This window comes from Phreatobacter sp. (assembly GCF_030691135.1).
Taxonomy (GTDB): Bacteria; Pseudomonadota; Alphaproteobacteria; order Rhizobiales; family Phreatobacteraceae; genus Phreatobacter.
The window spans coordinates 1-48,848 of record NZ_JAUYFA010000080.1 but is presented as its reverse complement, the minus strand read 5'-3'; the positions used below and the strand labels follow the sequence as shown (position 1 = coordinate 48,848).

Genomic DNA, 48,848 nt, shown 5'->3' with positions numbered 1-48,848 from the left:
CCGCCGCGCCGGCGCCCTCCGCCGACCATGTCGCGCTCGCCCGGCAGGTCGTCGAGCTCTCCGGGGCCTCGTCCTCCTTCGAGAACGTCATCCCAGCCTTTGTCGAGCAGGCGAAATCGCTGTTCCTGCCGACAAATCCGGATCTCGGCCGCCAGTTCAACGAGGTTGGCGACGTCCTCAAGAACGAGTTCCAGCCGCGCGTCAACGAACTGATCCAGGGTATCGCCGTCGCCTACGCCCAGCGCTTCACGGTCGAAGAGCTCCGCCGGATCCAGGCCTTCTACCAGTCGGCCGATGGCCAGAAGCTGGTGCGCACCATTCCCTCGATCATGGAAGAGACCTTCGGCCGCTCGCAGCAGTGGAGCCAGGTGGTCACCCGGGACATCGTCGCCCGCTTCCGCGAGGAATTCGCCAAGCGCGGCATCCGCCTCTGAGCGGCGGGCCCGGGCGGGCCTCGCCCCAGGATACCTGACGTTCCGAGCCCGCCGGCACCGCCGGCGGGTTTGTCGTATCGGTCACCGCGATTTGTCCCGTCGCCCGCCTGTGATAAGCGCTGGGGTCTTCCCATCTCCCCGTCGCGGTGACACAGCGTCGACCGCGCCGAGCCAAGGATGATCCGATGACCTTCGACGTCGACCTCTTCGTGATCGGTGGCGGCTCGGGCGGCGTGCGGGCGGCCCGCATCGCCGCGACTCATGGGGCCAAGGTCATGCTGGCCGAAGAGTACCGGATGGGCGGAACCTGCGTCATCCGCGGCTGCGTGCCGAAGAAGCTGATGGTCTATGCCTCGCAGTACCACGAGCATTTCGCCGATGCCGCGGGCTTCGGCTGGACGGTCGGTCCGGCGACCTTCGACTGGCCGACCTTCATCACCGCCAAGGACAAGGAAATCGGTCGCCTCGAAGGCCTCTACGGCGCCAACCTCGTCAAGGCGGGCGTCGAGATCGTCGCGCAGCGCGCCACCATCGCCGGCCCGCAGGCCGTCCGCCTCGCCGACGGCCGCCTCGTCACCGCCCGGCATATCCTCGTCGCCACCGGCGGCCGCCCGTCGAGCGACGATACGCTGCCCGGCCGCGACCTCGCCATTTCCTCGAACGAGGTCTTCCACCTCCCCGAACAGCCGAAGCGTATCGTCATCGCCGGCGGCGGTTACATCGCCGTCGAGTTCGCCGGTGTCTTCGCTGGCCTCGGGTCGGAGGTGACGCTCGTCTATCGCGGGTCGAAGATCCTGCGCGGCTTCGACGAGGATGTCCGCGATCACCTGATGACGGAGTACCAGAAGAAGGGTATCCGCCTGGTCATGGGCGAGGTGTTCACCGGCCTCACCCGCAAGCCGGGCGGCATTGCGGTCGCATTCAAGAACGGCCACGCGCCGATCGAGGCGGATCAGGTGCTGATGGCGATCGGCCGCAAGGCCAACACGGCAGGCCTCGGCCTCGAAGCAGCCGGCGTGACGCTCGGCGCCGGCGGCGAGATCATCGTCGACGAGGAGAGCCGTACCTCGGTGCCCTCCATCTATGCGGTCGGCGACGTCACCGACCAGGTGAATCTGACGCCGGCCGCCATCCGCGAGGGCCACGCCTTCGCCGACACCGTCTTCGGCGGCAAGCGCTGGACGGCCGATCATGCCATCATCCCGACCGCCGTCTTCTCGGAACCGGAGATCGGCACAGTCGGCCTGTCGGAGGAGCAGGCGCGGCTGTCGGGCTGCGCCCTCGACATCTACAAGGCGACCTTCCGGCCGATGAAGCACACCCTGTCCGGCCGCGACACGCGGATGCTGATGAAGCTCGTCGTCGACGGCGAGACCGACAAGGTCCTCGGCGTCCATATCTGCGGACCTGACGCCGGGGAAATGATCCAGCTCGCCGGCATCGCCGTGAAGATGGGCGCGACCAAGGCCGATTTCGATGCGACCATGGCCGTCCATCCGACCGCGGCGGAGGAACTGGTCACCATGCGCACGCCGAGTGCGCGTTACCCGAAGGGCTAGCCGAATTCGGCCTAGCCGCAATCGCCGATGAGGCGCTGGGCGACCCAGCCGATGCGGCCGGTACGGAATTCCGGTTGGCTCGGGATGTAGAGCTCGCCGTTCCAGTAGATGACCTGCGTCCACGACCCGGAGCGGATGACCTCGCCCTGGTTGCGTGCCCGCAGGTGGACGCTGTGGCCTGACTTCATGCGAGCGATCAGCCGTGCATCGGCGGACGGCCCCGCCCGGAGCGCGGCGAAGCCGTCGGGCGTCGGCAGGACCTCGCAAACGGCGTTGATCGCCATGGCGGGTGAAGCGGCCATCATCATGGCGCAGAAGGCGGTGGCGAGGGTGGCTTTCGATGCGCGACAGGTCACGGCGGTCTCTCCAGGAAGCGTTGCGAGACCCTATCGGCCCGCCGTCATTCCGGGCGATGGCGGCGGCGCCGGACCAAGGTTTCAATTGTACCCGTCCGCCGGGCCGGCGGTCATGCGCCGGACGACCGCCGGGATCCAGGGGAGTTGATCAACCGGCGAGGAACCGGGCAAGCTGCCCGGCGTTCGACACCAGCAACCCACATCACCGCCGACGAGGAGACCACCATGGCTGACAATGACGATGCGGCAGCCGTCGAGCGGACGGCGAGGCGAATCTTCGCGCTGCAGAACCCCGGCAAACCCTGGCCGGGCGACGCGACGGCAAAGGTGGACGAGAAACCGCGCGCCGGCACCGTGGCGAAGAAGGACGGCGGCAGCGGCGAAGGCTGACGCGCTCAGCGCCCGCGGCGCATGGTCAGCGTCACCCAGCCCTCGATCTCCTCGCGCATGACGAGCCGCAGGCCGCGGTCGCGATAGGCCGAGACGACCAGATTGGCGTGGGGCGGGATGATACCCGACAGCACCACCGTGCCGCCGGGGGCGACCAGCCGCACGAGGTCCGTCGCGAGCCCGACCAGAGGGCGCGGCAGGATATTGGCCAGGATGAGGTCATATGGAGCGCCGCGGCGGAAGCGCGCGTCCTTCAGGCCCGCGGCATGGATCACCCGCACATAGCCCCGCGCCTTGTTCAGCACCGCATTCTCATGGGCGGCGATGACCGACACGCGGTCGATGTCGGAGGCGATCACCGGCACCCGGTGCCGGAGGCCGGCGGCGATGGCCAGCACACCGGTTCCTGTTCCGACGTCGAGCGGCCGGAAGGCGCGGGCTGCCTTGGCCAGCCGATCGATAGCGCGCAGGCAGCCGAGCGTGGTGCCGTGATGACCGGTGCCGAAGGCAAGCGCCGCCTCGATCTCGATGGGAATGGCGTTGGGCGCCACCTTGTCGCGGTCATGCGATCCGAACACCGTGAAGCGGCCAGCCTCGACCGGCTTCAGGCCGTCCAGGGAGGTGCGCACCCAGTCGCGCGATTCGATGGCGTGGAAAGTCACGCAGGCCGCGACGGCGTCGCCCGCCGTCGCCCGCACGAGCGCGCGCACATGGTCTTCGTCGGGCGCTTCGCGAAAGAACACCTCGACCAGCCAGATCTGGCCGTCGGGCGCCTCGAAGGCGGCGACCGCCGTCTCGGCGGGATCGAACATCTCGCCGATGAGGTCGCCGACCTTGCGCGCCGCCCTCTCCGAGGTTTCGAGACGCATGAGGTGGGTGGGTGACACGGGGTGCAGACCTTCGAGCATTCCGCGTGATAACGCCGCGTCCGGACAATGTCATCAGCCCGCGCAAACAATACAAACTATAATACTTGACTGACGCAGCGTAAGGAAAATGCCTCACCGCGATGCACAAATTGTATGCAGAGACGAATTGCCTCGAAAATTCAACGCGTTGCATTCAGCGCACGGATACGCAGATTTACCACTTGCTAACCGCTTCATCCGACCTTCCGTGTCAGGAGACCCCCCGATGAAAGCCTTGGCAAAGACCGACGACACCACCCCCTCCCTGGACACGATTCTTGCCGCGACCCGCAGTGTGAAGGGCACGACCTCGGCGAGGATCGAAGAGATCAACAAGATCACCGACGGGCTGCGCATGCTGGCCCTCAACGCCCTCATCGAAGCGGCGAGGGCCGGCGAGAACGGCCGCGGCTTCTCCGTGGTCGCCGCCGAGGTGCGCGAGATTTCCACCCGCGTCGGCAGCATCGCCCAGCAGTTCTCGACGGAACTCGCCGGACAGATCGACAGCCTCGAGGCGATGACCATGGCGATGAGCAGCCAGGCGGCCGGCCAGCGGCTGACCGATCTCGCGCTCAATGCCATCGAACTGATGGACCGCAATCTCTATGAGCGCACCTGCGACGTGCGCTGGTGGGCGACCGATTCCGCCATGGTCGAGGCTCTCGCTGCGCCGTCCCCCGACAGGGCCGCCCATGCGTCGCAGCGCCTCGCCGTCATTCTCGGCGCCTACACGGTCTATCTCGACATCTGGCTCTGTGACCGCGACGGGCATGTCGTCGCGAGCGGCCGGCCGGACCGCTTCGCCGTCGCCGGCCAGTCGGTGCGGCATGAGCCCTGGTTCACCCGCGCCATGTCCCTGGCGACCGGCGACGACTACACGGTGGCCGATGTCGCCCGCTCCGGCTCGTTGCGAGATGCTGAGGTCGCCACCTATGCCACGACAGTGCGCGTCGGCGGCCAGGCCCGCGGCGCCCCGCTCGGCGTCCTCGCCATCCATTTCGACTGGGAGCCCCAGGCCCGCGCCATCGTCGAGGGAGTCCGTCTGTCGGAAGAGGAGGCTGGCCGCAGCCGTGTCCTCCTCGTCGACGCCCGCAAGCGCGTCATCGCCAGTTCCGACGGGCGCGGCGTTCTCACCGAAACGCTCGCCTTCGACACCGGCGGCCGCAAGGCGGGCTTCACCCGCGACGCGAGCGGCACCACCACGGCCTTTCACCTCACCCCGGGCTACGAAACCTACGGCGGCCTCGGCTGGTACGGGGTGATCCAGCAGAAGCTGCGGTAACCGTCACGCCGCCTGGACGAAACTGTCCACCACCTTCTTCTCGCCGGCCTTGTCGAACTGCACCGTGAGCTTATTGCCCTCCGAGGCCATGACGTCGCCATAGCCGAACTTGAGGTGGAACACCCGGTCGCCGGGCTGGTAGCGCGAGGGCTCGCCGGTCGACTTGGCGACGAGTTCGCCGTCGATGGTCCGGCCGCTGCCGGAGCGGTCGGTGAGCCGTCCCTGGAAGCCGCCGCGCCCCTCCGCGAAGGTCGAGCCGAAGGCCTGGCTGCCGGTCCGGCCGGTGAAGCGCGCCTGCGCCTCGTTCAGCGTGCGCTGCGCCTGCGCCCGCTGCCAGCCGGGCGTCGCATAGGTCGAGGAGAAGCTCTCCACATTGTCGAAGCGGCTCTGGCCGAAGCCGCCGCGCCCCATGCCGCCATAGCCCGAGGTGCCGAGGCCTTCGGAGACTTCCACATGGTCGGGCGGCAGGTCGTTGACGAAGCGGCTCGGCACCGTCGACTGCCACAGGCCGTGAATGCGCCTGTTGCCGGCAAAATAGATCTTCGCCCGCCGCCGCGCCCTGGTGATGCCGACATAGGCCAGGCGACGTTCCTCCTCGAGACCGGCGCGACCGTTCTCGTCGAGCGAGCGCTGGTGGGGAAAAAGCCCCTCCTCCCAGCCGGGCAGGAACACGGTCTCGAACTCGAGACCCTTGGCCGAATGCAGCGTCATGATCGACACCGCATCCTCGGTCTCGCCCTCGCCGCGAGCTTCCGTCACCAGCGCGATATGTTCGAGGAAGCCGGACAGGTTCTCGAACTCCTCCATCGAGCGCACGAGTTCCTTGAGGTTTTCCAGCCGGCCTGCCCCTTCGGCGGTCTTGTCCTTCTGCCACATCTCCGTATAGCCGCTCTCGTCCAGCACCAGCTGGGCGAGCTCGGAATGGGGCATGGCCTCGATCTGCCCGGCCCAGCGGTCGAAATTGTCGATGAGGTCCTTCAGCGCCCGCCGCGCCTTCGGCTTCATCTCCTCGGTCTCGGTGAGCACCCGCGCCGCCTGCATGAGCGGAACGCCCCTCGCCCGCGCATAGTCGTGCAACTGCTGCAGCGTCGCGTCGCCGAGGCCGCGCTTCGGCGTGTTGACGATGCGCTCGAAGGCGAGATCGTCAGAGGCCTGGCCGACGCAGCGCAGATAGGCGAGCGCGTCGCGGATCTCCAGCCGTTCGTAGAAGCGCGGGCCGCCGATGACCCGGTAGGGTAGGCCGATGGTGATGAAGCGGTCCTCGAACTCGCGCATCTGGAAGGAGGCGCGCACCAGGATGGCGGCCTCGTTCAGAGCATGGCCCTGGCGCTGCAGCTGTTCCAGTTCCTCGCCGACCGAGCGCGCCTCCTCCTCTGAATCCCAGACCGAGGTCAGCGTCGGCTTGGCGCCGTCCTCGCCGTCGGTGAACAGCGTCTTGCCGAGCCGCCCCTCGTTATGGGCGATGAGATGGGCGGCGGCTGCCAGGATATGGCCGGTCGAGCGGTAGTTGCGCTCCAGCCGGATCACCGTCGCGCCGGGAAAGTCCTTGTCGAAGCGCAGGATGTTGTCGACCTCGGCGCCGCGCCAGCCATAGATCGACTGATCGTCGTCACCGACGCAGCAGATGTTCTGCGGCCGGCCTTCCTGGCGCTGGGCCAGCAGCCGCAGCCAGAGATATTGCGCAACGTTGGTGTCCTGATACTCGTCCACCAGAATGAACTTGAACTTCCGCTGATACTCGGCGAGCACGCCGGGATTTTCGCGGAACAGGCGGATGACCTCCAGCAGCAGGTCGCCGAAATCCACCGCGTTCAGCACTTTCAGCCGCGCCTGATAATCGGCGTAGAGCTTGAGGCCGAGCCCGTTGGCATAGGCCGCAGCCTCGCCGGACGGGACCTTGTCAGGGGTCAGCGCCCGGTTCTTCCAGCCGTCGATGGCGGAGGCGAGCACGCGCGCCGGCCAGCGCTTCTCGTCGATGTCCTCGGCCTGGATGAGCTGTTTGAGCAGGCGGATCTGGTCGTCCGTGTCGAGGATGGTGAAGCCGGGCTTGAGGCCAGCGAGTTCGGCATGGCGGCGCAGGATCTTCACCCCCGTCGCGTGGAAGGTGCCGAGCCAGGGCATGCCCTCGACCGCCTCGCCGACCAGATGCGCGACACGCTCCTTCATCTCGCGCGCCGCCTTGTTGGTGAAGGTCACGGCGAGGATCTCGGAGGGGAAGGCGCGGCGCTGGTTGAGGATATGGGCGATGCGGGTGGTCAGCACCCGCGTCTTGCCGGTGCCGGCGCCCGCCAGCACGAGCACCGGGCCGTCCAGCGTTTCCACCGCGGCCTGCTGTTCGGGGTTGAGGCCGGCGAGATAGCCAGCAGCCGCCTGGTTGCCACGCGCGGCCATGGCCCTTTCGGCGAGACTGGGCTGGCGCGGGGCGGAAGGGTCGGTCATGGGCCTCAGATGTTCTGATTCGGTTCTCGTCCAAAATGGGGGTTCTGCGGCCCAATGCCAACCCGAGTGGTCGCAGGGCATGGCTGGTCGGCCACGACCTCGCCTGCAACTCACCCCATAGGGGCAACCCGACCAGGCACGGCAGGGGCCGGGAAAGCCGAACGAGGCGCTCGACGCAAAAAGGCCGGCGTTTCCGCCGGCCCTTCGTCAACATTGGCGGTGGCGGATGCGTCAGCGCAGGACGACGACCCGCGTGCCGACCCGCACCCGGGTGTAGAGGTCGGTTACGTCGTCGTTGGTCAGGCGGAAGCAGCCCGAAGACACCGCGGTGCCGATGGTGTGCGGCTCGTTGGAGCCGTGGATGCGGTAGAGCGACGAGCCGAGATAGAGGGCGCGGGCGCCGAGCGGATTGTCCGGGCCGCCGGCCATGAAGCGCGGCAGGTCGGGGCGGCGGCGCAGCATCTGGGCCGGCGGACGCCAGTCCGGCCACTCCGCCTTGCGGGTGATCGTCTGGTTGCCGCCCCAGGAGAAGCCCGGCCGACCGACGCCGACGCCGTAGCGGATCGCCGTGCCGCCAGCCTGAACGAGGTACAGGCGGCGCTCCTGCGTGTTGATGACGATGGTGCCGGGCGCATAGCGGCCGGTGAAGGCCACCGTCTCGCGCGGGATGGCCGAAACCCCGGCGCCGGGACGCGGCCCGCCATCGGTGCGCGGCGCGACGCGCATCGGGGCGTTGGTGGCCGGATCGAAGATGACCTGGTCGCCAAAGCCGAAATTGACCGTCTGGGCCTGGGCGGCGGTGCCCGAAAAGGCCAGCGCGATCGCCGTGGCGAGAATGGGCAGGAAGCGCCGCATGAATGCACCTTGCGAGATGGATGTGACGTAAAGGAAGACCTTGGGCACGAAGCACCACGGCCCGTCGGCGAATTTTCTGGCCGATAGAGCGTAATCGATCGTCCTTGCGCAATGGCTGCCGCTGCCACGGCGCAACAAAAAGTCGCGTTTCGGACCCATGTGTGACCGCCGCGCAACGGTGTCCCGCTCCCAAGCGATTGACGCCGTTCGCGTTTCTCCGCACCGATCATCACGGCAAAGTGAACCGCGGTCGCGCCCGGCCAGATCCCTCTCCGCTGCCTCTCGCAATCCGGCTCGCAAGCCTTCATATAGGCCCAATGTCCACGATCCCTGATATTACCGGCGGCGCAGACGACATCGTTGTGCCCTTCCAGGTCGACGAGATCGATCTGCGCGGCCGCGTCATCCGCCTCGGCCGCTCGGTCTCGACCATGATCGACCGTCACGGCTATCCCGCGCCCGTCGCACGCGTTTTGGCCGAAGCGACGGCACTGACCCTGCTGCTCGGCTCCGGCCTCAAGTTCGACGGACGCCTGATCCTGCAGACGCAGTCTGACGGTCCGGTCCGCATGGTCGTCGTCGATGTCGCGACGCCGGACCGCGTCCGTGCCCTGGCCCGTTTCGATGCCGAGGCGGTCGATGCCGCGATCGCGGCCGGCCGGGCGGAGCCCGCGGCGCTGCTCGGCTCCGGCCAGTTGGTGATGACCATCGACCAGGGCGGCGACATGCAGCGCTACCAGGGCATCGTGTCGCTCGACGGGCAGGGCCTCGAGCGGGCGGCCGATCAGTATTTCCGCCAGTCCGAGCAGATCGCCACCCGGGTGCGTCTCGCCGCGGCGGAAGAATATGTTCCCGGCGACGACGGCATGAAGCACACCTGGCGGGCCGGCGGACTGATGGTCCAGCATCTCCCGCCGGCCGGCGGCGAAAGCCATCGCGACCTCGCCCCGGGCGACGCGCCGGACGGCACCGTCCTGCCCGAGCCGCACGAGGCCTGGGCCGAGGCGCGTGCGCTGACCGACACGATCGAGGACGACGAACTGGTCGACAGCACCCTCTCGCCGGAAAGGCTTCTGTTCCGCCTGTTCCACGAGCGGGGCGTCAGGGTCTTCGAGGCGCAGGACGTGAAGGAACATTGCACCTGTTCGCGCGACCGCATTTCCGGAATCGTCAGCAGCTTCACCTCCGCGGAGCGCCGCGACATGGTCGAGGACGGCGCCATCACCGTCACCTGCGAATATTGCTCGACCAGCTATCGCTATGCGCCGGTGGAATTTGACCCGGCCGAATAGGTCTCAACGCTCGCCGGAGAACCGGCGGAACGTGCCGACGCCGTCGGCGATGACATTGCCCTTGTCGTCTTCGACCCGGATCGCGACGAAGGCGACACTGCGGCCGCCGCCGGTGCGGTTGGCGGTCACGGTCAGAACGCCGTCGCGGGCGGTTCCCAGATAGTTCACCGTCAGGGACAGGGTGACGCCCCGGCCGTCCATCGCATCCGGGTCCTGCGGCGGGCCGCCGAGGGCGGCGTAGCCACCGGCCGAGTCCATCAGCGTCGCGACCAGGCCGCCATGCAGGCCGCCGCCGCGGTTCATGAACTCCTCCCGCACGGGACAGGTCATCACGGCGCGCCCGTCGGTCCATTCCACCACCTCCCAGCCGATGAGGCGATGGAAAGCGCTGTGACGATCGGACGGTCGGACCGCGACCGGCTGGTCCCCTGCGCTCATCCATCGTCTCCCGGCTGAAAGTGCATGCGAAGGCGCCCTTGTCGCGCCAAGGCCCCGCCGTGACAAGCCTCTGCCGGGCGCGTCGGCGTCCCTCGATCGGCTGATCTCAACCCGGCCGGCGGCGGCCCTCGACTTCGCGGCCATAGGCCTCCACCACCGCGAGGAGGGCCGGCGCCGTCCCCTCCCGCTGCCAGCGTCGGCATTGGCGGCGCAGCGCGGCGGCGACATCATGCGGGCTGTGCCGGCCGCTCGCCATTACGGCCTCCGACAGGGCGACGATGCGCTCCAGCGCCTCAGGCGGGCCTGGCGCGACGGGCGCATCGGCAACGGCTTCCGGCCAGCTCCCGGCACCGTGCGGGGTCTTCTCCCAGTGGAAGGGCCGGAACCAGAGATCCCCGACGGCCTTCAGTGCCGCGAGCCCCATGGCGATCCAGACGAGCGGCAGCAGCACCAGCCATGGCAGGAGACCAGGCCGCCCGGCCCGCACCAGCCCGACGACCTTGTAGACGACGCTGCCCGCATAGCCGAGCAGGAACACCGCAGCGCCGGCTCCCGCCCATGACGGCAGGCCGTGGATCAGCCAGGTGACGACAAAGGCGGCGAGACAGGTCAGATGCACAAGCGCCGAGCCGAGCGCGCCGGCGAGCGTCGCGGCAAGCACGAGCAGGCCGGCGAGGCCGATCTCGCGCCCCAGCCGACGGGGATCGCGAGCGAGGATCGCGAGGGTCTGCATCCAGCCCTTGAACCAGCGGCTGCGCTGGCGCAGCCAGTCGCCGAAGGTGACCGGCGCCTCCTCGAGGGTCGGCGTCGCGATCGTGCCGATGCGCCAGCCGTTGCGCGCGAGGCGAAAGCCGAGATCGGCATCCTCGGTGACGTTGTAGGGGTCCCATCCCAGGCTCTGGTCGAGCGCCACCCGGCGGAAATGGTTCGAGGTGCCGCCCAGCGGCATCGGTAGATGAAAGCGCGCCAGCGCCGGCAGCAGGACGCGGAACAGTGCGTCGTACTCGGCCGCATAGAACCGGGCCAGCAGGCTGTCGCCAGGATTGACGATGGCGAGCGGGGCCTGCAGGCAGCCGAGCCGGGCGTCGGCGACGGCGAAAGTCTCGGCGGCTTCGCGCAACTGCCCCCGGCCTGGCCGATCCTCGGCGTCATAGACCACGATGACATCGCCCGTGGCGAAGGGCAGCGCCATCATTAATGCCTTCGGCTTGGTCCGGGGACCGAGGGCCGGCACGACGATCACCTCGACCGTCGCATCGGGCGCGGCGCGGCGGATGGCGGCGAGGGTATCCGGATCGTCCGCCTCGAGCACCAGCTTGATGTCCAGCTTGGCGCGCGGATAGTCGAGCCGGGCGAGAGACGCCAGCAGGCCTTCCGCAACGGCTTCCTCGCGGTAGAGCGCGCAGAGGATCGTGTAGCGCGGCAGAGCGGCCTCGCCGAGCGGCGTGCGCGGCAACGCCAGCGGCGGGATGGTCGCCGCCGCGACCCGCAGGAGAACCCAGGCGGCGACGAGAAGCCCGACCATGCCGCCCGCGGCAAGCGCCAGCCAGGCGGGTCCGACGGTGAGCGCCAGGAACAGTGCGACGAGCATCACCACGACCGCCATCGCCATGCGTCGCATGAGCACCCGGTCTGAAGCCGAAAGTGCCGGCTCTTCCACCGCGAGGGTCGAGACAGCCTCTCCGACCCAGGGCACCTCGGCCCAGGCACGCACGAGGCGCGCGAAAGCCTGCGGCGTGGCGACGAGAAGAGGCAGACCGTCGGCGGCGGGCCCGGCGTCCGCGGCGAGCCTTTCGGCCTCGGCCGGACCCGGGGCGATCAGGAGAGCCCTGCCACCGACAGGGCGGGAGACCCCCACGGCACCACGCGCGAGGACACGACGCCAGGATTGCGGATCGGCGGCGACGGTGGGGTGCGCGCCGTCCAGAGGTTCGACAGTGCCCCCCAGCCGGACGGCGAGGGCCGCTGCGATGGCCTCCGCCGTCGTGAGACCGAGCGCCAGGGCTGTCTCCAGCGGCGGGACGTTCCAGAGGCCCGCGATATAGGCAACGCGGACCCGGTGCAGCGGATCGACCAATTCATCGACGAGGCGCGGGCGCGGGCCGGCGACGGGCGCATGGCGAACCGCTGTGGGAGGCGCCGCCGCCGGGCGCGCCACCGACCTTTCGGCGAACCGCGTGCGAAACTCGTCAAGCCGCATGGCCCCGCCGTCCGGTCCCTGCGCCCGACCCCTCCCGGACGCCCCGACGTCAGGCTATAAGACGACATGGAGCCGGCATCAGTCGGACGAACCCGGATGGCGTGTGTGCCTGTGAAATTCTTAGTCCTGGTTGCAGCCGCGGGTCTCCTGGCCGCGCCGCGCGCCATGGCGGAGGGAACCCTCGCCGGCACCGGGGGAGCATCGCCGGCCCAGGTCACGATCCCCAGTTACTGGGACCCGCGCCGGCGCAGCGAGCGCGTCGACCTCACCCGCGTGCCGCAGATCCGCTTTCTCACCGAGGACGACTTCCCGCCCTATAATTTCGCCGGTCCGGACGGCCGGCCGGTCGGGTTCAACATCGACATCGCCCGGGCCATCTGCGAGGAGCTCGGTGTCCCCTGTACCATCCAGGTCCGCCGCTTCGACCTGCTCACCGAGAGCCTGGACCGCAATGCGGGTGACGCCGTCATCGCATCGCTGGCGATCACGCCCGACATCCGCCGCCGCTTCGAGGTGTCGGACCGCTACCTCGAAACCCCCGCCCGGTTCCTCATGCGCAGCGACACCCGCCTGACGGAGGCGACACCGGAGGCACTGGCCGGACGGTCCATCGCCACGGTGCAGGGCACGGCGCACGAAGCATACATCACCCAGTTTTTCCCCCAGTCGGCGCGGCGCACCTATCCGGACGTCGAAACAGCGCGGCGCGCCCTGCTGGAGCGCGACGTGGACGTGCTCTTCGCAGACGGCGTCGCCAGCGGCTTCTGGCTGAGCGGCGAGGCCTCCGCCGGCTGCTGCCGCTTCCTCGGCGGCGCCTTCACCGAGAGCCGCTATTTCGGCGAGGGCCTCGCCATCGTCATGCGGCGCGGCAACGAACCGCTGCGGCGCGCCGTCAATCACGCGCTGCAGCGGATCTGGGAAAAGGGCACCTATGCCGAGCTCTACCTCAAGGCCTTTCCCGCCGGCATCTACTGAGACGGCTCAATACATGCCCCGGCGGGCCATTTCCGCACCCTGGCGATCGCTCTCATCCTGGGTCAGCCCCTCGCAATGGTCGACCAGCATGGCGCCGTAGCTCGGCAGGTCGTTGCGGTCGATGTAGCGGGCGGGGTCCCAGAGCGCGGCGCGGTTCACCGCTTTGGCGCAGTGCAGATAGGCCTCGGCGACCGTGACCAGCACGCCGATCTTCGGCGGCCGCCCCTGCACCTGCGAGCCGGCGAGAAGGGCAGTGTCGTCGGTGATGCGGGCGCGGCCGTTGACACGCAGCACCTCCGCCATGCCCGGCACGACGAAGAGCATGCCGACGAGTCCCGTCTCGAAGATGTTCTCCAGCGAGTCGAAGCGGTTGTTGCCGATGCGGTCCGGCAGCAGGAGGTGCTGGTCGTCGAGGACCCGGACAAAGCCGGCGGGATCGCCGCGCGGCGACACGTCGGCGCCCTTCGACCCATGGGTGCCGACGATGACGAAGGTCGACCTTTCGATGATCGCCCGGCAGTGCCTGTCGAGCCGGGTGATGACCTTGTCGGTGGCGCGCGACATGGGCTCTGGATGGCGGGCGCGAACCGCCGCGATCGAGCCGACATAGCTCACCGCCTCCGGATCGAAGGCGGCATCCGCCTCCGGCAGGGTGTGGATGGTCATGAGCGCATCTCCATCGGGGGTCGGGGCGGCATCAGCCGCGCCGCAGCCTGAGCATCATCAGATCGTACTGGAAGTCGGCGACCTGGTGATAGATGTTGCCCTTGCGCTGGAACTCCCGCTGGTGATTGAAGATCTTGGCGAATTCCGGATTGATCGCGGTGACCTCCTTGTAATAGGCCTCCGCCTCGACGTAGAGCCGCTCCAGCACCTCCTGCGGAAACAGCGAAACCTGCACGCCCTGGCTGACCAGCCGGATCAGCGCTTCCGGGTTCTTCTGGTCGTAATGGGCGAGCATGTCGGTGGTCGCCGCCTGCGCCGCCACCTCGACGGCCTTCTTGTAGAGCGGCGGCAGTTCGTTCCACTTGGCAAGGTTGAAGACGCCGTGGAACACGGTGCCGCCCTCCTGCCAGCCCGGGGCGTAATAGCGCTGCGCCACCTTGTTGAAGCCGAGCTTCTCGTCGTCATAGGGGCCGATGTATTCGACCGCGTCGATCGTGCCGCGCTCCAGCGCCGGATAGATGTCGCCGGGCGCGATCTGCTGCGGCACCACGCCGACCCGCGCGGCAATGGTTCCCGCCAGGCCGGCGATGCGCATCTTCAGGCCCGACAGGTCGGCCACCGTCTTGATTTCCTTGCGGAACCAGCCGCCCCACTGCATGCCCGTATTGCCGCAGGGCAGCGCATGGACGTTGTGCTTCTTGAAGAACTCGTTGGTCATGGCGAGGCCGCCGCCATGATAGTACCAGGCATGCTGCTGGCGCGGGTTCATCAGGAACGGCACCGAAGCGGTGAGCGCGAAGGTCGGATCCTTGCCGACATAGAACAGCATGCCGGTATAGGCGGCCTCGACCGTGCCGTTGGAGACGGCATCGAGTGCCTGCAGACCGGGCACGATCTCGCCCGCCGCGAATTGCTGGATGGTGAATTTGCCTTCGGTCAGATCGCTCACGTTGCGGCAGAACTGCTCCGCCGCCCCATACGTCACGTCCAGGCTTTTGGGGAAGCTCGAGGTCGCGCGCCAGCGGATCGTCGGCATCGACTGCGCGATGGCCGGCGCCGCGACGGCGGAACCCGCCAGAAGGGCTGCGCCCGTGGACTTCAACATGTCTCGGCGTTTCATGCGGCAACCTCCGGGAACAGGTTCCGGCGCGGACATCGCGGCGCAACCGTTGCCGGTGGTCTCGCAACCGCCATGCCATGGAGCCCTGCGGCTGCCGCAACGGACGGCCCGTCTGTTGCATGGCTCGGGGTGAGAGCAGGAGGGGGCAGGGCATGACACGCGGCAGGCAAGCGGCAGCGACCATCGGCGTCGTCGTCTATGGCGGGGTCGAGCCCATCGACATCGGCGGCACGGTGGGGGTCGTCTCCATGGCGAGCCGGATCCTGCCGAACGTCACATCGGTCACCATCGCCGAGAACCACGGACCCGTGATGCTGGCCGGCGGCCTGACCATCATCGCCGACGAGGGCTTCGCCACCGCCCCTCCCTGCGACGTCTTCATCGTCACCGGCGGCCCGGGCTGGCGCGAGCAGGTGAAGGACGAGGCCATGCTCGCCTTCCTGCGCAGGATCGCGCCTGAACGCCTCGCCTCCGTCTGCACCGGCGCGCTGATCCTCGCCGCAGCCGGTGTCCTCGACGGTCGGACGATCACCACCCGGCGCCATGCCGTGGGGGCGGAGGCGCAAGCGCCTGTGGCACTGATCGGCACGATGGCGTCCGGCGCCAGCCCGGTCGACGCCGCGATCGTCGAGGACCGCGGCGTGGTCACCGGCGGCGGCGTGTCGCTTGCCATCGACGCGACCCTCTATCTCCTCGGTCGGCTCTATGGTGAGGAGGCGCGCGACGAGTTGACGGCGATCATCGAATATGACCGCGCTTTCGCGGCCAACCGCGCCGCGCTCGGCCACAGGCTCGGCTGATCCGTCAGCTACCGCGCGGCCGCGCGACGAAGCCGAAGGCCGGGTCCCCGTCGAAGAGGGTCGGCGCCGCGGAGGTGCGGGCCCGCTCGATGGAGAGCAGCTTCAGCTTGGTGTCGACGCCGCCAGGGGCGGAGAAGCCGCCGGTCTTGCCGCTCGCCGCCAGAACCCGGTGGCAGGGGACGACGATGGGCCAGGGATTGGCGCCGAGCGCTTTGCCCACCGCCTGCGCCGCGCCCGGCTCGCCGATGCGACGGGCGACCTCGCCGTAGGTCAGCGTCTCGCCGGGGGAAATCGCGAGCGTCACGTCGGTGACGCGGGCCTGGAAATCAGGGAGGCCGCAGCGGTCGAGCGGCGCGGCGGAGAGGTCGACGCGTTCGCCGCTGGTGAGCGCGACGATGCCGTCGATCACGGCGCGGATGGCGGGCGGGGGCGAGGCCTCGCATGCGTCGGGATGCCGGGCGAGGAGGCTCGCCCGTGTCCCCTCAGGCGTCGCCGTCGGCAGGCGCACGGCGACGATCCCACGCTCGCCCCAGGCGAGGCCGACGGCACCGAGCGCTGTGTCGAAGAGGATGAGACCTATCATGGCATGAGCCTAGCAGAGCGCCTGGCCACCGTCGCGGCAGCAGGCCATTCATTGACCTTGCCGCCCCCCCGCCCTATTGCAACCCACCCGTTTCGCTCGTTTCCGCCCGGACAACCGCCATGCTTCCCGCCCTGTCGACCACGCCCGCCCTCCTGGAGGCGGCCCGCGTCTCCACCGCCTGGCCGTTCGAGGAAGCGAAGAAACTCGTCGCCCGCCTGGAGAAGACGCCGAAGGCCGGCCCCATCATCTTCGAGACCGGGTATGGCCCCTCGGGCCTGCCGCATATCGGCACCTTCGGCGAGGTCGCCCGCACCACCATGGTGCGCAACGCCTTCCGCCTCCTCACCGAGGACAAGGTGCCGACGCGGCTGATCGCCTTTTCCGACGACCTCGACGGCCTCAGGAAGGTGCCGGACAACGTGCCGAACAAGGAGCTGCTGACCCAGCACCTCGGCCGCGCGCTCACCGCCGTGCCCGATCCCTTCGGCACGCACGACAGCTTCGGCGCCCATAACAATGCCCGCCTGCGCGGCTTCCTCGACCAGTTCGGCTTCGACTACGAATTCGTCTCCTCGACCGCCATGTACCGTTCCGGCGCCTTCGACGCGACGCTGCTGACCGCCCTCGAGCGCTTCGACGCCATCCAGGCCATCATGCTGCCGACGCTGGGCGAGGAGCGCCGCGCCACCTATTCGCCCTTCCTGCCGATCCACCCGGAATCGGGCGTCGTCATGCAGGTGCCGGTCGAGGAGCGCAACGTCGCGAAGGGGACGATCGTCTGGCGCGATCCGGCTTCCGGAACGCGTTACGAGACGCCGGTCACCGGCGGCCACGCCAAGATGCAGTGGAAGCCCGACTGGGCCATGCGCTGGACCGCCCTCGGGGTCGATTACGAAATGGCCGGCAAGGACCTGATCGATTCCGTCACCCAGTCGGGGAAGATCTGCCGCGCACTCGGCGGCACGCCGCCGGAGGGCTTCAACTACGAGCTCTTCCTCGACGAGAACGGCAGCAAGATCTCGAAGTCCAAGGGCAACGGCCTCACCATCGAGGACTGGCTGGCCTATGCCTCGCCGGAAAGCCTGTCGCTGTTCATGTACCAGAACCCGAAGAGCGCCAAGCGGCTCTTTTTCGACGTCATCCCGCGCAACGTCGACGACTACCTGACCTTCGTCGAGAAGTTCCCCATGCAGGACGAGAAGAACAGGCTGATGAACCCGGCCTGGCACATCCATTCCGGCACCCCGCCTCGTGTCGACGTGCCGATCTCCTTCTCCATGCTGATGAACCTCGTCTCGGTGTCGAACGCACCGGAGACGAGCGTACTCTGGGGCTTCATCCGCCGCTATGCGCCCGATGCCTCGCCGGAGAGGAACCCGAAGCTGGACGAACTCGCCGGCTATGCCGTCAGCTATTTCCACGACTTCGTGAAACCGACCAAGGTCTACAAGGAGGCCGACGCCGTCGAGCGCGAGGCGCTGGAGGCGCTTTCGGCCGCCATCATGGCCCTGCCGAAGGAAGCCAGCGCCGAGGACGTGCAGGGCGCCGTCTACGACGTCGGCCGCGCCATCCCGCGCTACCAGGACCTCAAAGCCAAGGGCGCGACGCCGGAAAAGCCGGGTGTGTCGGCGGAATGGTTCTCGGCCATCTATAAGGTGCTGCTCGGACAGGAGAAGGGCCCGCGCTTCGGCTCCTTCGCCGTGCTCTACGGCCTCGACGAGACCCGGGCGCTGATCCGGAAGGCCCTGGCGGGGGACTTCGTGAAGGGGTGAGGGGGTAGCCGTCCGCAGTCTCGGCTTACCCCGATAAGCGCTCAGTCCTGTCCGTCTTGCCCGGCCTTGTGCCGGGCATCCACGACTTGAACACCGCCCTTCGAGAATACGTGGATGCCCGGCACAAGGCCGGGCATGACGATGCGGAACTGACTGTGCTGCCTATCCGCCCCGAGCGGATCAAAGGGGCCAGCAGAGCCGATGGCCGTCCCTACTGGCTCACCCACATGATCCGCGCCATCCAGGCGATCTCCGACACCATGAAGCTCCGGTCGCCGTGGTCCTGGTTGAGCGAGGTCAGCTCGATCGTCCGGTTCGTCTGCCGCTTCAGCTCCTTGGCCATGATCTCGCCCTCGGCGGTCTGCAGCACCACCCGGTCGCCCCTGCGGATCGGCGCGGTCGGCGACACCACGATCCGGTCACCGTCGCGATAGACCGGCAGCATGGAATCGCCCTGGATCTCCAGCGCATAGATCGCCTCGTCCGGAATGTCGGGGAACGAGACCTCGTCCCAGCCATTGCCGGCGGGAAGGCCGCCCGCGTCGAAATAGCCGCCCGCGCCGGCCTGCGCGAAGCCGAGTATGGGCAGCGGCCTGGTGCTCATCCTGGTCCCTCCGACGAGCGAGACGAATTCGCCGAAGCTGGTGCCGGTGGCGTTGAGGGCCTTGGCGACGGATTCGGTGGAGGGCCAGCGCTCGCGGCCGTCCAGCATCACGCGCTTCGACTTGTTGAACGTGGTGGCGTCGAGGCCCGCGCGCTTGGCGAGACCTGATGCGGAGAGGCCGTTGGTCTCGGCGAGACGATCGATGGCGGCCCAGATATCGGAATGGGAGAACATGGCAAATCCCCCGCGAGCCCGGGCGATTCGCCGGTCCCGCGCCTGCTATTGGAAGGAACGTCGTCCGGTCATAGGATTATTGGCCTTTTGCGATCATGTCAATCGCGGCTAGGCTGCCGGCATCGTCACGACAGGAACGGCCATGACCCCGACCATCTACAAGATCTCCCCCCGCGTCGCGTGGCAGCAGGCCGAAAGCGCTGGAATCTTTACCGGCGCCCCCGTCGATCTCGCCGACGGCTTCATCCATTTCTCCACCGCCGAACAGGCGCGCGAGACCGCCGCCAAGCATTTCGTCGGCGCCGCCGATCTGGTGCTCATCGCCGTCGATGCCGGCGCCCTCGGCGCGGCGCTGACCTGGGAGCCCTCGCGCGGCGGCGCGCTCTTTCCCCATCTCTATGCCGACCTGCCGATGAGCGCCGTGCGCTGGGTGAAGCCCCTCCCGCTGGGTGCGGACGGCACCCATCTGTTCCCTGCGCTGGAGGATTGACCGCCGGTTGACAGGCCGGGCCGGGTTGGCGAGCCTGTCCGCCGAGCCGAGGGAGAGAAGCGATGTATCGCGCGCTGACGCGGGGCATCCAGGTCACGGTCACGCCGGAATTCAGGCCGGAGCGCTCGGAGCCGGATGAGAGCCAGTTCTTCTGGACCTATCATGTCGAGGTGCTCAACCTGACCGGCGAGCGCGTGCAATTGCGCGCCCGCTACTGGCGCATCACCGACGAACACGGCCGCATCCAGGAGGTGCGCGGCGCCGGCGTCGTCGGCGAGCAGCCGGTGATCGAGCCGGGCGCCGCTTTCGAATACATGTCCGGCTGCCCGCTGACGACGCCGACCGGCATCATGGTCGGCCATTACCTGATGATCTCGGAGCGCAACGAGAGCTTCCAGGCGGAGATCCCCGCCTTCTCGCTCGACAGCCCCTTCGCCAACCGCACCGTCAACTGACGCCGTTCAGGCCAGGGCGCGCACGAGCTGGATGAGGGCAAGGCCGGATACCAGGAGGCCGACGATGCCCATCAGGAGATGCGGGCGCATGTGACGCACGACATAGCCGCCGAAGGGCGCCGCCAGCACCCCGCCGATGATCAGGGCGGCGATATGAGACAGATGGCTCGCCCCGAGTTCGATGAAGAACGTGGTCGATATGGCCACGGTGACGAAAAACTCGGCCGCATTGACCGAGCCGATCACCCGGCGCGGCGCATGGCCGGAGCCGATCAGCGTCGAGGTCACCATCGGCCCCCAGCCGCCGCCGCCGACGGCGTCGAGAAAACCGCCGACGAGGCCGAGCGGCGCCACACGGGTGGTCCTGGCATCGTCCGTGGTCGGGCTGCGGCGGAACGCCTTGACCAGGATGAAAAGGCCGAGAGCGAGAAGATAGGCCGCGATGAAGGGCCGGATCGCCTGGCCGTCGATGTTCGACAGGAGATAGGCGCCGAGCACGCCACCGACGACGCCCGCCAGGCTCAGGGTGATGAACAGCCGCGGCTCGATATTGCGGAAATAGAGGTGCGACAGACCGGATATGCCCGTGGTGAAGACCTCGGCCGTGTGGGTCGCGGCGCTCGCCTGGGCGGGAGGAAGGCCAAGCGACAGCATGGCCGTCGTCGCGATCAGGCCGAAGGCCATGCCGAGGGCGCCGTCGACCAACTGGGCGAAGAAGCCCACAGCGACCAGAAGGGCGAATTCCAGCGTCATCCGGAGGCAACCTCCAACGGCGCGACTATCGCGATGCAGCATGCATGACAGACAGGCCCCCCGGGGAGCAACTCACAGGGCCGTCAGACCGCCATCAACCACCAGCGCATGGCCGGTCATGAACGAATTCTCCGCCGAGCAGATCCACAGCATGGCCTGGACGATCTCGTCGGCCGTGCCCGCCCGTCGCATCGGCATGGTCTGGACGAGCCGGGAGACCATCTCCTCCTGCGTGCGGCCGGGCTGGGCGAGGGATTCCGTCAGCATCGGCGTGTCGGCGAAGGCCGGACATATCGCGTTGACGCGGATTCCCTTGCGGGCGGTCTCGGCGGCGGCCGTCTTGGTCAGGCCGATCACCGCATGTTTGGCCGCGGCATAGGCGGCCAGCAGCGGCGCGCCGGTGACGCCGGCGACCGAGGCGGTGTTGAGGATGACGCCGCCGCCCTGCCGCTCCATCACCGGGATCTGCGCCTTCATCCCGTGGAAGACGCCCATGACATTGACGTCGAACATGCGGCGCATCACCGCCTCGTTGGTGTCGACGAGCTTCATCGTCGCATGGGCGACGCCGGCATTGTTGAGCGCCACGTCGATCCGGCCGAAGGCGTCGGTCCCCGCCGCCACGAGAGCGGCGACGGCCTCCCCGTTGCCGACATCGGTCGACCGCGCCACGACCCTCGCGCCGACTGCCTCCACGAGCCGCGCCGTCTCGGCGAGGCCCGCCTCCTGGATGTCGCCGAGGACGAGTTGAGCGCCCTCCGCGGCGAAGCGTTCGGCGGCGCGCCGGCCGAAACCGCTCGCCGCCCCGGTGATCAGGACGATCTTGCCCTCGTAGCGACGCAGCGCGGTCATCACGGCCCCTTCTCGATGACGTCGACGGCCATGCGCGCCAGGATCGGGATATTGTCCTTCACCTGCATCGCCCGCTCCGGGTTCGAGGCATTGCCGGAGAGTGCGCGTTTGAGGACACCCTGCAGGATAGCGGCCATGCGGAACAGCGAGAAGGCGAGGTAGAAGTCCCAGCGCGGAATGCCGTCGATGCCGGTGCGCTCGCAGTAGCGCGCCACATATTCGGCTTCGGTGGGGATGCCCACCGCCTTGCGGTCGATGCCCGCGAGCCCCCGGAACGAACCGGCATGCGGCAGGCGCCAGTGCATGCACTGGTAGGCGATGTCGGCGAAGGGATGCCCGATGGTGGAGAGCTCCCAGTCGAGGATGGCGAGGAGTTCGGGGCGATCCGTGGCGAAGATCATGTTGTCGATGCGGTAGTCGCCATGGACGAGCGAGGAGCGCCCGTCATCGGCCGGCAGGTTCTGCTCGAGCCAGGTGATGACCTGGTTGATGTCCGGCAGGTGCTCGGTCTCCGAGGCGCGGTATTGCTCGGTCCAGCGCGACAGCTGCCGGGCGAAATAATTGCCGGGACGTCCGAAATCCGCGAGGCCGACGGCCGCCGGATCGACCATGTGCAGCGCCGCCAGCGCCGCATTCATCGCGTCGTAGATGGCGGTGCGCTCGTCCTGCGACACCTCGGGAATGGCAGGATCCCAGATGATCCGCCCGTCGACGAATTCCATCACGTAGAAGGCCGTGCCGATGACGCTCTCGTCCTCGCACAGCACATGCATGCGCGGCACCGGCACCGGCGTGCCGCCCAGCGCCTTCATCACGCGATACTCGCGGTCCACCGCATGGGCGGATTTCAGCAATTGTCCCGGCGGCTTCTTGCGCAGGACGGCGCGGCCGCCGGCATGGGTCAGCATGAAGGTCGGGTTGGACTGGCCTCCTGCGAACTTCTCGGCCGTCACCGGCCCCGTGAAGCCCGGCCAGTGCGCCGCCAGATAGGCGCCGAGAGCCGCTTCGTCGATGATCATGGCAGACGTCGCCGCTGGCGTGGCCAAGGCAGAACTCCTCGCAATGCTGATCGGCGCCGGCACGCGGCCGCCGCCGTGCCGCATCCTCTGCGGCACGGGAAGTCTGCCACGCCGCCGGCCCGCCCGTCCTCTCCGACGGACGGACGACGGCGGGGCGCCACCGTCAGACGACTTCGAACAGGCCGGCAGCCCCCATGCCGCCGCCGATGCACATGGTGACGACCACGTGCTTGGCGCCGCGGCGCTTGCCCTCGATCAGCGCATGGCCGGTGAGGCGGGCACCCGACACGCCGTAGGGATGGCCCACCGCGATGGCGCCGCCGTTGACGTTGAGGCGGTCATGCGGGATGCCGAGCGTGTCGCGGCAGTAGAGCACCTGCACGGCGAAGGCCTCGTTCAGCTCCCACAGGTCGATGTCCTCGACCTTCATGCCGGCGCGCTTCAGCAGCTTCGGCACGGCGAAGACAGGGCCGATGCCCATCTCGTCCGGCTCGCAGCCCGCGACCGCGAAGCCCTTGAAGATGCCGAGCGGGGTGAGGCCGCGCTTCTCGGCGAGCTTGGCCTCCATCACCACCGCCATCGAGGCGCCGTCGGAGAACTGGCTGGCATTGCCGGCGGTGATGATGCCGCCCTCAAGGGCCGGGCGGATCTTGGCGACGCCCTCATAGGTCGTGTCGGCGCGGATGCCCTCGTCCTCGGAGAGGACGACCTCCTCCTCCCAGGTGCGCACGACCTCCTTCTTGTCGTTCATCTCGGCCTTCAGCATCTTCGTCGTGAAGGGGACGATCTCCTGGTCGAACTTGCGGCCCTGGCGGGCGGCGGCGGCCCGCAGCTGGCTCTCGACGCCATACTGGTCCTGCCGCTCGCGCGAGATGCCGTAACGCTTTGCCACCGTCTCGGCCGTCTGCAGCATGGACCAGTAGATCTCAGGCTTCTTCGCCTTCAGCGCCGGGTCCTGGAAGTTCGACCTGTTGGCCTGGTTCTGCACCAGCGAGATCGATTCGACGCCGCCGGCGACATAGATGTCGGCCTCGCCGGCGATGATGTTCTGCGCCGCGGTGGCGATGGTCTGCAGGCCCGACGAGCAGAAGCGGTTGATCGTCATGCCCGAGGTGGTGATCGGGCAGCCGGCCGAGAGGGCGATCTGGCGGGCGATGTTGCCGCCTGTGGCGCCTTCCGGCGTGGCGCAGCCGACGATCACGTCCTCGACCTCGCCCGGATCGATGCCGGCCCGCTCGATGGCGTGGCGCGTCGCATGGCCGCCCATGGCGGCGCCATGGGTGTTGTTGAGGGCGCCCTTCCAGGACTTCGCCAGGCCCGTCCGGGCGGTGGATACGATGACGGCTTCACGCATGGGTGTCTCCTGAAAAGGTCCTGAAAGGCAACGGCTCAGCCGCGCGGCGGCAGGGCGATGCCCTTGCCCGCGGCGGCCTTCATGGCGAATTTGGCGGTCTGCTCGAAGGCGCCCTGCAGCGCCTTCTGGCCCGAGGGGTTGGAAATGTCCTCGAAGCGGGCGGCGACCGTCTCCGGTGTCCGCTCGGCCTCGTCGAGCCAGATTCCATCGGTCTCGTAGATGATCGTCCTGGCGAAGGCCCCGGCCCCGGCGCAGAGGATGGTCCGCGACGGGCCCTTCTCGCTGACCAGGAAGAGGACGCCGGGCGTGATCGATTCCGGCGTCAGCAGCGCCAGCGTCTCCGGCGTCATCAGTTCCTCCGTCATGCGGGTTGCCGCCGTCGGGGCCAGGGTGTTGACGCGGATGTCGTTCTTCGCGCCCTCCTGATGCAGCACGTTCATCAGGCCGACCATCGCCGCCTTGGCGGCCCCATAGTTGGACTGGCCGAAATTGCCATAGAGGCCCGACGAGGACGAGGTGAAGACGATGCGGCCGTAGTTCTGGGCGCGCATGATGTCCCACACCGCCTTGGTGCAGTTGACCGTGCCCATCAGGTGCACGTCCACCACCGCCTCGAAATCGGCGAGCTCCATCTTGGTGAAGGTCTTGTCACGCAGGATGCCGGCATTGTTGACGAGGATGTCGATGCGGCCCCACGCGTCCATGGTCTTCTGCACCATGTCCTGCACCTGGGCGAAATCGGCCACGTTGGCGCCATGGGCCATGGCCTCGCCGCCAGCCGCCTTGATTTCGGCCACGACCTTATCGGCCGCCTCCGACGAGCCGCCGGTGCCGTCGCGGGCGCCGCCGAAATCGACGATGACGACCTTGGCGCCGCGGGCCGCGAGCCCCAGCGCATGGGAGCGCCCGAGGCCGTTGCCGGCACCGGTGACGATGGCGACGCGTCCGTCGAAACGAATGCTCATGGGGAGTTCCTCAGTTCGTGAAGGCGAGCGTGACCCAGTCGGCGGCGAGGGCCGGCTTCTCGGCACCCTCGATCTCGACGGTCACGGCATGGGTGAGCTGGTGCTGCTGCGGCGACTTGCTGTCCAGCGCCTTCAGCACGAAGCGGCCGCGGATGCGCGCGCCCGCCTTGACCGGGCTCATCATGCGCAGCCGGTCGAAGCCGTAATTGACGCCCATGGTGCGCCCGGCGATGTCGGGCAGCGCGTCATAGGCCATGGCGGAGAGTATGGACACCGTCAGGAACCCGTGGGCGATGGTGCCGCCGAAGGGCGTCGCCTTCGCCTTCTCCACGTCGATATGGATGAACTGATGGTCGTGGGTGAGGTCGGCGAAGGCGTCGATGGCGCTCTGCGGAATGTCGAACCATTGCGACACGCCGACCTCCTGGCCGATGCGGCCCTTCAGTTCCTCGATCGTCACCTGCTCTGCCATGCTGTCCTCGTCTCGTCGTCTGGTCAGAAGCCGCGCGCCAGCGCGACGCGGTCGGCGTGGAAATCGGCGTCGCCATAGAGGGTGGAGGCCACCTGCATCCGCTTCATGAAGAGGCCGATATCGATGGCGTCCGTCATGCCGATGCCGCCATGCATCTGCACGGCCTCCTGCGCCGCGAGCCGCGCCACCGACGACGCCTTCGACTTGGCGACCGAAACGGCGAGGGAGGCGCCGGCGGGATCGGCATCCAGCGCCTGCAGGGCGGCGAGGACCGCTGACCTGGCGATCTCGACCTCGCAGAAGAGATGCGCCGCGCGGTGCTGCAGCGCCTGGAAGGCGCCGATGGTGCGGCCGAACTGCTTGCGCTCCTTGAGATAGGCCATGGTGCGCGTGAAACTCTCCTGGGCATTGCCGGAGAGCTCGGCGGCAAGGCCGGCGCGGCCGACGCCGAGTACGACCTCGAGCAGCCCATGGCCGTCATCGACCGCGCCGATCACGTCGTCGGCCGTCACTTCCACGCCGTCGAAGGTGAGTTCCGCCGCGCCGCGCGAATCGAGGGTCGCCAGTCGCTCGACGGCGAGCCCCCTCGCCTTGGCATCGACCAGGAACAGGCTGATGCCGCCCGGCTCGCCCGCCGATCCGGCCGTCCGCGCCGCCACCAGCACGGCATCCGCCGCCTGGCCGTCGACCACATAGGTCTTGGTGCCGGTGAGGCGGAAGCCGTTGCCGTGGCGCTCCGCACGCATGCCCGTGCCGGCGGGATCATGCCGGCGGCCCTCGTCCACGGCGGTGGCGATGACGGCGTCCCCGGCGACGATCGCCGGCAGCCAGTGCTCCTTCTGCGCCGGCGATCCCGCCCGCGACAGGGCGGTTGCAGCCATCATGGCGGTCGACAGGAAGGGCGAGGCGGTGAGCGTGCGGCCCATCTCCTCGCAAAGGATACCGGCCCCGACGAAGCCGAAGCCGAGGCCCCCCTGGTCCTCGGGCACGAGGATGCCGGTCCAGCCCATCGCGGCCATGGCGCGCCAGAGGTCGCGGTCGAAGCCCTCCGCGACCTTCTCGTCGCGGATCCGGCGCAGCGCCGCCACCGGCGCCGTGTCGGTGACGAAGCCGCGCGCGGCGTCCTGCAGCATCATCTGGTCGTCGTTAAGTACCAGCATGGCGGCCTCAGGCGTTGGGCAGTTGCAGGAGGCGCTTGGCGACGATGTCGAGCATCACCTCGGATGTGCCGCCCTCGATCGAATTGGCCTTGGTGCGGAGCCAGCCGCGCGGACGCTCCCCGTCATGGGTGCGGGCGCCCTCCCATTCGAGCCCCTCATGGCCGGCGGCGCGCATCAGAAGCTCGTAGCGGCGCTTGTTGAGCTCGGTGCCATAGTATTTCAGCACCGAGGACTTGTCGCCGACGCCCTTGCCGCCCGCGGCCGCCTCATCCTTGTAGCGGGTCATGGTGGCGGCGAAGGCGAGGGCATCGACCTCTGCCCGCGCCGCATCGGCGCGCAGGAAGGGATCGGCGAGGCGGCCCTGCCCGTCGGTGCCGATCTCCGAGGCCGCGACCTGGCCGGGCGAGCGCCCGCCGAGCAGGCCGCCGCCACCGCCGCCGATCATTTCCCGCTCGTGGGTAAGCAGATATTTGGCGATGTCCCAGCCGCGGTTCAGCGTGCCGACCAGGTTCGCCTTCGGCACCTTCACGCCGTCGAAGAAGGTCTCGCAGAACGGCGACTTGCCAGAGATCAGCAGGATCGGCTTGGTCGACACGCCCGGTGCCGTCATGTCGAAGAGGATGAAGGAAATGCCGAGGTGCTTGGGCGCCGAAAAATCCGTGCGCACCAGGCAGAAGATCATGTCCGCCTTGTCGGCATAGCTCGTCCAGATCTTCGAGCCCGTGACGACGAAATGGTCGCCGCCATCATCGGCACGGGTCTGCAGCGAGGCGAGGTCGGATCCGGCATTGGGCTCCGAATAGCCCTGGCACCAGCGGATCTCGCCACGGGCGATCTTCGGCAGGTGCTCCTGCTTCTGCGCTTCGGAGCCGAAGGCGAGCAGCGCCGGCCCGAGCATCCAGATGCCGAAGCTCTCCAGCGGCGAGCGCGCGCCGATGGCCCGCATCTCCTCCTTGAGGATCGTCACCTCCTCGTGGGAGAGGCCGCCGCCGCCGTAGTCCTGCGGCCAGCCCGGCACGGTCCAGCCGCGTGCCGCCATCCGCTCCAGCCAGACCTTCTGGGCCTCCGACTTGAAGACCCAGCGGCGACCGCCCCAGCAGATGTCGTCATCACCGGTGACAGGCGTCCGCATCTCGACGGGGCAATTGGTTTCGAGCCATGCGCGTGTCTCGCGCCGGAAAGCGTCGAGGCTGTCCATCTGCATCCTCCCGTGGCAGCCTCCCGCATTGCGGGCCGCCGGTCTTTCCTTCGTTGACGGCCACGCTCGCGCGAGGACATACTGCCGAGTATGTTCGCGTGCCGACCCGTTGTCGAGCCCTTGGGCGGCCAGGTCGCCATGCCGGATGTCCCCCTTCCGGCAGAGGGCAAGAGGCGCTAACACGCCAGGGGACACAATCAGGAAACCGGAAAGGTCCCTGAGGGGGAGGATGCCGGCAGACATGCAGGCCACGGCTGCCAATGATCTGGTCTCACCGGACCGGCGCGAGGAGGTGCTCGCCGCCGCCGCGGAATGTTTCATGCGGCGCGGCTATGAGGCGACCTCCATGGACGACGTCGCCGACGCGCTCGGTGCCACCAAGGGGCGCGTCTACCACCACTTCCGCTCGAAGCCGGAGCTCTTCTTCGAGGTCTTCCGCCGGGCGATCTTCATCCTCATCCGCGAGGCGGGAGTGCACGAGACCGGCCCCGGCCATGCCGCCGACCGGCTGCGCCGCATGGCCCGCGCCCACATCCTCTGCATGATGGAGACCCAGGCCTTTCAGCGGAACCTGACGCTGGGCGTCGACCTCTACCGCTTCGGCGAGACCAGCGCCGAGCACAAGGCGACGCTGGAGGACCTGATGAACCTCCGGCGCGGCTACGAGGACGCCTTCCGCCGGACCTTCGCCGCCGGCGCCGCCGATGGCTCGATGAAGGCGCTCGACCCCTCCCTTGCCATGCGCACCCTGCTCGGCGCCATCAACTGGGTGGCGGTCTGGTATTCGCCACGTCCCGGCGAGACCCGCGCCCATCGCGAGAAGCTGGCCGAGGAGATCGTTGTCCAGGTGCTCGGCGGCTATCTCGCGTAGGGGGTCGAGAGCAGTACCCTGGAAGGCCCCACCCTCACCCTCCCCTCGCTGACGCGAGGAGAGGGGGACTATGGCGTCCCATCTGTCCTGAACCCGTGGCGCCGGGCACGAAGCTCTCCGGTCGGACGGCGGGGCCGGGCGCGACGTGACTGTTGAGGTGCGAGGTCGAAGTCCCCCTCTCCTCGCGCAGCGAGGGGAGGGTGTGGCCTTTCCCGGTTCGCGCCGCCTCAAGCCGCTTTCGACCGCGCCTCGCGCACCATCTGCACCAGAACCTTGTGCAGATCCTCGCCGGTGGTGACCCGCCGCGGAAAGAGCACCCGCGCCGTACGGTCGCCGGCGATGAGGTCGAAGCCCTCCGGATCCGCGCCGGACAGCTTCCACGGGCCGGGCTCCTCGCCTGCCAGAACCGTCGCATAGACCGAGACGGCGTCGGCATGGTCCGCGTTCATATGGGCGATGGCCCCGGCCTCGGCGGCGATCAGCCCTTCCGCGCCGGCGATGTCGATCAGCAGATCGGTGCCGGGGATGTCGGCGGCGCGCGCGAAGCCGCCATTGAGATGGCCGGCCGCCACATCCAGCCGCCAGATGCTGAAATCGGGAAAGTCGATATAGATCTGCGCCTTGGGATTGCGGGCGAGAAACCGGGCCTTGAGACGCGCCACCGCCGCCGCATCCTCGACTCTGGCGAAGGCGCCGAGCACGGTCAGCCGCGGATGGGCCAGCGGATCGCCCTTGCCGGTGCGGGAGAGCAGCACCGAGGCGCGTCCATCGGCCTTGAGGTTGGCGGTATGACTGGAGAGGTTGGAGATCAGGATCAGCGGCGCGCCGTCCGTATCCGTCGCCACCGTCGTCAGGGTCGTCACGGGATGGCCGGTATTGCGGTCGAGCGTGCCGAGCGCCCCGACCCGGATGGTCCTGAGCAGGTCGCGGGCCCATTCCAGCGGCTTGAAATCCGCCGGCTGCGGGGCATTTTCCGGAATATTGCCCGGCATGGCGCCGGGTTGGAACTTGGTATCCATAGCTGTCTCCTCGGCGCCGCACCATGACGACGACCCGCCCCGGGATCAAGGCCCGCCCGCAGTCCGCGCCGGGTGCGGGGCTTGACGTGGCGCGGAGCCTCGCCCATGCCTCGAAGCATCCGGAAAGGCCCTCCATGCCCCTGCGCCTCTCGACCAGCGCCCTCGACTTCGAAACCCGCTTCGCTGGCCTGCTGGCCATGAAGCGCGAAGTCTCGGAAGAGGTGAACGACGTCGTCCGCACCATCGGCCAGGACGTCGCCCAGCGCGGCGACGCAGCCCTGATCGAATATACCGCCAAGTTCGACAAGTTGATGCTGACCCCGGCGACCCTGCGCGTCACCGAGGCGCAGATCGAAACCGCGCTGGCTGCCTGCGACCCGGCGACCCTCGACGCCCTGCGCCTCGCCGCCGACCGCATCCGCGCCTACCACGCCCGCCAGAAGCCGCAGGACGACCGTTTCGTCGACGCGCTCGGGGTCGAGCTCGGCTATCGCTGGACCGCCATCGAGGCGGTCGGGCTCTATGTCCCCGGCGGCACCGCGGCCTATCCTTCCTCGGTCCTGATGAACGCCCTTCCGGCCAAGGTCGCGGGCTGCCCGCGCGTGGTGATGGTCGTGCCGGCCCCCGGCGGCACGCTGAACCCGCTGGTGCTCGCCGCAGCCCGCCTCGCCGGCGTCGACGAGATCTACCGCGTTGGCGGCGCCCAGGCGGTCTTCGCCCTCGCCCATGGCACCGAGACCATCCGCCCGGTCGCCAAGATCATGGGCCCGGGCAACGCCTATGTCGCCGCCGCCAAGCGCCAGGTCTTCGGCAAGGTCGGCATCGACATGATCGCCGGTCCCTCCGAGGTGCTGGTCATCGCCGACGGCACCGCCAATCCCGACTGGATCGCCGCCGATCTCCTCGCCCAGGCCGAGCATGATACCGCCGCCCAGTCCCTGCTCATCACCGATGACCGCGGCCTCGCCGACGCCGTCGAGGCGGCCGTCACCCGCCAGCTCGTCACCCTGCCGCGGGCGGACATTGCCGGCGCCAGCTGGCGCGACTACGGCGCCATCATCGAGGTGGCGACCATCGCCGAGGCGGTGCCCCTCGCCGACCGGCTGGCCGCCGAGCATCTCGAGATCATCACTGCCGATGCCGAGGGCCTGGCCGCGCAGATCCGCAATGCCGGCGCCATTTTCCTCGGCGGCCATACGCCCGAGGCGATCGGCGACTATGTCGGCGGTTCCAACCACGTTCTGCCCACCGCGCGCTCGGCGCGCTTTTCCTCCGGCCTCGGCGTGCTCGACTTCATGAAGCGCACCTCGCTGCTGAAATGCGGCCCGGAACAGTTGCGCGCCCTCGGGCCCGCGGCCATCGCCCTCGGCGAGGCCGAGGGGCTCTCCGCCCATGCCCGGTCCGTCTCCATCCGCCTCAATCTCGGCGGCACGGACTGACAGCCCCCGCCAGGAAAGGACCGCCATGACCGATCGGGAGCCGAAGGACCACAGCGACCCGGTGATCATGGGCCGGCGCCTGGTGGCGGTGTCCATCGACGAGGCCTCCATCGGCCGTTCCTCGCCCGATGTCGAGCACGAGCGCGCCGTCGCGATCTACGACCTGATCGAGGAGAATTCATTCTGTCCGGTGGGGATCGAGACCGGGCCCTTCGCGCTCCACATCTCGCTGGCGGAAGGCAAACTCGTCCTCGACGTCAAGCACCAGGACGGCCGGCAGGTGGTCACCCATATCCTGTCGCTGACGCCCTTCAGGCGGATCGTGAAGGACTATTTCATGATCTGCGACAGCTATTACGATGCCATCCGCACCGCCACTCCGGCGCAGATCGAGACCATCGACATGGCCCGCCGCGGCCTCCACAACGAGGGCTCGGAGATCCTGCGCGAGCGGCTGAAGGAGAAGCTCGACTTCGATTTCGACACGGCGCGGCGACTGTTCACGCTCGTCTCGGTCCTGCACTGGAAGGGCTGAGGTGGTCTCCGATCGACGCAAGAACCCTCAGGCCGTGCTCTTCGCCTGTGGCATGAACCAGGTGCGTTCACCCATGGCCGCGGCGATCATGCAGTACTTCCACGGCAACCGGGTTTTCGTCGAGAGCGCCGGCGTCCACAAGGGCGAGCACGATCCCTTCGTCGACGCTGTGATGGACGAGATCGGCATCGACACCCGAAAGACCAAGCCGAAGACGATCGAGGAGCTGGAAGAGTGGGAAGGCCTGAACTTCGACCTCGTGGTCACCCTCGCCCCCGACGCCCACCACACCGCCCTCGACCTGACCCGCACCAATGACATGGAGGTCGAGTACTGGCCGACCCCCGACCCGACCCTGGCGCAGGGGTCCCGCGAGCAGCGGCTCGACGCCTACCGCCAGGTGCGCGACATGCTGATGCAACGCATCCGCCAGCGCTTCACCCGCTCCGCCATGGGCAACGAATAGGGTCTCAGCCGGCCCGAAGCCGCTCCAGCGCCACGCTCCACAGCGTCCGCGTCAGGTCGCCGGCTCCCATCTCGCGGCCGAGCGAGGCCGCCTGACCCGCCCAGAGCGAGGAGAAATCCGCGCTGCCGGCGGCCTCGGCCTTCGCCTTCAGCGGCATGAGCGCGCCGCCCGCCGTCGGAAAGGCCGGCGCATCGGTGGAGAGCGGCCCCACCTCCCGCATGAGCCGGTTGACGAGCCCGCGCGCCGGTCGCCCCGTGAAGAGGTTGGTCAGGGCCGTGCCGTCGTCCTTGGCCTCGCGCAACGCCTCCCGGTGCATGGGCGTGATGGTCGCTTCGGGGGTGAAGAGATAGGCGGTGCCGATCTGCACGGCGGAGGCGCCAAGCGCGAACGCCGCGACGATGCCGCGCGCATCGGCGATGCCGCCAGCGGCGATCACCGGCACCTCGACCGCATCGACCACCTGCGGCAGAAGGGCGAAGAGGCCGGGCTGCTGGCCGACATCGTCGGTGAGGAAGATGCCGCGATGGCCTCCGGCCTCATAGCCCTGGGCGATGACGGCATCGGCCCCGTGATCCTCAAGCCAGCGCGCCTCGTCGGCCGTGGTGGCGGAGGAGACGACCCTCGCCCCCGTCGCCTTCACCCGGTCCATGAGGTCCGGCGCTGGCAGGCCGAAATGGAAGCTCACGACCTCCGGCCGGAACTCCTCGACCACCGCACAGAAGGCCGCGTCGAAGGGGGCGCGGTTGGAGGTCGGGACCGGCGCGGCGGGGTCGATCTCGAGCTCGACGTAATAGGGCAACAGGCGCGCCCGCCAGGCCGCCTCGCGGGCCGCATCGGGGGCCGGCGGGCGATGGCAGAAGAAGTTGAGATTGATCGGCTTCGCCGTCCGCTGGCGGATCAGGCCCAGTTCAGCGCGCATCGCGTCGACGCTCAGGAGCGCGCCCGGCAGCGACCCGAGGCCGCCGGCTTCCGAGACCGCCACCGCCATGGGCGCGCCCTGGGCGCCCGCCATCGGCGCCTGGATGATCGGCACGCTGATGCCAAAAAGCGTCTGGATGCGGCGGTCGAGCGGCATGGTGGCCCTCCATTCGGTCGGGCGCAGACTTTAGTCGCTGACCGTGGCGGGAAAAGGGGTGACCTTCGGCGGACGGATCGGGGGCGGCCGGGCCTCTCCCCGCCATGACGGTTGGAGGTGCCGGAGGTCACTGGCCAAGCCAAACAGCTGCATCGGCCAGGTGCAGTCGACCTGATCCGGCAGGATCGGCCTCAGGGCCGCCAGCCGGTCTCCATCGGCACGTCGTCATCAGGCGCAGCCGGCTTCGGCTCGGCGGCGCGCGCCTCGTCGATCACCGCGAGAAGGGCGACGAGCGCCTGTTCCACGCCCTCGCCCGACGTCGCCGACAGGGCGAGCGGCGTCCTCTTCGCCGCCCGCTTCAGCCGCGCCATCTGCTCCTTGCGGGTCTCCGGGTCGAGCGCGTCGACCTTGGCCAGCGCCACGATCTCCGGCTTGTCGGCGAGGCCGTGGCCATAGGCCTCGATCTCCTTGCGCACCATCTTGTAAGCCTTGCCGGCATGGTCGCAGGTGCCGTCGACGAGGTGCAGGAGCACCCGGCAGCGCTCGACATGGCCGAGGAAGCGATCGCCGAGCCCGACGCCGTCATGCGCGCCCTCGATGAGGCCGGGAATATCGGCGAGCACGAATTCGCGGGCCCGCGCGCGGACGACGCCGAGGCCGGGATGGAGCGTGGTGAACGGATAGTCGGCGATCTTCGGCTTGGCCGAGGTGGTCGCGGCGAGGAAGGTCGACTTGCCGGCATTGGGCATGCCGATCAGGCCGGCATCGGCGATCAGCTTCAGCCGCAGCATGACCCAGGCTTCCTTGGCCGGCTGGCCCGGATTGGCATAGCGCGGCGACTGGTTGGTGGCGCTCTTGAAATGGGCATTGCCGAAGCCGCCATTGCCGCCGGTGAGCAGCACGAAGCGCTGGCCGACCGTGGTGATGTCGGCGATCAGCGTCTCGCCGTCCTCGTCGAAGACCTGCGTCCCGGCCGGCACTTTCAGCACCACGTCGGCGCCACGCGCGCCCGCGCGGTTGCGGCCCATGCCGTGCATGCCGATCTTCGCCTTGAAATGCTGCTGGTAGCGGTAATCGATCAGGGTGTTCAGCCCGTCGACGCATTCGATCACGACATCGCCGCCGCGACCGCCGTCGCCGCCGTCCGGACCGCCGAACTCGATGAACTTGGCGCGATGGAATGACACGGAACCGGCACCGCCGGCACCCGCCTTCACATAGACCTTGGCCTGATCGAGGAACTTCATGGACTTCCGCTCGCCGCCGGAAGGGCGGAGCGGGTCTCTACCCCATCGGGGCGGCCCCGTCCAAGAAAAACGCCCCAAATAGCCCCGGAAAAGCGCCGGGCGGCCGCATTGCTGCGACCGCCCGGTTTCTCAGGCACCACCGTTCCCCCGAATGGATGGAGCCCGATAAGGTATGGGTCCATCATGTCGACGGGCGCCTGCGGGCGCCTTGATGCGGATCAATCAGGCGCCGCTGGCATGCGCGATGAGCCGCCCCATGAAGGCATCGGCCTTGGCCAGTTCGCCCGCCTCGACATATTCGTCGGGCTTGTGGGCCTGCTCGATTGAGCCCGGCCCGACAATGGCGCTGGGGATGCCGATCTGCTGGAACAGGCCCGCTTCAGTGCCATAGGCGACCTTGGCGTGGTCGTTGCGCCCGGCGAGGCGCTTGGCGAGCACGGTCACCGGGGCATCCGCCGCCGTGTCGAGGCCCGGCACCAGCGCCAGTTCCTGGAAGGTGAAGCCGGCACCAGCATGGATGGCCTTCATCGGCGGCTCCAGCACCTGATAGGCATAGGCCTCGATCTCCGCGACGATGGCATGCGGGTCGTCGCCGGCGACGCAGCGCAGGTCGAAATCGACGACGCACTCGCCCGCGACGATGTTGCGCACCGTGCCGCCGCGGATGACGCCGACCGAGGTGGTCGAGAACGGCACCGCATAGAGCGGGTCGAGATCGGTGCGGGCGGCGAGCCGCTGGCCGATCTCGTTGATCCTGACGATCAGCTTGGCCGCCTCCTCGATGGCGTTGACCCCGTGCGGCCGCAGCGAGGAATGCGCCTCGAAGCCCTTCACCGTGACGCGCATCGGCCGCCCCGTCTTGTGGGCGATGACGACCTGCATGTTGGTCGGCTCGCCGACGAAACAGGCCTCGGGCTTCAGCGGCCTCTCCTTCAGCACGGCGAGCAGGGTGCGCACGCCGCGGCAGCCGACCTCCTCGTCATACGAAATCGCGAGATGGATGGGCTTGGCCAGCGGCGCCGCCACCATGGCCGGCACGGCGGCCAGCGCCGAGGCGACGAAACCCTTCATGTCGCAGGTGCCGCGGCCGAAATAGCGTCCGTCCTTCTCCACCAGCGAGAAGGGATCGGTCGACCAGTCCTGCCCGTCCACCGGCACCACGTCGACATGGCCGGAGAGCACGTAGCCGGCGACATCCTTGGGTCCGATGGTGACCCAGAGGTTCGCCTTCTGCCCGGTCTCGTCATAGACCCGCTCGCCGCTGATGCCGTGACCGGCGAGATAGTCCTCCACCCAGTCGAGGAGCGGCAGGTTGGAATTGCGGCTCGTCGTGTCGAAGGCGACGAGCTTGCCGAGGATGTCGACCGTGGACAGATGCGCCATGGTCAGGCCTTCCCCGCCTGCGCCTTGGCGCGGATGGCGTCGATCGTCGTTGTCGGGGTGATCGCCTGCTGGTCGAGGAAGCAATGGATGATGGCCGGCTTGCCCGAGGCCATCGCCCGCTCGAAGGCGGGAGCGAATTCCGCCGTCTCGCGCACTGTCTCGCCATGGCCGCCATAGGCGCGGGCGAGCGCGGCGAAATCCGGGTTCTTCAGCGTCGTCGCCGAGATGCGGGTGGGATAGTCGCGCTCCTGGTGCATGCGGATCGTGCCGTACATGCCGTTATCGACAACGATGACGATGATGGGCAGATCATATTGGCAGGCGGTGGCGAATTCCTGCCCGTTCATCATGAAGCAGCCGTCGCCGGCGAAGGCGATGACGGTCTTGTCCGGGTGCATGCGCTTGGCGCCGACCGCGGCCGGCGTGCCGTAGCCCATGGAGCCCGAGGTCGGGGCGAGCTGCGAGCCGTATTTGCGGAAGCGCAGGAAGCGATGGACCCAGGTGGCATAGTTGCCGGCGCCGTTGCAGACGATGGCGTCGTCCGGCAACCGGTCGCGCAGCCAGGCCATGACCTCGCCATACTGGAAGGCGCCGGGCAGGCGGGCGGGATTGCCGGTCCAGGCGAGATAGCTCTCGTGGGCCGCCTTGGCGGCGCCGGCCCAGGCGATGACCTGCGGCGGCTGCACGCCCTCCAGCGAGGCGGCAAAGGCCGTCGGGCTCGCCTGGATCGGCAGATGCGCCTGATAGACGCGGCCGACTTCCTCCGCCCCGGGATGGACGTGGACGAAGGTCATCTGCGGCTGGGGAATGTCGAGGAGCGTGTAGCTCTGCGAGGCGATCTCCGAGAGCCTTCCGCCGAGCGCGATGAGGAGATCGCTCTCCTTGATCAGCTTCAGCATGTCCGGATTGCCGCCGAGACCGAGATCACCCGCGTAGTTCGGATGGGTATGGTCGAACAGCATCTGACGGCGGAACTGGCAGATGACGGGCAGGTCGAAGCGCTCGGCGAAGCGCGTCACCGAGGACACCGCCTTCTCCGACCAGCGCGAGCCGCCGAGCACCAGCACCGGCTTCTTCGCGGCCCACAGGAGCTTCTGGAACTTCGCCATGTCGGTGAGGCCCGGCCAGGTCTCGGCGGCCTCGACATAGGGGGCGTCGACGACGGCGGCGCTCTCGGTCAGCATGTCCTCGGGCAGCACCAGCACGACGGGACCCGGGCGGCCCTGCATGGCGGTGGCATAGGCGCGGGCGACCATCTCGGGAATGCGGGCGCAATCGTCGATCTCGGCGACCCATTTGCACATGCCGCCGAAGAACTGGGTGTAGTCCATCTCCTGGAAGGCATCGCGGCCGCGCATGCTGTGGTCGATCTGGCCGACGAAGAGGATCATCGGCGTCGAATCCTGCTGGGCGATGTGCAGGCCGGGTGAAGCATTGGTGGCGCCGGGGCCGCGGGTCACCATGCAGATGCCGGGGCGCCCGGTGAGCTTGCCATAGGCCTCCGCCATCATGGCGGCGCCGCCCTCCTGCCGGCAGATGGTGACGGCGGACTTCGCGTCATGCAGCGCGTCGAGCACGGCCAGATAGCTCTCGCCCGGCACGCAGAAGACGTGGTCGCAGCCCTGGGCGACGAGCTGGTCCACCAGAATCTGGCCACCGGTGCGGGTGACGGTTTCAGCGCGCATGGATGAGGTCCTCGGATCGCTTCCGGCCGCGTTCGCCCGCGGCCTGGTTCGCCGCGGACCTTAGCGGCAGCGGCGCGGGGCGGGAAGGGTGACCTCGGACAGGTACCTATGTCGCGGAAGTCCAACGCACCGGTGGCGGCGACGCGCATTTTCTGCATCAAATGGCTGCGTTGCGCCAAACTACGGGAAACATCGTGCTGACTCTCTATCTTGCGCCGGGGGCGAGTTCGATGGCCCCTCACATTGCACTCCACGAAATCGGCAAGCCATTCGAGATCTGTGCGCTCTCCTTCGCCAGAAAGGACAACCGGGAAGCAAGCTATCTGGCGCTTAATCCCGAAGGAAAGGTACCGACCCTCATTATCGACGGGCGCGCCCTGACTGAAGTCGCGGCTATCCTCTTCTATCTCGCCAAGCGATATCCTTCGGCAGAACTGCTACCGCAGGACATCGAGATGGAAGCGCATGTGGTTTCCTGGATGTCGTTTATTGCCGCAACGGTGCATCCGGCCAGACGACAAGGCCTTGACCATGCGCGAATGATTTATACGCTGGCAGATCAAAGGCTCGGCGACAGGCCGTGGGCGACCGGCAACTATTCCATTGCGGACATTCACTTGTTTCGACTCTTCTGGCGTTTCTACAACTCTCTGAAGCCGCCGAAGACCGAATTTCCCCGTCTCTTTGCGCATTATGAACGGATGATGGCTCGCCCTGCAGTCCGACGCACCTGCGAGATCGAGGCTTCAATCGGGTATGAATTGCCGGCGTGAGCCGACCCGGCAGTCAGTCCCCCCTCAATCCCCCCTCAGCGCGAACGCCTTCTTCGCCGCCGGCCGCGCCATGGCCGCCTCGTACCAGCCCCTGATCGCCGGCTTGTCGGCGAGGAGCTTAGAGAAGCGCAGGTAGAAGACGCAGGCCGCCACATTGAGGTCGACGATGGTGAAGCGGCTGCCGACGAGATAGCCGCCATGGCTGGCGAGATGGCCCTCCAGCACGGCGAGCGGCGCGTTCAGGGTCTCGGTGCTTTTCGCCACCACCGCCGGGTCGCGCTCGGCGACGGGCTTCAGCGTCTCGTGCTGCATCAGCGCCAGCGCCGCGGCCTCCACCTCGGTCACCGCCCACATCGACCACATGGTCATGAGCCCGTCCTCGTCCACCGTTTCCGGCGCCAGCGGCCCGCCGGCCTTCTTCGCGAGGTGCAGGTTGATGGCGAGCGATTCCCACAGGATGACGCCGTCGACATCGGCCGCCGGCACCCGGCCGTTGGGGTTGATGGCGAGGAAGTCGGGCTTGCGCGAGCCCTCCGGCCCATAGACCACCGGCGCGTGGGTATAGGTGAGGCCGAGTTCCTCGCAGGCCCAGAGGTTGCGGATCGCCCGCGACTTGGCGATGCCATAGATGGTGATGCTCATGCGAGGCCTCATTGGCGGAACGATTCCCGCGCAATGATAAGCCGCTGCACCTCGCTCGTCCCCTCATAGATACGGGTGATCCGCGCATCCCTCACATGCCGTTCGACGGGATAGTCGGCGCAATAGCCGGCGCCGCCATGGAGCTGCAGGGCGGTGTCGGTGGCCCGCCCCGCCGCCTCGGAGGCGAAGAGCTTGGCCATGGAGGCCTCGCGGCCGAAGGGCTCGCCGCGGTCCTTCTTCGCCGCCGCCGACAGGATCAGGAGGCGCGCCGCCTCGAGCTCGGTCTCGCGGTCGGCCACCATCCACTGGATCCCCTGGAAATCGGCGATGGCCTGACCGAACTGGCGGCGCTCCTTCACATAGGCCTTGGCCGCGTCCATGGCGGCGCGGGCGATGCCGAGGGAGAGCGCGGCGATGCCGATGCGCCCTCCGGCGAGTTCCCCCACCGCGATGCGGAAGCCGTCGTCGAGCTTGCCCATGAGCGCCGCGGCCGGCACCCGGCAGCCGTCGAAATGCACCGTGTTGGTGGCCGAGCCGTGCTGGCCGAGCTTGCGTTCCGCCTTGCCAATGGAAAGGCCCGGCGTGCCCGCTTCCACCAGGAAGCAGGAAATGCCCTTGCCCTTCCGCGCCTCCGGATCGGTCACCGCCCAGACGATGAAGAGCCCGGCATATTCGGCGGAGGTGATGTAGATCTTCTCGCCGTCGAGCACGAAATGATCGCCATCGCGGCGGGCGCGGGTCTTCATCCCGGCGGGGTCGGACCCGGCGCCGGATTCGGTCAAGCAGAAGCCGGCGGCGGGATAGGTGCCGTCGGCGATCTTTGGGATATAGCCGCGCTTCTGCTCGTCCGAGCCCACCGCCTGGATCACCTCGGCGACCATGTTGGTGACGGAGGCGGTGACCCCCGTGGCGGCGCAGGCATAGCCGAGCTCCTCGATGGCCAGCGCAAAGGCCGCCGTGCCGGCTTCCGTGCCGCCGAAGTCGGCAGAGACGTTCACCGCCATGAAGCCCGCCTCGGCGAAGGCTTTCAGGTTCGCGAGGAACTGCGCGCGCCCCTCGCCGCGGTCGAGGACGGCAGCCAGCGGCGCGGCGATCTCCGTCGCCATGGTCCGCGCGGTGTCGCGGATGAGAAGCTCTTCCTCGGTGAGTGCGAACAGCATGGGCGGCCTCCGGTCATGATCAGGATTTAGGGGAGGCGGCGGGGGCCGGCAATCCGGCGAAACGGCGGTGGGGGGGCGGTGCGTGGCGTTGAAGGGCCCCACCCGCATCCTCCCCGCTGCGCGGAGAGGGGGACTTCGACGTCGCGTCACGTTTCTTGCGCCGTGCCTGGCGCGACGGTCGAAGGCCGGTCGCGGAGGTCATAGCCCCCCTCTCCGCGCAGCGGGGAGGGTCAGGATGGGGCCTTCCTGACAGCAGATCGACGCGGGCGGCCACGGATGACGAAATCCCATCCACCGGCTAAGCAGGACACCATGACCTTTGTCTCCGATCCCCGCGCCTTTCTCCTGTCGCTCGGCCAGGCCGCCATCGCCGCCGCCCTGCCCGACCGCATGGCCGATCACCTGCCGGCCGTTCCGTCCGGACGCACCATCGTCGTCGGCGCCGGCAAGGCGGCGGCCAGCATGGCCCAGGCCTTCGAGCGCCTCTGGCCGGCGCCGCTCACGGGCACGGTCGTCACCCGCTACGGCCACGCTGTGCCCTGCAGCCGCATCGACGTTCTGGAAGCCTCGCACCCGGTCCCCGACGCGGCGGGCCTTGCCGCCACCCGGGCCATCCTCGCGCGCCTCGACGGCCTCACCGCCGACGACCTCGTCGTCGCCCTGATCTCCGGCGGCGGCTCGGCCCTCCTCGCCCTGCCCGGCGGCGACCTCATCCTCGACGACCTCAAGACGGTCAATGCCGCCCTGCTCGCCTCCGGCGCCGACATCACCGCCATGAACTGCGTCAGGAAACACGTCTCCGCCGTCGCCGGCGGCCGGCTGGCGGCGGCGGCCCATCCCGCACGCCTCGTGACCATCGCCATTTCCGACGTGCCGGGCGACGACCCCGCGGTCATCGCCTCGGGACCCACCGTGCCCGACCCGACGACGCGCGAGGAAGCCCTCGCCATCGTCGCCCGCTACCGCATGGAGATGCCCCCGGCGGTCATGGCGCATCTCGAAAGCCCGGCCTGCGAGAGCGTCAAGCCGGACCACGCAGCCTTCGCCGGCGGCAGCGATGTCCGCCTCATCGCCCGTCCGGTGGAGAGCCTGCGCGCCGCCGCCAGTATCGCTGCGGCGGCGGGCCTGCCGACCCTCATCCTCGGCGACACGATCGAGGGCGAGGCGCGCGACGTGGCGCAGGTCCATGCCGCCCTCGCTCGTTCGGTGCTGGAGCATGGCCTGCCCGCCGCGCCGCCCCTGCTGATCCTGTCGGGCGGCGAGACCACCGTTACCCTGCCGAAGGACCGCCCGATCGGCCGCGGTGGCCGCAATTCGGAATTCGCCCTCGCCTTCGCCGCCGCCATTCTGCCGCTGCCGGCCGCCCTGCGCGACCGCATCCACGCCATCGCCCTCGACACCGACGGCATCGACGGCATCGAGGCCAATGCCGGCGCCCTGGTGACGCCGCAGATTCTCGCCGCTGCCGAGGCGCAGGGCCTGGCGCCGCGGACTTTCCTCGACCGTCACGACGGCTTCGGCTTTTTCAACGCGGTCGACGGCCTCGTTGTCACAGGACCGTCACACACCAACGTCAACGATTTCCGCGCCATCCTTGTGCAATGATGGCGTCGCGGTCCGGCTCAGGGAATGACAAATGACGATGCGCTTCGTCGGTTCAGGCATCCGCCTCGGCCTCGCCCTGCTGGCATTGACCCTGACCGGGCAGGAGACCTGGGCCCAGGCGCGCACGCAGGTGACGCTCTACACCTCCATCGAGACCGACCAGCTCGCCGTGTTCAAGCAGGCGATCGAGAAGGAACTGCCCGACATCGAGGTCCGATGGGTGCGCGATTCGACCGGCGTCATCACCGCCCGGGTGCTGGCCGAGCGTGAGAACCCGCGCGCCGACATGATATTCGGTCTGGCGGCGACCAGCCTGCTGCTCTTCGCCGCGACCGATCTTCTCGAGCCCTACAAGCCGAAGAACATCGAGGAGATCAAACCGGCCTTCCGCGATTCCGCAGCCCTGCACCGGTGGACCGGCATGGACGCCTATGTCGCGGCGATCTGCTTCAACCGCGATGAGGCCCGCAGGGTCGGCGCCCCCGCACCCAGCCGCTGGCGCGAGTTGCTCCACCCGACGCTGCGCCAGCGCATCGTCATGCCCCATCCCGCCTCGTCGGGCACCGGCTTCCTGCTCGTCGCCGGCTGGATCCAGATGATGGGCGAGGAAGCCGCCTGGGCCTTCATGGAACAGCTGCACGACCATGTCGCGATCTACACCCATTCCGGCAGCGCGCCCTGCGTCCAGTCGGCACGCGGCGAGCGGGTGGTAGGCCTGTCCTTCGATATGCGCGGCGCGCGCGAGAAGAGCATGGGGGCCCCCATCGACGTCATCGTGCCGGAAGACGGCGCGGGATGGGAAATGGAGGCCTTCGCCCTCGTCCGCGACCGCCCGGTGCCGCAGGCCGACGCCGCCCGCCGCATCGCCGACTGGGCGACCAGCCGTCGCGCCAACGAGCTCTACGCGCAGTTCTACGCCGTGGTGGCCCATCGCGACGTGGTCAACCGGCCGGCCAACTACCCGCCCCATGCCGAGGAGCGCATGCTGCGCAACGACTTCTCCTGGATGGCGCAGAACCGCGAGCGCATCCTCTCGGAATGGTCGCGTCGCTTCGACAACCGGATGCCCGCGCCGCGCTGAGCGGCGGCGCCCCTTCGACGCCGATGCGAAACGGCCCCGCGCCTTGGGAGCGACGGGGCCGTTGCTGTTTTGAGGAGCCGGGGCGGCCCTCGGCCGCCCCGTTCCGAAGGGTCAGTTGCTGGCGGTGACGCCGGCAGCGCGGATGACCGGGGTCCATTTGGCGATTTCCGCCTCAAGGAAGGCACGCAGGCCGGCCGGCGTCGCGAGGTTGTCGGCGGGCAGGTCGGCGCCGAGCTCGGCCAGCCGGGCCCGGACGCCGGCATCGGCGAGCGCCGCGCGCAGCGACTCGTTCAGCCGGTTGACGATCGGCTCCGGCGTGCCCTTCGGCGCCAGCATGGCGTTCCACACCACCACCTGGTAGCCGGGCAGGCCGGCTTCGGCCGTGGTCGGGACATCCGGCAGGGCGGCGTTACGCGTCGCCTGGGCGACGGCGAAGGCCTTGATCGTGCCGGCGCGGACCTGCGGGGCGACGTTGACCACCTGGTCGCAGAGATAGTCGACCTGGCCGGCGACGAGGTCGTTCATGGCCGGACCGGTGCCGCGATAGGGCACGCTCTGCGGCTTCACGCCGATGATGGCATGCAGCAACAGGCAGGTCGTGTGGCTGACCGAGCCGATACCGGCATGGGCGTTGTTGGCGGTGCGCTCGTTGGCCTTCAGCCAGGTGACGAATTCGGCCAGTGTGTTGGCCGGCAGCGCCTTCTTCGCCGTGATCAGGATGGCATTGGTATTGACCAGGCCGATCGGGGCGAAATCCGTCACCGGATTGTAGCGCAGGTTCGGATAGAGGGCGACGGACGCGGCATGGGTCCCGGTATGGCCGATCATGATTGTGTAGCCGTCGGGCTGCTGCTGGGTGAGACGGGTCGCGCCCGTCGTGCCGCCGGCACCGGCGACGTTTTCGATCACCACCGCCTGACCGAGATTCTTCGACATGGCGTCCACAATGATGCGGGCGACGACGTCGGTCGGGCCGCCGGCCGCGAAGGGGATGATCATGGTGATGGCGCGCGTGGGATAGGTCTGCGCCGCAGCGGGTGCGGCGGCGGCCATGAGCGCGGCTGCGCCGGCGGCGATGAGATGACGTCTGTTCATGGAATTCCTCCTGGAAAGGGACGTTGTCGACCCGGCGCCGTCAGATGGCCGGTTATCGATCTCGCATACTCAATTTGGAACGACTTGGATAGAAGCAGCTGGGGCGGCATCTGGCCCCGGCAAGGAGACGAAGGCATGAGCGCGCAGGCTGCAACAGAAGGGCTCTTCCCCGGCTTCCGGCTGGAGGACGTCAAGACTTCCGGCACGACGATCCGCCTGCGCACCGGCGGGTGCGGTCCTGCCTTGCTGCTGCTCCACGGCTATCCGCAGACCCATGCCCTCTGGCACAAGGTCGCACCCCGGCTCGCCGAGCGCTACACGGTGGTTGCCGCCGACCTGCGCGGCTACGGCGACAGCGGCAAGCCGGAAACCACCGCCGACCACGCGCCCTATTCCAAGCGGGCCATGGCACAGGACATGGCGGAGGTGATGACCGCGCTCGGCCACGAGCGCTTCTTCCTCGCCGGCCACGACCGTGGCGGGCGAGTCGCCCACCGGCTCGCCCTCGACCATGCCGCGCGCGTGCGCAAGCTCGCCGTCCTCGACATCGCGCCGACCCGGGAGATGTATCGCGACACGACGGACGCCTTCGCCAGGGCCTATTGGCACTGGTTCTTCCTGATCACGCCCGCGCCCTTCCCGGAGCGCATGATCGGTGCCGATCCCGACACCTACTGGCTGAAGAAATGCGGGTCCGGCGCGGCCGGCCTGACGCCCTTCGCTCCCGCCGCACTGGCCGAGTATCTGCGCTGCTTCCGCGACCCTGCCGTCATCCATGCCAGTTGCGAGGACTATCGCGCCGCCGCCACCATCGACATCGCCCATGACGATGCCGACGGCGACCGCAGGCTCGCCTGCCCGCTGCGGGTCCTCTGGGGGCAGAACGGCGTCATCGCAAGCTGTTTCGATGCCCTCGCACTGTGGCGCGAGCGCGCCGTGGACGTTAGCGGCCGGGCGCTGCCGGGCGGGCACTATCTCGCCGAGGAGCTACCGGAGGAAGTGGCGGAGGAATTCGGCGCCTTCTTCACCTGAGATCAGGGCGTGGCGGCAATGCCGGCTTCGCGGATGATGCCGCCCCATTTGTCGATCTCAGCGCGCACCAGGGCGGTGAGCGCTGCCGGCTCGCGATCAGCGGGTAAAGGCAGGTCGGCGCCAAGCTCCATCAGCCGGGCGCTGACGGTTGGATCGGCCAGCGCCGTGTGCAGCGCGGCCGTGAGCCTCGCCATGACCGCAGGCGGCGTGCCGCGCGGCGCAAACAGGGCATTCCAGGCCGTCGCCTGGAAATCTGGCAAGCCGCCCTCCACCGAGGTCGGGAGGTTTGGAGCGGCAGGCGATCGCGTGCGCGTGGCAATGGCCATGCCCTTGACGGTGCCGGCCAGAACCTGCGGCAGGGCACCTGCGGTCTGATCGCAGCCATAGTCGATCTCGCCGGAGATCAGCGCGCTCAACACCGGCGCGGTGCCGCGATAGGGGATGTGGGTGACCTCGACCCCGATCAGCGCATTGAACATGGCACAGGCCAGATGGGAGGTGGCGCCGACACCGGCCGTACCGAAATTCAACCTGTTCGCGTTGGCCTTCACATGGGCGATGAACTGGCCGAGATCACGGGCTGGAACCTTGGGGCTCGCCAGCAGCAGCATGGGCGTGGAGGCGATCAGGCCGACAGGCGCGAAATCGCGGTTCGGGTCATAGGGCAGGTTTGCCTGCAGCGACACAGCGGCGGCATGGGTGCCCATGTTGCCGACCACAATGGTCGCGCCATCGGGGGCTGCCCGCGCCGCCCGGCTCACCCCGGTGACACCGGAATTGCCGGCGACATTCTCGACGATCACCGCCACGCCGAGCGTCCGGCTCATGCTGTCGGCGACGATGCGACCGATGACATCGGTCGGGCCGCCGGCGGCGAAGGGCACAATCAGGGTGATCGGCCGCAGCGCCGGCGTCTGTGCCAGCGCGGTCAGGGGGCCGGCCGCCGCCAAGGCGAGGCCGACCATCAGGCGTGCCAAAACCATCATCGCTGAAATCCCCCTCAGGTTCTCAAAGGGGATACGCATGAGGCAGTGACGGCGTTACGCCCTGCGGCGTCGCGTCATCACGCGGGGATGACGGCCTCAGTTCCCCGCCGTGACGCCGGCCGCCTGGATCACCGGCGTCCACTTGTCGACTTCGGCCGCGACATGCGCACGCAGCGCTTCCGGCGTCTGGCCCGCCGGATCGGGAATCTCGCAGCCGAGTTCGAGCAGCCGCTTGCGCACCGCCTCGTCGGCGAGAGCAGCACGGCCGGCGGCGTTGAGCCGGTCGACGATCGGCCGCGGCGTGCCCTTGGGCGCGAAGATGGCGTTCCAGCCGACCGCCTGGAAGGCCGGCAGGCCGCCTTCCGTGCTGGTCGGCACATCAGGCGCCGTTGGCAACCGGGACGGCGTCGCCACCACGAAGGTCTTCAGGTTGGCGAGTTGCGGCACGATGCCGACGGTCTGGTCGCAGACATAGTCGAGCTGCTTGCCGAGCAGGGCCGCCATGGCCGGTCCCGAGCCGCGGAACGGCACATGCTGGACCGGCGCACCGACGAGATGGTGGAAGAAGACGCAGGTCAGGTGCGAGGTCGAGCCGACACCGCCATGGCCATAATTGTAGCGGGTCGGATTGGCGCGGATGAGTGCGATCATCTCCTGCAGCGTATTGGCGGGAAAGTCCTTGTGGGCCGAGATCAGCATCGGCGTCCCCGCCGTGTTGATCACCGGCTCGAAGTCGGTGCGCGGGTCGTAGGCGAGGCGCGGATAGAGACCGACCGAGGCGGAATGGGTGCCGAGATTGCCCATCATGATCGTGTAGCCGTCAGGGGTCGCCCGCGCCACACGGGTCGAGGCCGTGGTGCCGCCGGCACCCGCGGCATTCTCCACCACGATGGTCTGGCCGAGCGTGCGCGACATGTGGTCGGCCACTATGCGGGCGATGATGTCCGTCGGCCCGCCCGCCGCGAAGGGCACGATCAGGGTGATCTGGCGGCTGGGATAGACATCGGCATGGGCCGGGCCGGCGAAGGCGGCGACGGCGAGCGCGGCAAGGCTGCAGATGATGCGTTTCATGGGGTCCTCCACAGGATGTTGGTGGCCGCTTGGGGCGCGGCTCTGGTCGACGGTCGGCTTCTAGAGATGTCTGAGCCCCCAGGCTTCAAGGAGCGGCAGAAGTTCGCCTTGGGTGCGCTGGCGATGGCGCCGCGCCGCAGCATCTGCCGCAGCGCCGTCGCCGGCGTGGATCGCCGCGATGATATCAGCGTGCTCGTCCGCGGAGGCACCGAGATTGCCGCGCAGGTGCAGCGTCAGCATCCGGGCGCGGTGCATCTGGTCGCCGACCGTCCGGGCGATGCGGCTGATGCGTCCATTGGCGGCGCTCTCGACCAGCGCCCGGTGAAAGGCATCGTCCGCCTCGCCCCAGGCCCTGATGTCCCCGGCGGCGAGTGCGGCGCCCATGCGGCCGTTGGCTGCCGCCAGACGCGCGGCGGCCGCGGCGCGGTCCGCATCCGGGCGGGCGGCGGCGAGTTCGGCGGCGCGGCCCTCGATGGCGATCATGACGTCGTAGATCTCGCGGACGTCGTCCGGCGCCAGGGCGCAGATGACGATGCCGCGCTTCGGCACGATGCGGACGAGGCCTTCCTCCTGCAGCTTCAGCACGGCCTCGTGGACCGGCGTGCGGCTGACGCCGAGACGCAGGGCGATCTCCTGGGCCGAGGCCTGGTAGCCCGGCGCGAAGGTTCCGTCGAAGATCGCCGCCTTGATGGCGGCATAGGCGTCGTCGACCCGCGAGGGTCGCCTGTCCACCGTCGCTCCGATCCCTGCCGTCATCGCATCCTCGTGCGCCGACTCATAGCAACTTCCATGGAAGCTGCAATGGAATGTTGACAGCCGACCTCCGGCAGAGCACTGGGCGATGGACAGGAGAGCCCACCATGAAGAGCTACCGGATCGCCGCCATTCCCGGAGACGGCATCGGCACCGAGGTCGTCGCGGCCGGTGTCGCGGTGCTGGAGGCGCTCGCCGCCCGCGACGGCGGTTTCGCCATGGCCTTCGACCATTTCGACTGGGGCGGCGACTATTACAAGCGCCATGGCCGCATGATGCCGGAGGACGGCCGCGCGCAGATCCGCCACCACGACGCGATCCTCTTCGGCTCGGCGGGCCACCCCGACATTCCCGACCACATCACGCTGTGGGGGCTGAGGCTGGCCATCTGCCAGCCCTTCGACCAGTACGCCAACGTGCGCCCCACACGGATCCTGCCGGGCATCACCTCGCCACTGCGCCATGTCACGGGACCCGAGCTCGACTGGGTCATCGTCCGCGAGAATTCCGAGGGCGAATATGCCGGGGTCGGCGGCCGCGTCCACCAGGGGCTGCCGATCGAGGCAGCCACCGACGTCTCATTGATGACCCGCGCCGGCGTCACCCGCATCATGCGCTTCGCCTTCCGCCTGGCCCAGTCGCGGCCGCGCAAGCTGCTCACCGTCGTCACCAAGTCCAATGCCCAGCGCTACGCCATGGTCATGTGGGACGAGATCGCCGTCGAGGTGGCACAGGAGTTCCCGTACGTGACCTGGGACAAGGCCATCGTCGACGCCATGACCATGCGCATGACGCTCAAGCCCGAGACGATCGACACCGTCGTCGCCACCAACCTGCACGCCGACATCCTGTCCGATCTCGCCGCGGCGCTGGCCGGCTCGCTCGGCATCGCGCCGACCGCCAACCTCAACCCGGAGCGCGAATTCCCCTCCATGTTCGAACCCATCCACGGCTCGGCCTTCGACATCATGGGCAAGGGCGTCGCCAATCCGGTCGGCACCTTCTGGTCCGCATCGATGATGCTCGACCATCTCGGCGAGCCGGCCGCCGCGGCGCGGCTGATGCGCGCCATCGAGCGCGTCACCGCCGACCCGTCGCTGCACACGCCCGATCTCGGCGGCCGGGCGACGACGCCGCAGGTGACGGAGGCGGTCATCGCCGCCATCAAGGCCGACAACGAATAGCAGGTCGTCGCGCCGGCCTCTGGCAAGGACGGGGCTGCCGCTCTATGCCCGGGCGAACGGTCGAATGTTCGCTCTTCGCGTCATGGCCGGGCTTGTCCCGGCCATCCACGACGTGAACACG

The 48,848-nt window shown here is 68.6% G+C and carries 48 protein-coding genes; 19 read left to right on the top strand and 29 right to left on the bottom strand.

All coding sequences use genetic code 11. The features are described from left to right. Both Q8O26_RS14705 and gor read left to right on the top strand, forming a co-directional pair. Window positions 1-434: DUF2059 domain-containing protein (locus Q8O26_RS14705; protein ID WP_305576868.1), on the top strand; the 434-nt coding region annotated here is incomplete at its 5' end. A 185-nt stretch (window positions 435-619) separates the two neighbouring features. After that, window positions 620-1,993: a glutathione-disulfide reductase gene (gor, locus tag Q8O26_RS14700; RefSeq protein WP_305576866.1), complete on the top strand. Its 1,374-nt coding sequence runs from the start codon at window positions 620-622 to the stop codon at window positions 1,991-1,993. Window positions 1,994-2,004: 11 nt separating this feature from the next. Here gor and Q8O26_RS14695 read toward each other — a convergent pair whose 3' ends face one another. Then, entirely contained in the window at window positions 2,005-2,349 is a 345-nt protein-coding gene (locus Q8O26_RS14695; protein ID WP_305576864.1) for an SH3 domain-containing protein, read from the bottom strand. Between the two features lie 225 nt (window positions 2,350-2,574). On the opposite strand from Q8O26_RS14695, the gene Q8O26_RS14690 reads away from it, so the two are divergent. Then, complete coding sequence (locus Q8O26_RS14690; protein WP_305576862.1) at window positions 2,575-2,739, top strand: hypothetical protein; 165 nt, start codon at window positions 2,575-2,577, stop codon at window positions 2,737-2,739. A 5-nt stretch (window positions 2,740-2,744) separates the two neighbouring features. On the opposite strand, the gene Q8O26_RS14685 is transcribed toward Q8O26_RS14690, so the two are convergent. Next, window positions 2,745-3,647 carry a 50S ribosomal protein L11 methyltransferase gene (locus Q8O26_RS14685; protein ID WP_305576860.1) on the bottom strand — a complete coding sequence of 301 codons (903 nt, stop codon included), beginning with the start codon at window positions 3,645-3,647 and terminating at the stop codon, window positions 2,745-2,747. A gap of 226 nt (window positions 3,648-3,873) precedes the next feature. On the opposite strand from Q8O26_RS14685, the gene Q8O26_RS14680 reads away from it, so the two are divergent. Further along, window positions 3,874-4,929, top strand: coding sequence for a methyl-accepting chemotaxis protein (locus Q8O26_RS14680; protein ID WP_305576858.1), 1,056 nt, complete (start codon window positions 3,874-3,876; stop codon window positions 4,927-4,929). 3 nt (window positions 4,930-4,932) lie between these two features. On the opposite strand, the gene Q8O26_RS14675 is transcribed toward Q8O26_RS14680, so the two are convergent. Together Q8O26_RS14675 and Q8O26_RS14670 are read right to left on the bottom strand one after the other, a co-directional pair. Next, window positions 4,933-7,368, bottom strand: a complete 2,436-nt coding sequence (locus Q8O26_RS14675; RefSeq protein ID WP_305576856.1) for an ATP-dependent helicase — start codon at window positions 7,366-7,368, stop codon at window positions 4,933-4,935. Between the two features lie 231 nt (window positions 7,369-7,599). Then, entirely contained in the window at window positions 7,600-8,223 is a 624-nt protein-coding gene (locus Q8O26_RS14670) for a L,D-transpeptidase (protein ID WP_305576854.1), read from the bottom strand. Between the two features lie 317 nt (window positions 8,224-8,540). On the opposite strand from Q8O26_RS14670, the gene Q8O26_RS14665 reads away from it, so the two are divergent. Then, complete coding sequence (locus Q8O26_RS14665; RefSeq protein ID WP_305576852.1) at window positions 8,541-9,515, top strand: Hsp33 family molecular chaperone; 975 nt, start codon at window positions 8,541-8,543, stop codon at window positions 9,513-9,515. Window positions 9,516-9,518: 3 nt separating this feature from the next. Here Q8O26_RS14665 and Q8O26_RS14660 read toward each other — a convergent pair whose 3' ends face one another. Beyond that, window positions 9,519-9,953 (bottom strand): PaaI family thioesterase, encoded by a 435-nt coding sequence (locus Q8O26_RS14660; RefSeq protein WP_305576850.1) that lies wholly within the window; start codon window positions 9,951-9,953, stop codon window positions 9,519-9,521. Window positions 9,954-10,059: 106 nt separating this feature from the next. Continuing rightward, window positions 10,060-12,153, bottom strand: coding sequence for a glycosyltransferase family 2 protein (locus tag Q8O26_RS14655; protein ID WP_305576848.1), 2,094 nt, complete (start codon window positions 12,151-12,153; stop codon window positions 10,060-10,062). Between the two features lie 111 nt (window positions 12,154-12,264). Here Q8O26_RS14655 and Q8O26_RS14650 point away from each other — a divergent pair, with 111 nt between their 5' ends. Further along, window positions 12,265-13,128 carry a transporter substrate-binding domain-containing protein gene (locus tag Q8O26_RS14650; RefSeq protein WP_305576846.1) on the top strand — a complete coding sequence of 288 codons (864 nt, stop codon included), beginning with the start codon at window positions 12,265-12,267 and terminating at the stop codon, window positions 13,126-13,128. A 6-nt stretch (window positions 13,129-13,134) separates the two neighbouring features. Here Q8O26_RS14650 and Q8O26_RS14645 read toward each other — a convergent pair whose 3' ends face one another. Together Q8O26_RS14645 and Q8O26_RS14640 are read right to left on the bottom strand one after the other, a co-directional pair. Beyond that, window positions 13,135-13,794 carry an MSMEG_1061 family FMN-dependent PPOX-type flavoprotein gene (locus Q8O26_RS14645; protein WP_305576844.1) on the bottom strand — a complete coding sequence of 220 codons (660 nt, stop codon included), beginning with the start codon at window positions 13,792-13,794 and terminating at the stop codon, window positions 13,135-13,137. A 31-nt stretch (window positions 13,795-13,825) separates the two neighbouring features. Further along, complete coding sequence (locus tag Q8O26_RS14640) at window positions 13,826-14,914, bottom strand: TRAP transporter substrate-binding protein (protein ID WP_305576843.1); 1,089 nt, start codon at window positions 14,912-14,914, stop codon at window positions 13,826-13,828. Window positions 14,915-15,066: 152 nt separating this feature from the next. On the opposite strand from Q8O26_RS14640, the gene Q8O26_RS14635 reads away from it, so the two are divergent. Continuing rightward, window positions 15,067-15,714: a DJ-1/PfpI family protein gene (locus tag Q8O26_RS14635; RefSeq protein ID WP_305576841.1), complete on the top strand. Its 648-nt coding sequence runs from the start codon at window positions 15,067-15,069 to the stop codon at window positions 15,712-15,714. Window positions 15,715-15,718: 4 nt separating this feature from the next. On the opposite strand, the gene Q8O26_RS14630 is transcribed toward Q8O26_RS14635, so the two are convergent. Continuing rightward, window positions 15,719-16,297, bottom strand: coding sequence for a methylated-DNA--[protein]-cysteine S-methyltransferase (locus Q8O26_RS14630; RefSeq protein WP_305576839.1), 579 nt, complete (start codon window positions 16,295-16,297; stop codon window positions 15,719-15,721). A 119-nt stretch (window positions 16,298-16,416) separates the two neighbouring features. Here Q8O26_RS14630 and Q8O26_RS14625 point away from each other — a divergent pair, with 119 nt between their 5' ends. Next, complete coding sequence (locus tag Q8O26_RS14625; RefSeq protein WP_305576837.1) at window positions 16,417-18,069, top strand: lysine--tRNA ligase; 1,653 nt, start codon at window positions 16,417-16,419, stop codon at window positions 18,067-18,069. 211 nt (window positions 18,070-18,280) lie between these two features. Here the strand turns inward: Q8O26_RS14625 and Q8O26_RS14620 are convergent, their stop codons facing one another. After that, window positions 18,281-18,907: a helix-turn-helix transcriptional regulator gene (locus Q8O26_RS14620; RefSeq protein WP_305576836.1), complete on the bottom strand. Its 627-nt coding sequence runs from the start codon at window positions 18,905-18,907 to the stop codon at window positions 18,281-18,283. A gap of 142 nt (window positions 18,908-19,049) precedes the next feature. Here Q8O26_RS14620 and Q8O26_RS14615 point away from each other — a divergent pair, with 142 nt between their 5' ends. Both Q8O26_RS14615 and apaG read left to right on the top strand, forming a co-directional pair. Beyond that, complete coding sequence (locus Q8O26_RS14615) at window positions 19,050-19,397, top strand: DUF952 domain-containing protein (RefSeq protein WP_305576834.1); 348 nt, start codon at window positions 19,050-19,052, stop codon at window positions 19,395-19,397. A gap of 62 nt (window positions 19,398-19,459) precedes the next feature. Beyond that, window positions 19,460-19,852 (top strand): Co2+/Mg2+ efflux protein ApaG, encoded by a 393-nt coding sequence (gene apaG / locus Q8O26_RS14610; RefSeq protein ID WP_305576832.1) that lies wholly within the window; start codon window positions 19,460-19,462, stop codon window positions 19,850-19,852. Window positions 19,853-19,858: 6 nt separating this feature from the next. Here the strand turns inward: apaG and Q8O26_RS14605 are convergent, their stop codons facing one another. The 8 genes from Q8O26_RS14605 to Q8O26_RS14570 form a co-directional block, all read right to left on the bottom strand. Further along, the gene (locus Q8O26_RS14605) at window positions 19,859-20,605 is read right to left on the bottom strand and encodes a sulfite exporter TauE/SafE family protein (RefSeq protein WP_305576830.1); all 747 of its coding nucleotides are present in this window, start codon (window positions 20,603-20,605) and stop codon (window positions 19,859-19,861) included. Window positions 20,606-20,677: 72 nt separating this feature from the next. Further along, the gene (locus tag Q8O26_RS14600; RefSeq protein WP_305576828.1) at window positions 20,678-21,457 is read right to left on the bottom strand and encodes an SDR family NAD(P)-dependent oxidoreductase; all 780 of its coding nucleotides are present in this window, start codon (window positions 21,455-21,457) and stop codon (window positions 20,678-20,680) included. After that, a complete protein-coding gene (locus Q8O26_RS14595; RefSeq protein ID WP_305576874.1) occupies window positions 21,457-22,476 on the bottom strand; it encodes a phosphotransferase in 1,020 nt (339 codons plus the stop codon). The genes Q8O26_RS14600 and Q8O26_RS14595 overlap by 1 nt, the downstream gene beginning before the upstream one ends. Window positions 22,477-22,639: 163 nt before the next feature. After that, window positions 22,640-23,830: an acetyl-CoA C-acyltransferase gene (locus Q8O26_RS14590; protein ID WP_305576825.1), complete on the bottom strand. Its 1,191-nt coding sequence runs from the start codon at window positions 23,828-23,830 to the stop codon at window positions 22,640-22,642. Between the two features lie 35 nt (window positions 23,831-23,865). Continuing rightward, window positions 23,866-24,795, bottom strand: a complete 930-nt coding sequence (locus Q8O26_RS14585; RefSeq protein WP_305576823.1) for an SDR family NAD(P)-dependent oxidoreductase — start codon at window positions 24,793-24,795, stop codon at window positions 23,866-23,868. Window positions 24,796-24,805: 10 nt separating this feature from the next. Then, window positions 24,806-25,267: a MaoC family dehydratase gene (locus tag Q8O26_RS14580; RefSeq protein ID WP_305576821.1), complete on the bottom strand. Its 462-nt coding sequence runs from the start codon at window positions 25,265-25,267 to the stop codon at window positions 24,806-24,808. Between the two features lie 23 nt (window positions 25,268-25,290). After that, window positions 25,291-26,427 (bottom strand): acyl-CoA dehydrogenase family protein, encoded by a 1,137-nt coding sequence (locus tag Q8O26_RS14575; RefSeq protein WP_305576819.1) that lies wholly within the window; start codon window positions 26,425-26,427, stop codon window positions 25,291-25,293. Window positions 26,428-26,434: 7 nt separating this feature from the next. Continuing rightward, complete coding sequence (locus Q8O26_RS14570; RefSeq protein ID WP_305576817.1) at window positions 26,435-27,625, bottom strand: acyl-CoA dehydrogenase family protein; 1,191 nt, start codon at window positions 27,623-27,625, stop codon at window positions 26,435-26,437. Between the two features lie 241 nt (window positions 27,626-27,866). Between Q8O26_RS14570 and Q8O26_RS14565 the strand changes: the two genes are divergently transcribed. Then, window positions 27,867-28,496 (top strand): TetR/AcrR family transcriptional regulator, encoded by a 630-nt coding sequence (locus Q8O26_RS14565; protein ID WP_305576815.1) that lies wholly within the window; start codon window positions 27,867-27,869, stop codon window positions 28,494-28,496. Window positions 28,497-28,723: 227 nt separating this feature from the next. Here the strand turns inward: Q8O26_RS14565 and Q8O26_RS14560 are convergent, their stop codons facing one another. Further along, a complete protein-coding gene (locus Q8O26_RS14560) occupies window positions 28,724-29,515 on the bottom strand; it encodes a HugZ family protein (protein ID WP_371134573.1) in 792 nt (263 codons plus the stop codon). 134 nt (window positions 29,516-29,649) lie between these two features. Here Q8O26_RS14560 and hisD point away from each other — a divergent pair, with 134 nt between their 5' ends. From hisD to Q8O26_RS14545, 3 genes are read left to right on the top strand one after another with little or no spacing between them, the layout of a single operon-like run. Then, entirely contained in the window at window positions 29,650-30,954 is a 1,305-nt protein-coding gene (gene hisD / locus Q8O26_RS14555) for a histidinol dehydrogenase (RefSeq protein ID WP_305576870.1), read from the top strand. A gap of 25 nt (window positions 30,955-30,979) precedes the next feature. Next, window positions 30,980-31,489 carry a UPF0262 family protein gene (locus tag Q8O26_RS14550; protein WP_305576813.1) on the top strand — a complete coding sequence of 170 codons (510 nt, stop codon included), beginning with the start codon at window positions 30,980-30,982 and terminating at the stop codon, window positions 31,487-31,489. Between the two features lies 1 nt (window position 31,490). Beyond that, complete coding sequence (locus Q8O26_RS14545) at window positions 31,491-31,955, top strand: arsenate reductase ArsC (protein WP_305576812.1); 465 nt, start codon at window positions 31,491-31,493, stop codon at window positions 31,953-31,955. Between the two features lie 4 nt (window positions 31,956-31,959). On the opposite strand, the gene Q8O26_RS14540 is transcribed toward Q8O26_RS14545, so the two are convergent. From Q8O26_RS14540 to Q8O26_RS14525, 4 genes are all read right to left on the bottom strand, one after another. Next, window positions 31,960-33,030 (bottom strand): nitronate monooxygenase family protein, encoded by a 1,071-nt coding sequence (locus tag Q8O26_RS14540; RefSeq protein WP_305576810.1) that lies wholly within the window; start codon window positions 33,028-33,030, stop codon window positions 31,960-31,962. A gap of 191 nt (window positions 33,031-33,221) precedes the next feature. Next, window positions 33,222-34,277 (bottom strand): GTPase ObgE, encoded by a 1,056-nt coding sequence (gene obgE, locus Q8O26_RS14535; protein WP_305576809.1) that lies wholly within the window; start codon window positions 34,275-34,277, stop codon window positions 33,222-33,224. Window positions 34,278-34,499: 222 nt separating this feature from the next. Beyond that, window positions 34,500-35,660, bottom strand: a complete 1,161-nt coding sequence (gene argE, locus Q8O26_RS14530) for an acetylornithine deacetylase (RefSeq protein WP_305576807.1) — start codon at window positions 35,658-35,660, stop codon at window positions 34,500-34,502. 2 nt (window positions 35,661-35,662) lie between these two features. After that, a complete protein-coding gene (locus Q8O26_RS14525; RefSeq protein WP_305576805.1) occupies window positions 35,663-37,345 on the bottom strand; it encodes a thiamine pyrophosphate-binding protein in 1,683 nt (560 codons plus the stop codon). 194 nt (window positions 37,346-37,539) lie between these two features. Between Q8O26_RS14525 and Q8O26_RS14520 the strand changes: the two genes are divergently transcribed. Continuing rightward, window positions 37,540-38,118 carry a glutathione S-transferase family protein gene (locus Q8O26_RS14520; RefSeq protein ID WP_305576803.1) on the top strand — a complete coding sequence of 193 codons (579 nt, stop codon included), beginning with the start codon at window positions 37,540-37,542 and terminating at the stop codon, window positions 38,116-38,118. 24 nt (window positions 38,119-38,142) lie between these two features. Here Q8O26_RS14520 and Q8O26_RS14515 read toward each other — a convergent pair whose 3' ends face one another. Then, complete coding sequence (locus tag Q8O26_RS14515) at window positions 38,143-38,760, bottom strand: glutathione S-transferase family protein (RefSeq protein ID WP_305576801.1); 618 nt, start codon at window positions 38,758-38,760, stop codon at window positions 38,143-38,145. Window positions 38,761-38,768: 8 nt separating this feature from the next. Then, window positions 38,769-39,920 carry an acyl-CoA dehydrogenase family protein gene (locus tag Q8O26_RS14510; protein ID WP_305576799.1) on the bottom strand — a complete coding sequence of 384 codons (1,152 nt, stop codon included), beginning with the start codon at window positions 39,918-39,920 and terminating at the stop codon, window positions 38,769-38,771. Window positions 39,921-40,232: 312 nt separating this feature from the next. Between Q8O26_RS14510 and Q8O26_RS14505 the strand changes: the two genes are divergently transcribed. Both Q8O26_RS14505 and Q8O26_RS14500 read left to right on the top strand, forming a co-directional pair. Further along, the gene (locus tag Q8O26_RS14505) at window positions 40,233-41,525 is read left to right on the top strand and encodes a glycerate kinase (RefSeq protein ID WP_305576797.1); all 1,293 of its coding nucleotides are present in this window, start codon (window positions 40,233-40,235) and stop codon (window positions 41,523-41,525) included. 31 nt (window positions 41,526-41,556) lie between these two features. Then, a complete protein-coding gene (locus tag Q8O26_RS14500) occupies window positions 41,557-42,606 on the top strand; it encodes a putative 2-aminoethylphosphonate ABC transporter substrate-binding protein (protein ID WP_305576795.1) in 1,050 nt (349 codons plus the stop codon). Between the two features lie 111 nt (window positions 42,607-42,717). Here the strand turns inward: Q8O26_RS14500 and Q8O26_RS14495 are convergent, their stop codons facing one another. Then, window positions 42,718-43,701 (bottom strand): tripartite tricarboxylate transporter substrate-binding protein, encoded by a 984-nt coding sequence (locus tag Q8O26_RS14495; protein WP_305576793.1) that lies wholly within the window; start codon window positions 43,699-43,701, stop codon window positions 42,718-42,720. Window positions 43,702-43,836: 135 nt separating this feature from the next. Here Q8O26_RS14495 and Q8O26_RS14490 point away from each other — a divergent pair, with 135 nt between their 5' ends. Further along, on the top strand, window positions 43,837-44,733 hold the full coding sequence (locus tag Q8O26_RS14490; protein WP_305576791.1) for an alpha/beta fold hydrolase: 897 nt from the start codon (window positions 43,837-43,839) through the stop codon (window positions 44,731-44,733). Between the two features lie 2 nt (window positions 44,734-44,735). Here Q8O26_RS14490 and Q8O26_RS14485 read toward each other — a convergent pair whose 3' ends face one another. The 3 genes from Q8O26_RS14485 to Q8O26_RS14475 form a co-directional block, all read right to left on the bottom strand. Next, window positions 44,736-45,719 carry a tripartite tricarboxylate transporter substrate-binding protein gene (locus Q8O26_RS14485; RefSeq protein ID WP_305576789.1) on the bottom strand — a complete coding sequence of 328 codons (984 nt, stop codon included), beginning with the start codon at window positions 45,717-45,719 and terminating at the stop codon, window positions 44,736-44,738. Between the two features lie 96 nt (window positions 45,720-45,815). Continuing rightward, window positions 45,816-46,790, bottom strand: coding sequence for a tripartite tricarboxylate transporter substrate-binding protein (locus tag Q8O26_RS14480; RefSeq protein WP_305576787.1), 975 nt, complete (start codon window positions 46,788-46,790; stop codon window positions 45,816-45,818). Between the two features lie 60 nt (window positions 46,791-46,850). Further along, the gene (locus Q8O26_RS14475; RefSeq protein WP_305576785.1) at window positions 46,851-47,546 is read right to left on the bottom strand and encodes a GntR family transcriptional regulator; all 696 of its coding nucleotides are present in this window, start codon (window positions 47,544-47,546) and stop codon (window positions 46,851-46,853) included. Between the two features lie 104 nt (window positions 47,547-47,650). Here Q8O26_RS14475 and Q8O26_RS14470 point away from each other — a divergent pair, with 104 nt between their 5' ends. Next, a complete protein-coding gene (locus Q8O26_RS14470; protein WP_305576783.1) occupies window positions 47,651-48,727 on the top strand; it encodes a tartrate dehydrogenase in 1,077 nt (358 codons plus the stop codon). Window positions 48,728-48,848: the final 121 nt, after the last annotated feature.

What these genes read in the sequence shown, in the direction of transcription:
- Q8O26_RS14560 (WP_371134573.1), bottom strand. Translation starts at nt 29,515, where the DNA reads ATGGATACCAAGTTCCAACCCGGCGCCATGCCGGGCAATATTCCGGAA.
- Q8O26_RS14570 (WP_305576817.1), bottom strand. Translation starts at nt 27,625, where the DNA reads ATGGACAGCCTCGACGCTTTCCGGCGCGAGACACGCGCATGGCTCGAA.
- Q8O26_RS14525 (WP_305576805.1), bottom strand. Translation starts at nt 37,345, where the DNA reads ATGCGCGCTGAAACCGTCACCCGCACCGGTGGCCAGATTCTGGTGGAC.
- Q8O26_RS14620 (WP_305576836.1), bottom strand. Translation starts at nt 18,907, where the DNA reads ATGTTCTCCCATTCCGATATCTGGGCCGCCATCGATCGTCTCGCCGAG.
- Q8O26_RS14645 (WP_305576844.1), bottom strand. Translation starts at nt 13,794, where the DNA reads ATGACCATCCACACCCTGCCGGAGGCGGATGCCGCCTTCGATCCGGAG.
- obgE (WP_305576809.1), bottom strand. Translation starts at nt 34,277, where the DNA reads ATGAAGTTCCTCGATCAGGCCAAGGTCTATGTGAAGGCGGGTGCCGGC.
- Q8O26_RS14510 (WP_305576799.1), bottom strand. Translation starts at nt 39,920, where the DNA reads ATGCTGTTCGCACTCACCGAGGAAGAGCTTCTCATCCGCGACACCGCG.
- Q8O26_RS14565 (WP_305576815.1), top strand. Translation starts at nt 27,867, where the DNA reads ATGCAGGCCACGGCTGCCAATGATCTGGTCTCACCGGACCGGCGCGAG.
- Q8O26_RS14470 (WP_305576783.1), top strand. Translation starts at nt 47,651, where the DNA reads ATGAAGAGCTACCGGATCGCCGCCATTCCCGGAGACGGCATCGGCACC.
- Q8O26_RS14585 (WP_305576823.1), bottom strand. Translation starts at nt 24,795, where the DNA reads ATGAGCATTCGTTTCGACGGACGCGTCGCCATCGTCACCGGTGCCGGC.
- Q8O26_RS14665 (WP_305576852.1), top strand. Translation starts at nt 8,541, where the DNA reads ATGTCCACGATCCCTGATATTACCGGCGGCGCAGACGACATCGTTGTG.
- Q8O26_RS14640 (WP_305576843.1), bottom strand. Translation starts at nt 14,914, where the DNA reads ATGAAACGCCGAGACATGTTGAAGTCCACGGGCGCAGCCCTTCTGGCG.
- Q8O26_RS14675 (WP_305576856.1), bottom strand. Translation starts at nt 7,368, where the DNA reads ATGACCGACCCTTCCGCCCCGCGCCAGCCCAGTCTCGCCGAAAGGGCC.
- Q8O26_RS14475 (WP_305576785.1), bottom strand. Translation starts at nt 47,546, where the DNA reads ATGACGGCAGGGATCGGAGCGACGGTGGACAGGCGACCCTCGCGGGTC.
- Q8O26_RS14480 (WP_305576787.1), bottom strand. Translation starts at nt 46,790, where the DNA reads ATGAAACGCATCATCTGCAGCCTTGCCGCGCTCGCCGTCGCCGCCTTC.
- Q8O26_RS14655 (WP_305576848.1), bottom strand. Translation starts at nt 12,153, where the DNA reads ATGCGGCTTGACGAGTTTCGCACGCGGTTCGCCGAAAGGTCGGTGGCG.
- Q8O26_RS14505 (WP_305576797.1), top strand. Translation starts at nt 40,233, where the DNA reads ATGACCTTTGTCTCCGATCCCCGCGCCTTTCTCCTGTCGCTCGGCCAG.
- Q8O26_RS14625 (WP_305576837.1), top strand. Translation starts at nt 16,417, where the DNA reads ATGCTTCCCGCCCTGTCGACCACGCCCGCCCTCCTGGAGGCGGCCCGC.
- Q8O26_RS14485 (WP_305576789.1), bottom strand. Translation starts at nt 45,719, where the DNA reads ATGATGGTTTTGGCACGCCTGATGGTCGGCCTCGCCTTGGCGGCGGCC.
- Q8O26_RS14600 (WP_305576828.1), bottom strand. Translation starts at nt 21,457, where the DNA reads ATGACCGCGCTGCGTCGCTACGAGGGCAAGATCGTCCTGATCACCGGG.
- Q8O26_RS14580 (WP_305576821.1), bottom strand. Translation starts at nt 25,267, where the DNA reads ATGGCAGAGCAGGTGACGATCGAGGAACTGAAGGGCCGCATCGGCCAG.
- hisD (WP_305576870.1), top strand. Translation starts at nt 29,650, where the DNA reads ATGCCCCTGCGCCTCTCGACCAGCGCCCTCGACTTCGAAACCCGCTTC.
- Q8O26_RS14500 (WP_305576795.1), top strand. Translation starts at nt 41,557, where the DNA reads ATGACGATGCGCTTCGTCGGTTCAGGCATCCGCCTCGGCCTCGCCCTG.
- Q8O26_RS14690 (WP_305576862.1), top strand. Translation starts at nt 2,575, where the DNA reads ATGGCTGACAATGACGATGCGGCAGCCGTCGAGCGGACGGCGAGGCGA.
- Q8O26_RS14630 (WP_305576839.1), bottom strand. Translation starts at nt 16,297, where the DNA reads ATGATAGGTCTCATCCTCTTCGACACAGCGCTCGGTGCCGTCGGCCTC.
- Q8O26_RS14605 (WP_305576830.1), bottom strand. Translation starts at nt 20,605, where the DNA reads ATGACGCTGGAATTCGCCCTTCTGGTCGCTGTGGGCTTCTTCGCCCAG.
- Q8O26_RS14685 (WP_305576860.1), bottom strand. Translation starts at nt 3,647, where the DNA reads ATGCTCGAAGGTCTGCACCCCGTGTCACCCACCCACCTCATGCGTCTC.
- argE (WP_305576807.1), bottom strand. Translation starts at nt 35,660, where the DNA reads ATGGCGCATCTGTCCACGGTCGACATCCTCGGCAAGCTCGTCGCCTTC.
- gor (WP_305576866.1), top strand. Translation starts at nt 620, where the DNA reads ATGACCTTCGACGTCGACCTCTTCGTGATCGGTGGCGGCTCGGGCGGC.
- Q8O26_RS14615 (WP_305576834.1), top strand. Translation starts at nt 19,050, where the DNA reads ATGACCCCGACCATCTACAAGATCTCCCCCCGCGTCGCGTGGCAGCAG.
- Q8O26_RS14495 (WP_305576793.1), bottom strand. Translation starts at nt 43,701, where the DNA reads ATGAACAGACGTCATCTCATCGCCGCCGGCGCAGCCGCGCTCATGGCC.
- Q8O26_RS14515 (WP_305576801.1), bottom strand. Translation starts at nt 38,760, where the DNA reads ATGAGCATCACCATCTATGGCATCGCCAAGTCGCGGGCGATCCGCAAC.
- Q8O26_RS14680 (WP_305576858.1), top strand. Translation starts at nt 3,874, where the DNA reads ATGAAAGCCTTGGCAAAGACCGACGACACCACCCCCTCCCTGGACACG.
- Q8O26_RS14575 (WP_305576819.1), bottom strand. Translation starts at nt 26,427, where the DNA reads ATGCTGGTACTTAACGACGACCAGATGATGCTGCAGGACGCCGCGCGC.
- Q8O26_RS14670 (WP_305576854.1), bottom strand. Translation starts at nt 8,223, where the DNA reads ATGCGGCGCTTCCTGCCCATTCTCGCCACGGCGATCGCGCTGGCCTTT.
- apaG (WP_305576832.1), top strand. Translation starts at nt 19,460, where the DNA reads ATGTATCGCGCGCTGACGCGGGGCATCCAGGTCACGGTCACGCCGGAA.
- Q8O26_RS14540 (WP_305576810.1), bottom strand. Translation starts at nt 33,030, where the DNA reads ATGCCGCTCGACCGCCGCATCCAGACGCTTTTTGGCATCAGCGTGCCG.
- Q8O26_RS14595 (WP_305576874.1), bottom strand. Translation starts at nt 22,476, where the DNA reads ATGATCATCGACGAAGCGGCTCTCGGCGCCTATCTGGCGGCGCACTGG.
- Q8O26_RS14550 (WP_305576813.1), top strand. Translation starts at nt 30,980, where the DNA reads ATGACCGATCGGGAGCCGAAGGACCACAGCGACCCGGTGATCATGGGC.
- Q8O26_RS14490 (WP_305576791.1), top strand. Translation starts at nt 43,837, where the DNA reads ATGAGCGCGCAGGCTGCAACAGAAGGGCTCTTCCCCGGCTTCCGGCTG.
- Q8O26_RS14635 (WP_305576841.1), top strand. Translation starts at nt 15,067, where the DNA reads ATGACACGCGGCAGGCAAGCGGCAGCGACCATCGGCGTCGTCGTCTAT.
- Q8O26_RS14590 (WP_305576825.1), bottom strand. Translation starts at nt 23,830, where the DNA reads ATGCGTGAAGCCGTCATCGTATCCACCGCCCGGACGGGCCTGGCGAAG.
- Q8O26_RS14660 (WP_305576850.1), bottom strand. Translation starts at nt 9,953, where the DNA reads ATGAGCGCAGGGGACCAGCCGGTCGCGGTCCGACCGTCCGATCGTCAC.